At 43.1% G+C, this 57,671-nt stretch carries 45 protein-coding genes and 2 tRNA genes (1 of these 47 only partly in view); 29 read left to right on the top strand and 18 right to left on the bottom strand.

The window, feature by feature from the left end:
• The 7 genes from BacF7301_RS01865 to BacF7301_RS01835 all read left to right on the top strand — a co-directional run.
• On the top strand, positions 1 to 573 hold the 3' portion of the coding sequence (locus BacF7301_RS01865; protein ID WP_167959716.1) for an energy transducer TonB. Its footprint begins 243 nt before the window's first position; 573 of the gene's 816 nt are visible here — the last part of the coding sequence; the start codon falls outside the window, past its left edge; it ends in the stop codon at positions 571 to 573.
• Positions 574 to 577: 4 nt separating this feature from the next.
• On the top strand, positions 578 to 1,525 hold the full coding sequence (locus BacF7301_RS01860; protein WP_167959715.1) for a PstS family phosphate ABC transporter substrate-binding protein: 948 nt from the start codon (positions 578 to 580) through the stop codon (positions 1,523 to 1,525).
• Positions 1,526 to 1,546: 21 nt separating this feature from the next.
• Complete coding sequence (locus tag BacF7301_RS01855) at positions 1,547 to 3,013, top strand: tetratricopeptide repeat protein (protein WP_167959714.1); 1,467 nt, start codon at positions 1,547 to 1,549, stop codon at positions 3,011 to 3,013.
• A 172-nt stretch (positions 3,014 to 3,185) separates the two neighbouring features.
• On the top strand, positions 3,186 to 4,031 hold the full coding sequence (locus BacF7301_RS01850) for an ABC transporter ATP-binding protein (RefSeq protein ID WP_167959713.1): 846 nt from the start codon (positions 3,186 to 3,188) through the stop codon (positions 4,029 to 4,031).
• 6 nt (positions 4,032 to 4,037) lie between these two features.
• Positions 4,038 to 4,868: a hypothetical protein gene (locus BacF7301_RS01845; protein ID WP_167959712.1), complete on the top strand. Its 831-nt coding sequence runs from the start codon at positions 4,038 to 4,040 to the stop codon at positions 4,866 to 4,868.
• Between the two features lie 10 nt (positions 4,869 to 4,878).
• Positions 4,879 to 5,247 carry a GntR family transcriptional regulator gene (locus tag BacF7301_RS01840; RefSeq protein WP_167959711.1) on the top strand — a complete coding sequence of 123 codons (369 nt, stop codon included), beginning with the start codon at positions 4,879 to 4,881 and terminating at the stop codon, positions 5,245 to 5,247.
• Positions 5,248 to 5,260: 13 nt separating this feature from the next.
• Positions 5,261 to 6,067 carry a hypothetical protein gene (locus tag BacF7301_RS01835; protein WP_167959710.1) on the top strand — a complete coding sequence of 269 codons (807 nt, stop codon included), beginning with the start codon at positions 5,261 to 5,263 and terminating at the stop codon, positions 6,065 to 6,067.
• An 84-nt stretch (positions 6,068 to 6,151) separates the two neighbouring features.
• Here the strand turns inward: BacF7301_RS01835 and BacF7301_RS01830 are convergent, their stop codons facing one another.
• The 3 genes from BacF7301_RS01830 to BacF7301_RS01820 form a co-directional block, all read right to left on the bottom strand.
• Positions 6,152 to 7,792, bottom strand: a complete 1,641-nt coding sequence (locus tag BacF7301_RS01830; protein ID WP_167959709.1) for an alpha-galactosidase D — start codon at positions 7,790 to 7,792, stop codon at positions 6,152 to 6,154.
• A 105-nt stretch (positions 7,793 to 7,897) separates the two neighbouring features.
• Positions 7,898 to 7,973: transfer RNA gene (locus tag BacF7301_RS01825), tRNA-Pro, on the bottom strand.
• A 13-nt stretch (positions 7,974 to 7,986) separates the two neighbouring features.
• Positions 7,987 to 8,059, bottom strand: a tRNA-Phe gene (locus BacF7301_RS01820).
• Positions 8,060 to 8,258: 199 nt separating this feature from the next.
• On the opposite strand from BacF7301_RS01820, the gene BacF7301_RS01815 reads away from it, so the two are divergent.
• On the top strand, positions 8,259 to 9,515 hold the full coding sequence (locus BacF7301_RS01815; RefSeq protein WP_167959708.1) for a sensor histidine kinase: 1,257 nt from the start codon (positions 8,259 to 8,261) through the stop codon (positions 9,513 to 9,515).
• 92 nt (positions 9,516 to 9,607) lie between these two features.
• On the opposite strand, the gene gadC is transcribed toward BacF7301_RS01815, so the two are convergent.
• Complete coding sequence (gene gadC / locus BacF7301_RS01810) at positions 9,608 to 11,317, bottom strand: glutamine/gamma-aminobutyrate antiporter GadC (RefSeq protein ID WP_167959707.1); 1,710 nt, start codon at positions 11,315 to 11,317, stop codon at positions 9,608 to 9,610.
• Positions 11,318 to 11,533: 216 nt separating this feature from the next.
• Here gadC and BacF7301_RS01805 point away from each other — a divergent pair, with 216 nt between their 5' ends.
• Positions 11,534 to 12,316 carry a potassium channel family protein gene (locus BacF7301_RS01805; protein ID WP_167959706.1) on the top strand — a complete coding sequence of 261 codons (783 nt, stop codon included), beginning with the start codon at positions 11,534 to 11,536 and terminating at the stop codon, positions 12,314 to 12,316.
• 310 nt (positions 12,317 to 12,626) lie between these two features.
• Here the strand turns inward: BacF7301_RS01805 and glsA are convergent, their stop codons facing one another.
• The 3 genes from glsA to BacF7301_RS01790 form a co-directional block, all read right to left on the bottom strand.
• The gene (gene glsA / locus BacF7301_RS01800) at positions 12,627 to 13,592 is read right to left on the bottom strand and encodes a glutaminase A (RefSeq protein ID WP_167959705.1); all 966 of its coding nucleotides are present in this window, start codon (positions 13,590 to 13,592) and stop codon (positions 12,627 to 12,629) included.
• Positions 13,593 to 13,602: 10 nt separating this feature from the next.
• Positions 13,603 to 15,045, bottom strand: coding sequence for a glutamate decarboxylase (gad, locus tag BacF7301_RS01795; RefSeq protein WP_167959704.1), 1,443 nt, complete (start codon positions 15,043 to 15,045; stop codon positions 13,603 to 13,605).
• 313 nt (positions 15,046 to 15,358) lie between these two features.
• A complete protein-coding gene (locus BacF7301_RS01790) occupies positions 15,359 to 15,862 on the bottom strand; it encodes an RNA polymerase sigma factor (RefSeq protein ID WP_167959703.1) in 504 nt (167 codons plus the stop codon).
• A gap of 257 nt (positions 15,863 to 16,119) precedes the next feature.
• Here BacF7301_RS01790 and BacF7301_RS01785 point away from each other — a divergent pair, with 257 nt between their 5' ends.
• Together BacF7301_RS01785 and BacF7301_RS01780 are read left to right on the top strand one after the other, a co-directional pair.
• On the top strand, positions 16,120 to 17,349 hold the full coding sequence (locus BacF7301_RS01785; RefSeq protein WP_167959702.1) for an MFS transporter: 1,230 nt from the start codon (positions 16,120 to 16,122) through the stop codon (positions 17,347 to 17,349).
• A 3-nt stretch (positions 17,350 to 17,352) separates the two neighbouring features.
• Complete coding sequence (locus BacF7301_RS01780; RefSeq protein WP_167959701.1) at positions 17,353 to 18,252, top strand: DMT family transporter; 900 nt, start codon at positions 17,353 to 17,355, stop codon at positions 18,250 to 18,252.
• A 135-nt stretch (positions 18,253 to 18,387) separates the two neighbouring features.
• Here BacF7301_RS01780 and BacF7301_RS01775 read toward each other — a convergent pair whose 3' ends face one another.
• From BacF7301_RS01775 to BacF7301_RS01765, 3 genes are all read right to left on the bottom strand, one after another.
• A complete protein-coding gene (locus tag BacF7301_RS01775) occupies positions 18,388 to 18,780 on the bottom strand; it encodes an HIT family protein (RefSeq protein WP_073343729.1) in 393 nt (130 codons plus the stop codon).
• A 51-nt stretch (positions 18,781 to 18,831) separates the two neighbouring features.
• Entirely contained in the window at positions 18,832 to 19,296 is a 465-nt protein-coding gene (gene greA / locus BacF7301_RS01770; protein WP_167959700.1) for a transcription elongation factor GreA, read from the bottom strand.
• Positions 19,297 to 19,478: 182 nt separating this feature from the next.
• Positions 19,479 to 20,630, bottom strand: coding sequence for a DUF4369 domain-containing protein (locus tag BacF7301_RS01765; RefSeq protein ID WP_167959699.1), 1,152 nt, complete (start codon positions 20,628 to 20,630; stop codon positions 19,479 to 19,481).
• A 196-nt stretch (positions 20,631 to 20,826) separates the two neighbouring features.
• On the opposite strand from BacF7301_RS01765, the gene pnp reads away from it, so the two are divergent.
• The 9 genes from pnp (at position 20,827) to BacF7301_RS01720 (ending at position 37,579) form a co-directional block, all read left to right on the top strand.
• Entirely contained in the window at positions 20,827 to 22,953 is a 2,127-nt protein-coding gene (pnp, locus tag BacF7301_RS01760; RefSeq protein WP_167959698.1) for a polyribonucleotide nucleotidyltransferase, read from the top strand.
• A gap of 146 nt (positions 22,954 to 23,099) precedes the next feature.
• Positions 23,100 to 23,660, top strand: coding sequence for an RNA polymerase sigma-70 factor (locus tag BacF7301_RS01755; protein ID WP_167959697.1), 561 nt, complete (start codon positions 23,100 to 23,102; stop codon positions 23,658 to 23,660).
• Between the two features lie 105 nt (positions 23,661 to 23,765).
• Positions 23,766 to 24,707, top strand: coding sequence for a FecR family protein (locus BacF7301_RS01750; RefSeq protein ID WP_167959696.1), 942 nt, complete (start codon positions 23,766 to 23,768; stop codon positions 24,705 to 24,707).
• A 187-nt stretch (positions 24,708 to 24,894) separates the two neighbouring features.
• Entirely contained in the window at positions 24,895 to 28,302 is a 3,408-nt protein-coding gene (locus tag BacF7301_RS01745) for a TonB-dependent receptor (protein WP_167959695.1), read from the top strand.
• A gap of 20 nt (positions 28,303 to 28,322) precedes the next feature.
• Positions 28,323 to 29,930, top strand: a complete 1,608-nt coding sequence (locus BacF7301_RS01740) for a SusD/RagB family nutrient-binding outer membrane lipoprotein (RefSeq protein ID WP_167959694.1) — start codon at positions 28,323 to 28,325, stop codon at positions 29,928 to 29,930.
• Between the two features lie 316 nt (positions 29,931 to 30,246).
• A complete protein-coding gene (locus tag BacF7301_RS01735; protein WP_167959693.1) occupies positions 30,247 to 31,410 on the top strand; it encodes a thioredoxin family protein in 1,164 nt (387 codons plus the stop codon).
• Positions 31,411 to 31,439: 29 nt separating this feature from the next.
• A complete protein-coding gene (locus BacF7301_RS01730) occupies positions 31,440 to 34,712 on the top strand; it encodes a SusC/RagA family TonB-linked outer membrane protein (RefSeq protein ID WP_167959692.1) in 3,273 nt (1,090 codons plus the stop codon).
• Between the two features lie 27 nt (positions 34,713 to 34,739).
• Entirely contained in the window at positions 34,740 to 36,218 is a 1,479-nt protein-coding gene (locus tag BacF7301_RS01725; RefSeq protein ID WP_167959691.1) for a RagB/SusD family nutrient uptake outer membrane protein, read from the top strand.
• 14 nt (positions 36,219 to 36,232) lie between these two features.
• A complete protein-coding gene (locus tag BacF7301_RS01720) occupies positions 36,233 to 37,579 on the top strand; it encodes a TlpA family protein disulfide reductase (protein ID WP_167959690.1) in 1,347 nt (448 codons plus the stop codon).
• A 137-nt stretch (positions 37,580 to 37,716) separates the two neighbouring features.
• Here BacF7301_RS01720 and BacF7301_RS01715 read toward each other — a convergent pair whose 3' ends face one another.
• Positions 37,717 to 38,010 carry a hypothetical protein gene (locus BacF7301_RS01715; protein WP_167959689.1) on the bottom strand — a complete coding sequence of 98 codons (294 nt, stop codon included), beginning with the start codon at positions 38,008 to 38,010 and terminating at the stop codon, positions 37,717 to 37,719.
• Between the two features lie 206 nt (positions 38,011 to 38,216).
• Between BacF7301_RS01715 and BacF7301_RS01710 the strand changes: the two genes are divergently transcribed.
• The 5 genes from BacF7301_RS01710 to BacF7301_RS01690 all read left to right on the top strand — a co-directional run bounded on the left by BacF7301_RS01710 (position 38,217) and on the right by BacF7301_RS01690 (position 45,616).
• Positions 38,217 to 38,666, top strand: coding sequence for a helix-turn-helix domain-containing protein (locus BacF7301_RS01710; RefSeq protein WP_022139446.1), 450 nt, complete (start codon positions 38,217 to 38,219; stop codon positions 38,664 to 38,666).
• Positions 38,667 to 38,697: 31 nt separating this feature from the next.
• Entirely contained in the window at positions 38,698 to 40,458 is a 1,761-nt protein-coding gene (locus BacF7301_RS01705) for an ATP-binding protein (protein WP_167959688.1), read from the top strand.
• Positions 40,459 to 41,100: 642 nt separating this feature from the next.
• Positions 41,101 to 41,610, top strand: a complete 510-nt coding sequence (tnpB, locus tag BacF7301_RS01700; protein WP_073347688.1) for an IS66 family insertion sequence element accessory protein TnpB — start codon at positions 41,101 to 41,103, stop codon at positions 41,608 to 41,610.
• A gap of 69 nt (positions 41,611 to 41,679) precedes the next feature.
• Positions 41,680 to 43,293, top strand: a complete 1,614-nt coding sequence (tnpC, locus tag BacF7301_RS01695) for an IS66 family transposase (RefSeq protein WP_167959613.1) — start codon at positions 41,680 to 41,682, stop codon at positions 43,291 to 43,293.
• 598 nt (positions 43,294 to 43,891) lie between these two features.
• The gene (locus BacF7301_RS01690) at positions 43,892 to 45,616 is read left to right on the top strand and encodes an ATP-binding protein (RefSeq protein ID WP_167959687.1); all 1,725 of its coding nucleotides are present in this window, start codon (positions 43,892 to 43,894) and stop codon (positions 45,614 to 45,616) included.
• A gap of 61 nt (positions 45,617 to 45,677) precedes the next feature.
• Here the strand turns inward: BacF7301_RS01690 and buk are convergent, their stop codons facing one another.
• Both buk and BacF7301_RS01680 read right to left on the bottom strand, forming a co-directional pair.
• Entirely contained in the window at positions 45,678 to 46,739 is a 1,062-nt protein-coding gene (buk, locus tag BacF7301_RS01685) for a butyrate kinase (protein ID WP_167959686.1), read from the bottom strand.
• Positions 46,740 to 46,784: 45 nt separating this feature from the next.
• A complete protein-coding gene (locus BacF7301_RS01680; RefSeq protein ID WP_167959685.1) occupies positions 46,785 to 47,741 on the bottom strand; it encodes a phosphate acyltransferase in 957 nt (318 codons plus the stop codon).
• 179 nt (positions 47,742 to 47,920) lie between these two features.
• Here BacF7301_RS01680 and BacF7301_RS01675 point away from each other — a divergent pair, with 179 nt between their 5' ends.
• From BacF7301_RS01675 to BacF7301_RS01660, 4 genes are all read left to right on the top strand, one after another.
• Complete coding sequence (locus BacF7301_RS01675; RefSeq protein WP_167959684.1) at positions 47,921 to 48,724, top strand: glycoside hydrolase family 16 protein; 804 nt, start codon at positions 47,921 to 47,923, stop codon at positions 48,722 to 48,724.
• A gap of 10 nt (positions 48,725 to 48,734) precedes the next feature.
• On the top strand, positions 48,735 to 49,643 hold the full coding sequence (locus tag BacF7301_RS01670; RefSeq protein ID WP_167959683.1) for a S66 peptidase family protein: 909 nt from the start codon (positions 48,735 to 48,737) through the stop codon (positions 49,641 to 49,643).
• Between the two features lie 70 nt (positions 49,644 to 49,713).
• The gene (locus tag BacF7301_RS01665; protein ID WP_167959682.1) at positions 49,714 to 50,697 is read left to right on the top strand and encodes a M20 family metallopeptidase; all 984 of its coding nucleotides are present in this window, start codon (positions 49,714 to 49,716) and stop codon (positions 50,695 to 50,697) included.
• An 11-nt stretch (positions 50,698 to 50,708) separates the two neighbouring features.
• Complete coding sequence (locus BacF7301_RS01660; RefSeq protein WP_004316653.1) at positions 50,709 to 51,134, top strand: SufE family protein; 426 nt, start codon at positions 50,709 to 50,711, stop codon at positions 51,132 to 51,134.
• Between the two features lie 15 nt (positions 51,135 to 51,149).
• On the opposite strand, the gene BacF7301_RS01655 is transcribed toward BacF7301_RS01660, so the two are convergent.
• The 5 genes from BacF7301_RS01655 to BacF7301_RS01635 all read right to left on the bottom strand — a co-directional run bounded on the left by BacF7301_RS01655 (position 51,150) and on the right by BacF7301_RS01635 (position 57,644).
• Entirely contained in the window at positions 51,150 to 51,929 is a 780-nt protein-coding gene (locus tag BacF7301_RS01655) for a CPBP family intramembrane glutamic endopeptidase (protein ID WP_167959681.1), read from the bottom strand.
• Positions 51,930 to 52,064: 135 nt separating this feature from the next.
• Positions 52,065 to 53,048, bottom strand: coding sequence for a bifunctional riboflavin kinase/FAD synthetase (locus BacF7301_RS01650; protein WP_167959680.1), 984 nt, complete (start codon positions 53,046 to 53,048; stop codon positions 52,065 to 52,067).
• A gap of 11 nt (positions 53,049 to 53,059) precedes the next feature.
• Positions 53,060 to 53,683, bottom strand: coding sequence for an HAD family hydrolase (locus tag BacF7301_RS01645; RefSeq protein WP_167959679.1), 624 nt, complete (start codon positions 53,681 to 53,683; stop codon positions 53,060 to 53,062).
• Entirely contained in the window at positions 53,673 to 56,378 is a 2,706-nt protein-coding gene (locus BacF7301_RS01640; protein ID WP_167959678.1) for a calcium-translocating P-type ATPase, PMCA-type, read from the bottom strand. The genes BacF7301_RS01645 and BacF7301_RS01640 overlap by 11 nt, the downstream gene beginning before the upstream one ends.
• A gap of 90 nt (positions 56,379 to 56,468) precedes the next feature.
• A complete protein-coding gene (locus tag BacF7301_RS01635) occupies positions 56,469 to 57,644 on the bottom strand; it encodes a sensor histidine kinase (protein ID WP_245208310.1) in 1,176 nt (391 codons plus the stop codon).
• Positions 57,645 to 57,671 lie beyond the last annotated feature (27 nt).

The following is a 57,671-nucleotide window of genomic DNA, read 5'->3' as shown; positions in this document are numbered from 1 at the left end:
ATCAAACAGGAAGAGATGAAACGGGTGGAACCTGTTGCGCCTCCCCCGCCTGCATTGAAGAGTTCTATCAAGTTTACGGCTCCTGTCATCAAGAAGGATGAAGAGGTGCATGAGGATAATGAGATAAAGAGTCAGGAAGAGTTGACTTCTACAAAGGTGTCTATCTCCATTGCCGACGTGAAAGGTAATGACGAAGCGAATGGTAAGGACATCGCGGACTTGAAGCAGGTGGTGACACAGGCTGCGCCGGAGCCGGAAAAGGTATTCGATATGGTAGAGCAGATGCCTGCTTTCCCTGGTGGACAACAGGAATTGATGTCGTATCTGGGTAAGAATATCAAATATCCGACGATTGCCCAGGAGAATGGAACGCAAGGGCGTGTCATTATACAGTTTGTGGTGGAGCGTGATGGTTCTATCTCAGATGTGCATGTGGCTCGTGGTGTAGACCCTTATCTGGATAAGGAAGCTGTACGCGTGGTAAAGAGCATGCCGAAGTGGATTCCGGGTAAGCAGAATGGTAAAGCGGTACGTGTGAAGTTCACCGTCCCGGTAATGTTCAGATTACAATAAAAAGATGATGAAAAGACAATTTTGGCTGATAGGAGTCGTTTTGCTGCTGGCATTAAGTGCTTGCCGCTCTAAATCGAAAGAGGGACCGACGGATACGTATTCGTCCGGTGTGATAGCTATTGCGGCGGATGAAAGTTTCGAGCCCATTGTACAGGAAGAAATCGATGTGTTCGAGAGCCTGTATCCTCTGGCCGGGATTGTCCCTCGCTACACAACGGAAGTGGAAGCGATTAATTTACTTCTGAAAGACAGTGTCCGGTTGGCAATCGCAACCCGGACACTGACTGAAGAAGAGATGAATTCGTTTCACAGCCGTAAGTTCTACCCCCGCGAGATTAAGTTGGCTACCGATGCATTGGCATTGATTGTGAATCGTGCGAATCCGGATTCTTTGTTGAGTGTACGTGATTTCCGCCGTATCCTGACGGGAGAAGCGAAAAGTTGGAAACAGGTGAATCCACGTTCAGGCTTGAAGGAGATTCAGGTAGTGTTCGACAATAAGAATTCGAGTACCGTACGCTTTGCGATGGATTCCGTATGTGGCGGGAAACCGCTGGCTGCGGAGAATGTGAGTGCCTTGAAGACTAATCAGCAGGTGATAGATTTTGTAGCGAAGAATCCCGAAGCGATAGGTGTAATCGGGGTGAACTGGCTGGGCAACCGCAGTGATACCACCAACCTTTCTTTCAAGGAAGAAATCAGAGTGATGGCGGTGAGTGCCGAGGATGTGGCGACTCCCGAAAACAGTTATAAACCTTATCAGGCTTATCTGTATTACGGCAACTATCCGTTGGCACGTCCGATTTACGCAATCCTGAATGATCCCCGCAACGGGCTGCCCTGGGGATTCACTTCTTTTATGACATCCGACAAGGGGCAGCGGATCATATTGAAATCCGGACTTGTTCCGGCTACACAGCCGGTGCGTATTGTCCATGTGAAAGACGAATAATAACTAAAATTAGAGACTATCATGAAACGAGTACAAATGTTTTTAGCTGGAGCGTTTATAGCAGTTGGGTCGCTCTACGCGCAATCACCCGATGCCGAATGGCAGGCAGGCGTTGCAAAATTGAAGGAAACTATTCAGACGAATCCGGCACAGGCTGCCGAAGAAGCTGAACATCTGATAAAAGGAAAGAATAAGAAGAATGTGGAACTTCTGGTGGCTGTCGGAGATGCCTATCTGGATGCCGGCAAACTCACCGAAGCTCAGGAATATGCTGCTCTTGCGAGGAAAGCGGATGGCAAGTCGCCCATGGCTTCCGTATTGGAAGGGGATATTGCCGTGAAACAGAAAAATGCGGGTCTTGCTTCTCAAAAATATGAAGAGGCTATTTACTTCGACCCGAAATGTGCGGATGCTTATCTGAAGTATGCGGATATTTATAAGTCGGCGAGCGCAAGCCTTGCCATTGAAAAGCTGAATCAATTGAAAGCACTGGAACCGTCCAACACAGCAGTAGACAAAAAACTGGCAGAGATTTATTATTTGAAGAATGATTTTAGTAAAGCGGCGGACGCTTATTCGCGTTTTGCCATGGGGCCGACGGCAACCGAAGAGGATTTGGTGAAGTATGCGTTTGCCTTGTTCCTGAACCATGATTTTGCAAAGTCGCTCGAAGTGGCGAACATGGGCTTGCAGAAGAATCCCCGCCACGCTGCGTTCAACCGGTTGGCAATGTATAACTATACGGACTTGAAACGTTTTGACGAAGCGATAAAGGCTGCGGATATTTTCTTTAATGAGTGCGACAAGGCCGATTATTCTTATTTGGATTATATGTATTACGGGCATCTACTGGAAGATTTGAAGAAGTATGACGATGCGGTGGTGCAATACGAAAAGGCGGTTGAAATGGAACCGGCAAAGACGGATTTATACAAGAATATCTCTGCTGCTTACGAGCAGAAGAATGATTATAAGAAAGCGATCAGTGCTTACCAGAAATATTATTCATCTCTTGATAAAGAAAAACAGACTCCGGATTTACAATTCCAGTTTGGCAGACTTTATTATGGAGCGGGTACGCAACCTGATTCGTTAACAATCACTGTCGATGAGCGCAAACAGGCTTTGGCATCTGCCGATTCTGTTTTCCAGGTTATCGCAGTGGAGGCACCGGACAGCTATCTGGGTAATTTCTGGCGGGCACGTGCCAATTCGGCACTCGACCCCGAAACAACTCAGGGATTGGCGAAGCCTTTCTATGAGGAAGTGGCTACTTTATTGGAAAGTAAAAACGACCCTCATTACAATGCTGCCCTGGTGGAATGTTACAGTTATCTCGGATATTATTATCTGTTGGCTATCGAAAACCCGGCATTGAAAGCCGAAGCGAAGGCGAACAAGGATACATCGAGGGAATACTGGAGCAAAATTCTGGCTATAGACCCCGCTAATGCTACTGCTAAAAGAGCATTGGACGGCATCAAATAGTGAATAATTTTAGTTGTTTGTCGTGACAGGAGAAGTGGAGAGTGATCTTAGCTTCTCCTTTTTTTGCACTTTTTTCTGCTTTTCTATTGCTTTATTCAAAAGATTGTCTACTTTTGCAGTGTACTATTATACTAATACACTAGATTTGATTAATTTATTAAACAAAAGTACTATGATTGCAGTAGAAAATCTTTCATTTACTTATCGCAAATCGAAGCGTGAGGTGCTCCGAGACTTTTCTCTCTCATTCAAATCCGGCAGGGTATATGGACTGTTGGGAAAGAATGGCGCCGGAAAGTCCACTCTTCTTTATTTGATGTCCGGGTTATTGACGCCTAAAAGCGGCAGGGTGATGTTTCACGATACGGATGTTCGTCGCCGGTTGCCGGTAACTTTGCAGGATATGTTCCTGGTTCCCGAGGAATTTGAATTGCCTTCGGTGTCTTTGGTCAGTTATGTGGAGCTGAACAGTCCTTTCTATCCTCGTTTTAACAAGGAGGAGATGATTAAGTATCTTCATTGTTTTGAGATGGATATTGATATTGATCTCGGATCGCTGTCTATGGGACAGAAGAAGAAGGTGTTCATGAGTTTCGCGCTTGCTACGAATACATCGTTGCTATTGATGGACGAGCCGACCAATGGGTTGGATATTCCCGGAAAGAGTCAGTTCCGCAAGTTTATCGCGTCGGGTATGTCGGATGAAAAAACGATTGTGATTTCTACGCATCAGGTTCGTGATATAGATAAGGTGCTCGATCATGTGTTGATTATGGATGAAAGCCGTGTGCTGCTGGATGAATCGACAAGTGAAATCTGCGACAAACTTTACTTTGTGGAGAGTGACAACCGAGAGTTGGCAAAGAGTGCTCTCTTTGCGATTCCTACAATTCAAGGTAACCATCTGATACTTCCCAATGTAGAGAAAGAAGAATCGGAGATTAACCTGGAACTTTTGTTTAATGCTACATTGGCTGCTCCTGAAGAGATAGCCCGATTGTTTCACGCTCAAAAATAAAAGACGATGATAAAAGATACTTTTTTCAGTTTGCCTCGTTTTATGAATCTTTGCCGCAAAGAGATGGTGGAGAGTTGGAGATCGAATGTGCTTCGTATCGTATTGCTTTATGGAGTGATGGCGGTGGCGGTAATTTGGAACGGATATTTTGAATATAGGGGGAACTATTCGCATACAACAGATCCTGCGTGGTCTTTTCTTCTGATTGCTTTTATATGGGGTTTGTGGATCTTCGGCTGTCTAAGCGCTTCGTTTACAATGGAGAAGATGAAAACAAAAACGAGCCGCACTTCTACATTAATGACTCCGGTAACTCCTTTTGAGAGATTTTTTTCACGCTGGTTTGTGTTTACGGTGGTATTCCTGGTGGTTTTCTTGATTACTTATAAATTGGCGGATTATACGCGGGTGATAGTTTATTCGTTGACTTATCCTGAAAAGGACTTTATTGCTCCTGTTGATTTGTCTCATCTGGTCGGCAAGGGAAAAGATTATTATACATTGTGCAGGACAGGATGGGAGTTCGGAGCATTGATAGCCGCATATTTCTTCGTTCAGTCTTTATTTGTATTAGGCAGCACTATATGGCCCAAAAACTCATTCCTGAAAACATTTGCATCGGGAACGATTATCGGGATAGTTTATTTCTTGGTGGGAGTTTTTATGAGCAAAATATTGTTGCAGAGTAATAAGTATTATTCTTTCCCGGGTGATATTATAATGTCCGATGAAGCTATGTGGGGATTATTAATTGCTGTCAGCATATTCTTTACCCTGTTTAACTGGATACTTGCTTATTTCCGTTTCAAGGAATCAGAAATTATTAACCGAATGTAATCCTTAGCTTATGAATTTTAAAGAAAGTAAAGCCATTTATTTACAAATTGCAGATAGAATCTGTGATGAGATATTGCTGGGGCAGTATCCGGAAGAAGAACGTGTCCCTTCGGTCAGAGAATATGCTGCTATTGTAGAGGTGAATGCCAATACGGTGATGCGTTCTTTTGATTATCTCCAGGTACAGAATATTATTTATAATAAACGCGGTATAGGATATTTTGTAGCATTGGGGGCTAAGGAAATGATTCATTCTCTTCGCAAAGAAATCTTTTTGAAAGAAGAGTTGGAGTATTTCTTTCGCCAGCTTTATACGCTTGATATTCCGATGAAGGAGATAGAAGCAATGTATCGTGAGTTTATAAAAAAGCAGAAATAAAAAACGAAATGTTATGAAACGTACTACTTATATATTAATAGGTCTTATCGTCTCCGGATTGATTGTCATTGTCGCATTTATAGTTCTAATATCCGTATCAGGACAATCACATCAGAGCAATGGTCTTTTTGTCGGGGGAGATGAACGGGTAGAAATGAATTTGGACAATGTACATACAGTGAAGATGTTTATTAACAGGGATAAGGATGGTGAAAACAGGTGGGCTTATGTGAATGGTGATGTGACAGTGACAAGTCCTTCTACAGCAGGAGAAAGAAAGATTGTTTATCCGAAGAATCAGTATCTGAAAGTAAGTCAGGTAAATGACACGTTGCTGATGGAACTTGATTTTAGTAATGGGAATATTCCTGCGAAGTTTCTTGATAGAGACAATATCTATGCGACAGGGATGGATGTACAATTATCTGTGGATTCGCTAAACAGCCTTCTTTTTTATACGAATGGTTTAAAGATGAACTTGAAGAAGGTAAAAATGGATTCTTTGTTTATATATGCTCTTCATCAGGAAGTATTGCTTGACTCTTGTCAGTTCCGTTCTTTTAGTGTTGATGGAGAAGGTTTGAGATTTAAAGCAAAGGATAGTAAGATAGAAAATTTTTATCTGAATCTAAATAGTACATGGGACTGGAAATTTGAGAATTGCGAAATAGGCACAGAATATCTTAGAGGCAGTAATTCTCATCGTAACTCTTTGCAGGTAGGAGAGTGCAAGCGGGTTGTATGGACTCCATTGAATGAAAAGGCTCAATTACAAGTGGCACTTAGAGAGAGTGCGGAAATTATAGTGAGTCCGAAATAGTAACTAGACGTAGCTAAACAGAAAAGGAGCAAAATGAGATAGATTCATTGTTGCTCCTTTTTATTATATAGGCTCTTTATACTTTTATAGCGCTTTGGTCAGCGTGAAACAGTCAATGTCCGGTGCCCAGTTATAGCTGTTTCCCATGCGGATGGTATTATATCCTGCTTTCAGTTCTACAGGAATGGAGATTTGATTGTGCGTTTCGTCTTCTCCCAATGAATTGATTTTTGTGATAATGCCGTTGACGTCTACTTCCAATTGTCGTCCTTTACCGAATGAATAGTAAATGGTCATGTTGTAACGTCCGCCGTCTCCACTGTACACTTCGCGCCATTCAGCATAGTTTTCCGGTTGTCCGCCGAGGAATCCCACTTTCATTTTGCCGGATGCTTCCTTGTCGTTGGCGTAAATAATACCTTTAGGGTTCTTGCCTAAGTCGTTGAAAAGAGGTAAGTACGCCCATTCCGCTTCATACAAAGTCGGTTCCAGGCGTGTTTCGCCTTCCATACGAAGGAACATGGCACTGTGTGCAGGCAGAGTCTGTTCAAAGTTGCCGGAGAAACTGCCTAAATCACTACGCTTTACCAAATCACGAACTTTCACGTTTCCGTCAAATTCCAGAGAAGAGAATGGAACGGAGAAAGTGCATACTGTATCAGTAGGATTGTATAATGCCACAGCACGTACATTGCCACGTTTCTGTTCGATATCTTTCACCAGTACATAGCCGTCGTTTTCGTGCTGCGCTACATAAGCCTGCAATCCCAGCGGGTCTTGATTGAGTGCGATTAATTCTTTATTTGTCAGCAATTCGAGTGAAGATTCCGGCAGGTTCTCCAGATTGCAACCGATAAGCAAAGGAGAGCTCATGATACACCACAAACCGAAATGGGCTTCTTCCTCAGTCGGGGTAAGTCCTTTTCCGCCTACTTTGCTGTCGTCGCGGAATCCGATTACCATCATATCCATATCGTTGTAATGTCCGTTTCCGGCATAGGCGGACAGGTAGAGATTCTTTTTGACTACATATTTCAATGAGCCCCAATGCGCATTAATATCTCCGCTGATACGCCAGGAAGTAGCTACGTCTTTCGCCCAAGTACCGGGGAAGGCCCATCGGCAGATATTCACGGAAACATCTTTGTTCACTTTGTCTATGCTGTTGCGGATAGAGGTGTAGCGTTCTTTTTCATTCAGTCCCAGCACATCTCCACCGCAATAGTCTATTTTGATAAAGTCGAATCCCCAGTCGCCGAAGTATAACTGGGCATCCTGCGGTTCGTGACCATAGATGCCTGCACCTACTCCTGCCGCGTCATTGTCCCAAATGGAACCGCAGGTGTTGTTACCTGCATCCGTATAGATACCGGCTTTCATGCCCAAGCCATGAATGTGGTCAGCCACCGGTTTCATACCGTTCGGAAAACGTGTCTCATGCGTTTGCATGACACCGTTATCATCTCTTTTCCCGAAGAAGCCGTCGTCTACATTAATATACTGATACCCTGCATCTTTCAGGCCTTTCTTCACCATAAGGTCGGCTTGATGTTTAATAATATCTTCGCTGATGTCAACCCGGAATACATTCCATGAACTCCATCCCATGATGGGGGGATTGAACGTTTGCTCCTTGTCCGAAAGAGTAGTTTGAGTCTTTGTGCAACTGGTGCACAACAGGGTAGCGGCTGCTACTGCTGTAAGAAAATAGAATCTGTTCTTCATGATATAATAGGTTAGAGTTCTCTTGTATTGTTGTCCCGATTTCGTCCCGGATACTTGAAAAACATAAAGGGTAACTTACTGAATTACAGAAAGCTACCCTTTATTTGGTCGGAATGAGGTGACTCGAACACCCGACCCCTACGTCCCGAACGTAGTGCGCTACCAACTGCGCCACATTCCGATTGCTTGAGAAGTGGTGCCACCAGGAATCGAACCGGGGACACAAGGATTTTCAGTCCTTTGCTCTACCAACTGAGCTATGGCACCTTTCTCGTTTGCGGGTGCAAAGATAAGTATATTTTTTAATACCGCAATAACTTTGAAAGAAATTTTCGACAATTTCTGGTATCGGAAAAGATAGTTGCTTTTTTTAGTAAAGAAATATATAGATAAATAATAATTTTCAGCCGATATTTCATAAATTTACGCAGTAAAACATTCAAGCAATATCAAAACACTCTATACCATGGTGACATTAGCCGTTTTTATCATAGCTATTTTGGCAATCTCCCTCATTTATACACTGTTGAAATATCAGGCGCTTCGGAAAGTGGTATATTCCAAAGTGACAAAACCGGATAAGTCTAAAGATCCAAACTTGATTTTGCAGAATATCAATGCGTACTTTCTATTGATTGACAGGAATTTTATTGTCCGTGATACTAATTATTATTCATTGAACGGTCTTCCGGCTCCTGAAGACGGAACAATGCAAAGGGTAGGGGACTTGCTGCATTGCCGGAATGCGGTTGCGGCGGGAGAGTGCGGCAAGCATGAACAATGCAAACTTTGTAGTGTCCGTACATTTATCACTAAGGCTTTTCGTGACAAGGCGAATTTTAAGAAACTGACGGCTTCTATGAAGTTGTTAAGTGAAGATGAAAAAAGTGTGATTCCTTGTGATGTTTCAGTTTCGGGAGCATATTTGAATGTTGATGGGGAGGACTTTATGGTATTGACCGTTTATGATGTGACGGAATTGAGGAACGTGCAACGGTTGTTGGCGATTGAAAAGGAACATTCTATCTCTGCCGATAAGTTGAAATCTGCCTTTATCGCTAATATGAGCCATGAAGTGCGTACACCGCTGAATGCGATTGTCGGATTTTCAGGTTTGATGGTATCTGCTTCCAGTGAAGAAGAAAGGAAGATATATGCTGATATTATCACAGAGAATAATGAGCGTTTGTTACGCCTTGTCAACGATATTTTCGACCTTTCGCAAATCGAGGCGGGGGCGGTAGGATTTCAATATTCGGAATTTGACGCGAATGACTTGCTGCGGGAACTGGAAGGAATCTTCAGGATGAAGCTGAACGGGCAGTCTCCGGTAGAATTGGTTTGCGAAGCACAGTTGCAGCCGATTATGATGTATTCGGAACAGCAACGTATTATTCAAGTATTGACAAACCTGCTGCATAACGCGATGAAATTTACAGAATCGGGTGAAATTCGTTTTGGCTGCCATATGGAAGGGGCGGAGAAAGTGTATTTCTTTGTGTCCGATACGGGTATCGGCATACCGAAAGAGGAACAGGACAAGATATTCTCCCGTTTCATTAAATTAGACCGGGAAGTGCAGGGGACAGGGCTTGGACTGACGCTTTCGCAAACCATTATCAAGCATTTGGGCGGAGATCTCGGACTGGACTCGGAGGTGAACAAGGGTTCTACTTTCTCTTTTACACTGCCGTTGGTCATACAACAGGAAATGATAAGATAAAACTCTCCGTTGATTATAAATAATCCCGCTTCAGCTATTCGAAAAGCTGAAGCGGGATTACTTTTTTCAGATGCAGGATGTACGTTTAGTCTTTACGACTTAGGTGCATCCTTATCCGTGTTTCCGGTTCCCGGAGACGTATTGCCTGAAGCGGAACTTCCACTCGAAGCGGCAGAATTGCCTGAAGGAGCGGCGCTTGAAGTGGTTGCATTGGAAGTTGTTGCACCAGGAGTGGTTGCGCTTGAAGCGGTGGTACTTCCTGTACTTGTGCTTGCGGTAGTTGCGGAAGCAGGACGGGCTGCGCTTGCAGTTGCGCTGCCGGCGGCTACATTAGCAGTAGCGACTTGCGGTTGAACTTCCCAGTGGAACGGTTCGAAGTTAGAGTTAGGGTCTACCCACGACGGTTTCTTAGCTGCGTAGATAATGAACGGAGCAACGACAACAATGATTGCACCGATAATCAGTACGGAGAACCAAACGGTATTGCTACCTGTGGAAATCTGACTGGGCGGGATGAAGCTGAGGATAAAGGCAAGCAATGAACCACAGAATCCGAGTCCGCCGACGAACCACATCAAACCGTTACCGGCCTTACCGATACGGAACGGGCGATTCAGTTTTTTCATCTTATAACGCAGTGCGATAGCTCCTGAGAACATCAACAGATACATGATAAGGTAAAGGATAACTGTCAACTGTGACAGAATCTGATAGAAACTCTGTACGGAAGGCATAACTACGAACAGCAAACTTAATACGGTAACAGCGATACCCTGTACGAACAAGATGTTCTTCTGTACGCCCAGTTTGTTTGTTTTCTGGAAGAACGGAGGCATGTAACCGGCTTTACCTACGGCAAAGATACCTTTTGACGGACCGGCAACCCATGTCAATACACCTGCCAATACACCGAATGCAAGGGCGATGGCGATGATTGGTGACAACCAGGAAGCATGGATATACTTGAAGTAGTTGTCAAAACCGACGAGTAAGCTCTGAGTAAGGTTAATGTCTTTTGCAGGGATGATAACACCGAGTGCGAAAGTACCGAGAACGAAGATAAGAACGGTGATAAGAGCACCGATAAATACTGCCTTCGGGTAGTTCTTGGATGGGTTTTCTACGTCTTTTACGTGGATACCGCCCATTTCCATACCAGCATAAAACAAGAAGATACTAGCGGCGAGAACGACATTATCAAAGTTGGTAAAGTCAGGAATGAAACTGCTGTGGAAATCCATATTGGATTGTCCGCCGGTTGCCAGATAAATGATTCCGAGGATAATCAACAGGGCAGCGGGGATAATCGTACCGACCATACCGCCTATTTTGGCTACTTTGCCAACCCAGCCCATACCTTTCAGTGAAATGAAAGTAGCCAGCCAGTAGATGATAAGTACTACGGCAAGCGTATAATACTTATTGTTTGCCAGTGACATGTCATGTACGTCATTCATTCCGATAAAGGCGATGGATACGGCACCGAATGTCAATACTGTCGGATACCAGATTGTACTTTCAATCCATTGCACCCAGATGGCGAGGAATCCCAGTTTTTTGCCGTAGGCCTCGCCTACCCACCGGAACACACCACCCTGTTTATCCTGAAACATTGCCGCCAGTTCGGCTGCAACGAGCGATGTCGGGATCAGGAAGACAATCGCTGCGAAAAGATAGTAGAAGGCCGAACTCATTCCGTATACGGCCTCGGCTGGCAGTCCACGCAAAGATACTACCGCCGTAACGTTCATGATAGCCAGCGTAAACACGCCCAGCTTCACTGCATTTTTAATATTTGCCATAAGTTAAGGTTTTAAGTGAAAAATATTTTAAAGTCAGTGATATAACAACATTTTGCGTGAGATGTTCCCGCAATCTCTTTCAAAGTTCGTTAATTAACATCGCTAAATTGCTATATTGTAACTTCAAAATAGCTTGTGTAGAAACAATCTCTTTCTCTGATTGTTTCTACACAAGCTAAATTATATAAGAATCATTTTGTTATAAACTAAGTAGTTATGAAATCAGCGCTTTCAGATTTTGTTTTTGGGAAAAAGGGGATTTATGGTATTCTCCACCTTATTATATTAGTAATGTCCCTTTTCCTGGTTATCAGTATTTCTGTGGATACTTTTAAAGGAATTCCTTTTTATACACAGTCGTCGTACATGAAGACCCAGTTATGGATTTGTCTTTGGTTTCTTTTCGATTTTGTACTGGAATTCTTCTTGTCGAAACACAAAGGGCGCTATCTGCGCACGCATTTCATCTTTCTGCTCGTAGCTATCCCTTATCAGAACATTATTGCTTATTATGGTTGGACATTCTCGCCCGAAGTCACTTATCTGCTTCGTTTCATTCCTTTACTGAGAGGCGGGTATGCACTTGCCATTGTGGTGGGATGGCTCACTTACAACCGGGCTTCGAGCCTGTTTGTCTCTTATCTGACTATGTTGCTGGCGACGGTTTATTTTTCCAGTCTTGCGTTTTTCGTGCTTGAGCATAAAGTGAACCCGTTGGTTAATGGGTATGGAGACGCTTTGTGGTGGGCGTTTATGGATGTTACTACCGTCGGGTCGAATATCATAGCGGTGACGACTACCGGGAGAGTACTTTCCGTGTTGCTGGCCGCTTTGGGAATGATGATGTTCCCTATTTTTACAGTCTATATAACGAACCTGATTCAGCAATCCAACAAGCGGAAAAAACAATATTACGAAGCGGAAGAACAGCAGAAAAAGGCCGCTGTGCAGAAACAAGCCGCAGCGGAGAAACCTGCAGTGCAGAACACGCAAGGATAATATGACAAGAAATAAAAGTAGCTTCATCATCCTGGCTTATGGGGGTGATGAAGCTATTCTTGTATATAAGGGATTGTAAATCAGTAGTTAATTATTGTTTTTAATAGTCTTGTGACTATTCTTTATAAACACAGGAGAATATGTAACAAGAAAGATATATAACCTTTTATCTTTGCGCAAAGATGTATAGGCGCAGTCTCTGTTTATATCTAACAAAGATAATTGGTGTGAAGTCTTCACAGGATAAGGGGAATAAAAAAAGGTTACTATCGCAAGATAGTAACCTTTACGTTTTTTTCAAAAGAGTCTTTTAGTCGACAATAGTGATATGATTGTGACCGAATACATTCAATCCCAATTTATTCATGATGTACTGGATAGACAACTGTGCTTTGACAGAGTTACCCGATCCATCCAAAGGAGGAGCGAATGCAGCGATACCGAACTGTCCGGGTAATACACCCATCACACCACCGCCTACACCTGTTTTAGCAGGAATGCCGGAAGTGTACATCCAGTCGCCGGTATGTTCGTAGAAACCTACTGCGGCAATCATGGCTGTGATTTTAGGAGCCAGGCTGGCATCGAACACTTCTTTCTTGGTCACAGGGTTCACACCGCCGTTGGCGATTGTTCCGGCTGCAATGGAAAGTTGCAATGCAGTAACTCCCAGTGAGCACTGGCGGGTATAAAGGTCGAGTGACATATCCGGGTCGTCATAGATACGGTTGTAGTTCTTCAGCAGCCAGGCGATAGAACGGTTGTTGAAGTTCGTATCCGATTCGGATTTGTACAATTCGTCAATCAACTGGGGAGCGCTGCCGCACAAGTCGGTTACGTTTCCTACGATGGCATCCCATTTCTTGGCGGAGTCACCGATAGGTTGCACCATACTGCAGGCAGAGATTGCACCGGCGTTTACCAATGGGGTAGACGGATGGTCGTTCTCCAGCAAGATAGCGATGATTGAGTTGAAAGGCAAGCCGGTTGCGTCGGCTCCGATTTTGTCCAGAATCTCCTTGGCGCCATATTGACGCAATGCAAGAATAGCCGTATGTACTTTGGATACGGATTCTATGCCGAAGCGGTAGTCAGTATCTCCCACATGGATGGTCTGCCCGTTGAGCAGGCAGACACTTATTCCAAAGAGATCTTTGTTGACATTTGCCAGGTAAGGGATATAGTCGGCGTTCTTGCCGCCGGTATTGGTTTTTACCTGATCGTATGCCTCTTGTACCACTTCCTGCAATTGAGCGAGTGTTACTTTTTTATCCATAGATCTTTTATTATTTAACTGTTTTGTGACGGCGACCGCCATGGTTGAACATTTTGGCTTCTACCGGAAGATTCTTGTCCTGTGCCATACGGGTAGGAGTCGGGTATTCCAGTTTTTCAAGTTCTGCGATAGCGTTGTTGATGTCTCCCAGTAACATGTCTGCCATGTCGCGGCTGAATCCCTGGCGGACAACGACACGCATTACTACATAACTTTCCAGTTTGGAAGGCAATGTGTAAGCAGGAACCATCCAACCGTGTTGAGACAGCTTGTCTTGCAAATCGTACAAAGTCCATTTGGCTGCTTTTGCATATTCTGGTTTCAAGTACCAGATGAACAACGGGTTCACTACATCTTCGGAGTAGTTGACGAACGGAACCATCTTGGCGATTTCATCATGGATGTACTTGGCAATCTGTAATGAGTTGTATTGCACTTCCTTGTAACCCTGGAATCCTAAACGGATGAACTGGTAATATTGTCCGAGGATTTGAGCAGCAGGACGAGAGAAGTTCAAACCTACCTGAGTAATGTTAGCACCCAGATAATTTACGCTGAATGACATTTCTTCGGGCAGATATTCTTTGCCTTTCCAGCAAACCCAACCAAGTCCCGGATATACCAGACCGAATTTGTGACCGGATACACTGATAGAAAGTACCCATTTCAAACGGAAGTCCCATTTCTTTTCAGGATAAAGGAAAGGAAGGATGAAGCCACCGCTTGCGGCATCTACGTGGATAGGAATGTCATAACCGGTCTTGGCGTTGTAAGCATCGAGTGCTTTGTCCAATGCTTCGACGTCGTCATTCAGTCCTGTCCATGTAACACCTTGGATAGGTACGATACATATTGTGTTTTCATCACACATCTTCAATGCTTCTTCGGGGTCGAGCGTGGTCTTGTCGAGAGTCAAAGGCACTTCACGCATTTCAATCTGCCACAACTGTGCGAACTTTTCCCAAACAACCTGGAAACCTGTAGATATAACAAAGTTTGGTTTATCGAAAGGTTTGCCCTGAGCTTGTCTTTTCTTACGCCAGCGCAACCAGGCAGCTACACCACCCAACATACATGCTTCGGAAGAACCGATGGCCAATGCGCCGGTTTTCCAAGTATCTTTTTCCGGAGAGTTCCACAAGTTGGCAACGATATTGATACATTTACCGTTCATCACTGCGATACGCGGATACTCTGTTTCATCAATGTAGTTGATGTTGATGGCTTCGTTCATCAGTTTGGTGGCATATTCATCCATGTAGGTGGTAACGAAAGTAGCCAGGTTCAAACGAGGTTGAGTCTGTGCGAACGTTTCGTCTTTCACCATTTGATAAGCGACTTCAGGAGTCGTTGGTCCATCAGGTATTTTCTCTACCGGAGAGGGTTGTAACATTCTGTCTGAACCAAATACATCAGTTTTTGCATCACCTTTTCTGAAATTTAAATCTTCCATACTTAATTTATTTTTTTAAAGGTTTAGGGCGATGGGGAGTTTCCCCGTCGAATTTCCCACAACAACAGCAGATGGTTTTGAAAGTTTTCGGCTTTTACATTATTTGGCGTTTATTAAGGGGGAAGTTTTTCTCATATGGATGCTCCGTATGGAAGGAACTGATAGGAACAGACTACGGGGGAATAAGAATAGCGGGAAAGGAAAATAAAAAAGGCAAGAGGAAAAATAATTCCTTTTACCTTTTGCCGATTGGCTTAGTGAAAATAATAACTTTAATATTAAACCTGAACTTTATAAATAATGTCGTTATCGATTAGCGGAAGTCTTTCAACTCTTCCTGCAATTTCTGGCGAGTGAAGAAAATACGGCTTTTTACAGTGCCTAACGGGAGATTCAGCTTTTCTGCAATTTCACGATATTTGAAACCGGAAACATGCATAGCGAACGGTACCTTATATTCTTTAGGAAGTGTATTGACTACTCGATGCATCTCTTTCAGGTCATAAGCCTTTTCCGTACTTTCAAAACCTGTCTCTTGTGGCAAATTCAGATGATAGAGATTGTCGGTGCGGTCGATAAATGTCTGGTCGCGGACTACTTTGCGATAGTTGTTGATAAAGATATTGCGCATGATGGTGTACATCCATCCTTTAAAATTAGTATCGGGCGTGTATTTATCTTCATTATCTAATGCTTTTAATGATGTTTCCTGCAACAAATCGTTTGCTTCTTCGCGGTCGGTTGTCAGTTTATAAGCAAAACGGAGCAATTCATCCTGTACTCCTACTAAATCTTTTCTGAAGCTTAAACTTTTCATATACGTTGCTTTTTAAATTGTGACTAATTGTTGTAATAATTTTGATGATGCAAGTTTACGGCATTTTCTCAAATCCGACAGGGGAGAATCCGACGGATTTAGACCTAAAAGCTGTCGGCTGATAGTTTTTAGGTGGTTTTAGATAGATTTCAGGTGGTTTTCTGCACGATTCTGGATGCATTCATTCTCATATCGTTTTGAACTTTATACCGAAAGTATTGTTTTTCTTCCAACCTAAACTTTTAACGAACCCGCATATGAAAATAAAGACAGGAAGAGGAACTATCCCCCTCATCACTTTAATAGCCATATGGTCTGTTTCGGCATTGACGTCTCTGCCGGGATTGGCTGTTTCACCTATTTTGGGTGATCTTACGAAAATATTTCCGAAAGCTACGGATTTGGACATTCAAATGTTGACTTCCTTGCCGTCATTATTAATTATCCCTTTTATACTGCTCGGTGGTAAACTGACAGAGAAAGTCGATTATGTCCGTATCTTAAAGATTGGACTTTGGCTTTTTGCCGCAAGCGGTATTTTATATCTGATTTCCAATAAGATGTGGCAATTGATCGTGGTAAGTGCCCTGCTCGGCATCGGTTCGGGACTTATTATTCCTTTATCTACCGGATTGGTTTCCCGCTATTTCGTGGGAACTTACCGTGTGAAGCAATTCGGATTAAGTTCCGCTATTACCAATTTCACCCTGGTGATAGCCACTGCAGTGACAGGCTATCTTGCGGAAGTCAGTTGGCATCTGCCTTTCCTGGTTTATCTCCTTCCTTTGGTTTCTATCTTATTGGTCGGACATCTAAAGACAAACCAGCCGGGGACGGAACCTGTTGCTGCCGATAGTGGGAATTCAACATCGGAACAATCTGCCATTGATGTCGGGAAAAGCAAATATGGTATCCATACCAAGCACCTGATACAATTAATGCTTTTTTATGGAGTGACGACTTACATCGTCTTGGCTGTCATATTCAATCTGCCTTTTTTGATGGAAAAACATCATTTTTCCAGTGGTAACTCGGGACTGATGATTTCACTTTTCTTCCTGGCTATTATGGCTCCGGGATTTGCTCTGGATAAGATTGCGGGGGTACTGAAAGAACGGACAAAGGCATATAGCCTGCTATCCATGGCTTTAGGGTTATTATTGATTTGGATAGCTCCGATAGAATGGCTTATTATTCCGGGGTGTATTCTTGTCGGTTTGGGATACGGTGTCATTCAGCCTATGCTTTATGATAAGACCACCCATACAGCATTGCCGGAAAAGACCACTTTGGCGCTGGCGTTTGTAATGATGATGAATTATCTGGCCATTTTGCTTTATCCTTTCATTGTCGACTTTTTCCAGTGGATATTCCACACCCAGTCACAGGAATTTCCTTTCATATTTAATCTGCTGATTACTATTGTAACGTTTTTCTGGGCTTACCTGCGGCGTAATACCTTTCTGTTTAATGATCAATTGAAATAAAAAATGAAGAATAAGAAACTAGAGGCTAACCTGAGCATGGCCGTCTCGAAAATTTTTAGCGGTTTGAATATGAATGCCCTGAAGTACCTTCTGCCTTTGTGGATGAGTCCGCTGACGGGAGCGACACTCCGCTGTACATTTGCAGCAGTTGCTTTTTGGGTAATCGGATGGTTCATGCCACCGGAGAAATCATCGACCAAGGACAAATGGTTACTCTTCCTGCTAGGGGCTTTTGGACTTTATGGCTTTATGTTTCTTTATTTGGCGGGGTTGAGTAAGACGACTCCTGTATCCAGTTCTATCTTCACTAGTCTTCAGCCTATTTGGGTGTTCCTTATTATGATCTTCCTTCATAAGGAGAAGGCAACCGCCAAAAAGGTGATTGGTATCTCTATCGGGCTGATTGGAGCGTTGGTCTGTATTCTGACGCAGCAAAGCGATGATTTGGCATCCGATGCTTTTATGGGAAATATGCTCTGTCTGGTTAGTTCCGTTGTCTATGCTATCTACCTGATTTTGAGTCATCGTATTCTTACTTCTATCGGGGCAATGACCATGTTGAGATATACTTTTTCCGGTGCGGCCGTATCTGCTATTATAGTGACAATGATTACCGGCTTCGACGCTGCGGTATTCTCCATGCCGTTCCATTGGACGCCTTTCCTTATCTTGATGTTTGTGCTGATTTTCCCAACCACCATAAGTTATATGTTACTCCCTGTCGGATTGAAATATCTCAAGACAACAGTGGTAGCCATTTATGGTTATCTGATTCTGATCGTGGCGACTGTTGCTTCTCTTATTCTAGGGCAGGACCGTTTCAGTTGGACGCAAACGTTTGCCATTATTTTTATCTGTATCGGAGTCTATTTGGTGGAAGTTGCCGAAAGCAAAGAGGGATAAAAGTTTCTCGGTGTGAAACAAAGTGTTTCTCACCGAGGAACAACTAGTTTCACACCGGGAAACACTTTGTTTCAAAGCATGGAACAAAAAAGAGCGTCCTTCACAGAACGCTCTTGCTTATTTTATCATCATGTTTTATAGAGAGGAGTTGATTGCTTGTGCTATGGACTTGAATTCTTCATCCGACAATTTCAGTTTCGGATTCGAGAACAACATATCCGATTCCTTCTGGATGGGAATCAAATGAATGTGTGCGTGAGGAACTTCCAGTCCGATAACAGCTTCGCCTACTTTTTGGCAAGGAAAGGCCTTTTCGATGGCACGGGCTACTTTCTTCGCAAATACATGCATAGCAGCCAGGTCTTCATCGCTCAAATCGAAAATATAGTCTACTTCCTGTTTGGGCACCACCAAGGTATGTCCTTTTACCAACGGGTTGATATCGAGAAAAGCAAAAAACTTTTCGTTTTCCGCTATCTTGTAGCAGGGGATTTCGCCTGCGATGATTCTGCTGAATATTGTTGCCATAACTTTTATTGATAAAATAAGGCAAGCCTTACTTGAAGACCTGCCTTAACATTAAATTGATATGTTTACTACTTCCAATGCAATTTGACCCTGTGGAACAGTAATTTCTGCTACTTCACCCACCTTCTTGCCAAGCAGACCTTGTGCAATCGGAGTGTTGACGGAAATCTTTCCTTCTTTCAGGTTAGCTTCGCTTTCAGAAACGATGGTGTATGTCATCTTCATTCCATTCTTTACATTCTTCAGCTCTACTTTATTTAAGATCTGTACGGAATCAGTCTTGAGTTTGGATTCATCGATGATCTTTGCATCTGCGATCACCGTTTTCAGTTTGTTGATACGCATTTCCAACATACCTTGTGCCTCTTTGGCTGCATCGTACTCTGCATTTTCCGACAAGTCTCCTTTATCTCTGGCTTCGGCTATTGCCGCAGAGATCTTCGGGCGTTCCACTGTTTCCAGTTCTTTTAGTTCCGCCATCAGTTTCTTGTAACCTTCTTCTGACATATAAGCCATGATGTTTTTCCTCCTTTAATTGTTTTAAATGGTCATATAAACAAAAAAGAATTCCAACATGTGCTATGCTGGAACCCTCTTCTCATTATTTCTTTGCAAAGATAGCCTTTTAAGTGATACGTGTCAAGTGGAAAATGATGCTATGTAACATATTTAAAAGAAATATGCTAAATTATAACAACTTAGAGCAATGACTTGACAGCTGCTTCCAAATCCTTGATATCTTCGCCACGAAGCTTTAATTCGTTGTTACGATTAATCAAAAAGATAGATGGTACCTGACGGACATTATATACTGCTACGTTCGTCGAATATACCCCGTTTCCATCGCGTACACACACCCAGGGGAGGTTGTCGGCCGATGTTTTCCAGTAGTGTTCATCCGCGTCGAGAGATACCTGGTAGATTTCCAGTCCACTCTTTGCATATTCATTATATAGTTCACGAAGCATCAGGTTGTGAGGAGCTCCGGCAGGCGACTGGAATACGGAGAAGTCTAACAGCACGACTTTACCTTTCAGGTCGGTCAGTTTGCGTACATTTCCTTTCACGTCGCGAAGGGCGATGTCGATAATTCCCGTTTCTACGATTTTTTCCTGGGGAATTTCCAACGCTTTCGCTTGCGGCTGGCGTGTATTCTTCATTCCTTTGATTACGATATTATAAAGATTCTTGGAACGTACGGCATTCGGGAATGCGTTGTTGAGACTCGTGGCAACAGCGGCAAAACACTTTACGTCATCTTTATTGTTCAACGGGTCGAATATCAGATAATTGTTGAGCTTCTGGAATAAGGCAAAGTAAGCGGCTGCCGTGTTGGGAGCGGCAAAGATATAGTTGACTTTTACATCTTCCTTATAATTGTTGAGCAGTGTCGCCAGGCTGTCTTCAAAGACATCATGTCCGATTTTGTTGCTGCGCAGTGCAGCCAGCAAATCATCCACATCTTTCTGAAGCTTAATCTGTTTCTGCGTCAGTTCTTTTATCTTGTTGCTGTTCTCCGAACCTTCCACGGTATAAGCGGTAGAGAAATCTACATACGGTGCTTTGACCTGAATAGTTTCGATGGAGTCTACAGAAAAGTTGATAACTTTGTCGTCTACGCGCAAGCGATAGAATTCGGGTGATTCGGGACGGGGTTGCTTGAAGCTGAATGTGCCTTCCCCTTTCAGTTTTACTGAATCGAGCGGAACAATACCTTCCAGGCCGGAAGCCTCGAGATAAAGCATTTTACCGTCGGCTCCCGATACATCCCCGTTCACCTGGAATTTAGGACCGGAACTACAAGCTGTCATAGTAAGTGCGGCGAGCGCTGCAAAAGTAACCTTTTTCATATAGTGTGTGTTATTTACGAGATGCAAATATACTTCTTTTCGAGATTAGTCAAAGCATTTTGCTGTGTTCTTCATCCTATTTTTGAAAAAAAATCAGTTAGTAACTAACTTTTTACCTCATTTCCACCTGATTACAACGATAAATGTATATCTTTGCAGGAATTTTGAAAGAAAAAGTATAGATAAAACAATTTTTATGATTAACCCAATTGTTAAGACGATCGAGTTGGCAGATGGAAGAACCATCACGCTCGAGACGGGAAAGTTGGCAAAACAGGCAGACGGTTCTGTAATGCTACGCATGGGCAACACCATGTTATTAGCTACTGTTTGTGCCGCTAAAGATGCAGTTCCCGGAACAGATTTTATGCCTTTACAGGTAGAGTACAAAGAAAAATTTGCGGCATTCGGCCGTTTTCCTGGCGGTTTCACCAAGAGAGAAGGTAGAGCTTCTGATTATGAAATTCTGACTTGCCGTCTCGTTGACCGTGCTCTCCGTCCTTTGTTCCCTGATAATTATCACGCAGAGGTATATGTGAACATCATCCTCTTCTCAGCTGATGGTGTAGATATGCCGGACGCATTGGCAGGACTTGCAGCTTCTGCAGCACTTGCCGTTTCAGATATTCCATTCAACGGACCTATCTCTGAAGTACGTGTAGCACGTATTGATGGTCAGTTCGTTATCAATCCTACTTTTGACCAACTGGAAAAAGCAGATATGGATCTTATGGTTGCCGCTACTTATGACAATATCATGATGGTAGAGGGTGAAATGCATGAAGTATCCGAAGCTGAATTGCTGGAAGCAATGAAAGTGGCTCACGAAGCTATCAAGGTTCATTGCAAGGTGCAGATGGAGTTGACAGAAGCTGTCGGCAAAACTGTGAAACGTGAATATGACCATGAAGTAAACGACGACGATTTGCGTAAGGCAGTTCGTGAAGCATGTTACGATAAAGCATATGCTGTTGCCGCTTCAGGAAATAAGAACAAGCACGAACGTTTTGATGCTTTCGAAGCTATCCGCGAAGAGTTCAAGGCTCAGTTCTCTGAAGAAGAACTGGCAGAAAAGGCTGCGCTGATCGACCGTTACTATCATGATGTAGAAAAAGAGGCAATGCGCCGTTCTATCCTTGACGAAGGTAAGCGTCTTGATGGTCGTAAGACCACCGAAATCCGTCCTATCTGGTGTGAGGTCGGTCCTCTGCCTGGTCCTCACGGATCTGCTATCTTCACTCGTGGTGAAACTCAGTCACTGACTTCTGTTACGTTGGGTACCAAACTCGACGAAAAGATTATCGACAATGTTCTGGAACACGGAAAAGAACGTTTTCTGTTACATTATAACTTCCCTCCTTTCTCTACAGGTGAAGCAAAAGCACAACGTGGTGTAGGTCGTCGTGAAGTCGGTCACGGTCACTTGGCTTGGCGCGCTTTGAAAGGACAGATTCCTGCTGACTATCCATATGTAGTACGTGTCGTTTCAGAAATCCTCGAATCCAACGGTTCTTCTTCTATGGCTACTGTATGTGCCGGAACATTGGCATTGATGGATGCAGGTGTGAAGATTAAGAAACCGGTATCAGGTATCGCTATGGGATTGATTAAGAATCCGGGAGAAGAAAAATATGCTGTATTGTCTGATATTCTTGGTGACGAAGATCACCTGGGTGATATGGACTTCAAGGTAACCGGAACAAGAGACGGTATCACTGCTACTCAGATGGATATCAAGGTAGACGGTTTGTCTTACGAAATTCTGGAAAATGCTTTGAATCAGGCTAAAGAAGGACGTATGCATATCCTAGATAAGATTACCGAAACAATTGCAGAGCCGCGTGCTGACTTGAAAGAACATGCTCCTCGCATCGAAACGATGACAATTCCTAAGGAATTCATCGGTGCTGTGATCGGCCCTGGTGGAAAGATCATCCAAGGTATGCAGGAAGAAACAGGTGCTGTGATTACTATTGAAGAAATTGATGGTATGGGTCGCATCGAGGTTTCCGGAACAAACAAGAAATGTATTGATGATGCAATGCGCATGATTAAAGCAATCGTTGCTGTTCCTGAAGTTGGTGAAGTGTACAAAGGTAAAGTTCGTTCTATCATGCCTTACGGTGCGTTTATCGAATTCTTGCCGGGCAAAGACGGTTTGCTGCACATTTCTGAAATTGACTGGAAACGTCTTGAAACTGTAGAAGAAGCCGGAATCAAGGAAGGTGACGAAATTGAAGTGAAACTGATTGACGTCGATCCAAAGACAGGCAAATTCAAACTTTCCAGAAAAGTTTTGTTGCCAAGACCGGAGAAAAAGTAAAAAAAGTGATAGCTTTTATATGACAAAGGATAGTCCGAAAACTAAGTTTTCGGACTATTTTTTTGTCTTAAATTTTGCATTTATGGAAAAGTTTCTGTTCTTTTGTATGAAAGAAAGAAAACATCAATCTTTAAACCTAATGCGTGATGCACATATCGAACAATATATCTTCTGTTCAACTTTTTTCTGAATTCTTCCATGAGAATCAGGAGAAGTTCTTGTCATTCGCCTATTCATACATCCGTGATAGGCAGGAAGCGGAAGATATACTGATGGAATCTATGATAACTTTGTGGGAAAACAGAGATAAATGGGAGGAAGACTCTAATCTGCATGCGCTACTATTGACTATTATAAAAAATAAAGCGCTGAATTATCTGGCGCATGTGCAAGTCCGTCTTCGTGCTGAGGAAGAAATAAACACGCACAGGCAACGTGAACTCGATCTTCGTATTTCTACACTGGAAGATTGTGAGCCCGATACTATTTTCAATGCGGAAATACAGCATATTGTGCAAAAGGCTTTGAAACATATGCCGGAACAGAGTCGGAAGATTTTTATGCTAAGCCGCTATCAAAATACTCCCAACAAAATAATTGCCGAACAGCTTGGCATTTCGCTTAAAAGCGTGGAGTTCCATATGACTAAAGCACTGAAAATTCTGCGTACCGAGCTGAAAGATTATCTTATTTCTATTCTTTTATAAAAAAATCGCATTTTTCGTTAGGGTTGTTTAGGGCTGGCCTGTTTTATATATAGAAGGGGGAGAAAAAGACCTCTTATAAGTATTAACAGGAAAAAGACAATTCATATGACCCAAGAGTTACTACATAAATATTTTAAGGGCAACGCTACTGTTGAAGAAGAAAAGCGTATTCTTAATTGGGTGGACGAATCCGAGGAAAACCGGAAGACACTGCAAAAAGAACGTATGCTGTTTGATATTGCCCTTTTCACCAATACCAAAGCAGACAATAAGAGAGAGAAGGCGGCAATGGGCACTCGCATTTTACCTATGTTAAGGTGGAGTGCCCGTATAGCTGCTGTCATAGTAGTGGCAGTCAGTTGCGGATTCCTGTTCAAGGAATACCATTATGGTAAGGAAGCTCATCTGCAAACTGTGGCGGTTCCTGCCGGTCAACGGGCGCAGATTACTTTGGCGGACGGTACGAAGGTATGGTTGAATGCACAGTCCACATTAAGTTATTCCCATGATTTCGGACGTAATGAGAGAGATGTGGAATTGGATGGAGAAGCCTATTTTGAAGTGGCGAAAAATAAGGAGATCCCCTTCAATGTAAATACGGAGACGAATCAGGTGAGAGTGGTAGGAACGCATTTTAATGTATGCGCTTACCGGGGAAGCAACGAATTTACAACTACTTTGCTTGAAGGTATTGTCGATATCTACGCAAATGGCGGTGAACGTCCGCTCACTCGTCTGGGAGTGAACGAGGTATTTATTTCCCGTGACGGAAAGTTCAGAAAGGAACGGTTTACGGATTTTGATTATCTCCGTTGGAAAGACGGTTTATACTGCTTCGATGATACTCCCTTTAATCTGTTGCTCGGCAAACTGGAAAAATATTATAAGGTGAAGATTATCGTGAATAATCCGAAAGTGCTGAATTATCGTTGCACGGGTAAATTCAAGGATCAGGATGGTGTGGAACACGTACTTAAAGTGATTCAGAAAGATCATCCGTTCACTTATTCCATGAGTGCCGAAAAAGACAGCATCTTTATAAAATAAAAAATGAGCTCACATTAAATATACACCTTAGATTAAGTACTAACCCTTAAAAACATAAGAATTATGAATAACAGTCAATAACCCCCACTATCTGAAAAGAGAATCGGAAAGTACCCCCATACTTTCCGATTCGAAACAGTCAAAAATCGACCTTAATCAATTTATTAACTTAACACGTTGCAAAGATATGAGAAAAATTTCTTTGAAAGGGCTTTTTTGCCCAAAAAGTTTAGAATCTAAGCAAATAATACTGACTATGAAGATCACTTTATTCCTTCTTCTGTTCGTAACATTTCAAGCTTATTGTGAGAATGGATACTCTCAGAGTGCAAAAATCAGCATCCCACGCTCGACGCTGAAAGTAAGTGAGTTACTCTCCAAGATAGAGTCACAGACCGATTACCTCTTCGTTTACAACAAACAAACAGTGGATGTAAAGCGGGTAGTTAATGTAGTTGCCGACAATCAGCCGGTATCCGAAATACTCGACCGGGCTTTCAAAGGTACGGGTGTTCATTATGTGATGGAAGGCAATAACATTGTGCTGACCAAGACCGTAGAGAATAGTGCATCCACACAACAACAGAAGGTAATTACAGTAAAAGGTACTGTGACCGATGCGAGGGGAGAAGGCATTATTGGTGCTAGCATTGTAGAAAAAGGTACGACGAACGGAACCATTACCGACTTGGATGGTAACTTTACTTTGAAGCTTCCTGCCGATGCAGTTCTCAACGTTTCCTATGTAGGCTATCAACAGCAGAGCATTCCTGTAAACGGGCAGACGAATTTCAATATAAAGATGGAAGAAGAAGCGATGGCTTTGGAACAGGTAGTGGTTACCGCTATGGGTATCAAGAAGAAAGAAGCTTCTCTGACTTATTCTACCCAGCAAGTGGGAGGGGATGAACTTACCCGTGCCAAAGACCCGAATATGATTAACGCACTGGCTGGTAAAACCGCTGGTGTGCAGATTACTAAAAGTGCAGCAGGACTGGGTGGATCTGCCAAAGTATCTATTCGTGGCGCCCGCTCTGCTTTTGCCAGTGGAAATAACCAGCCTCTGTATGTGATTGACGGTGTGCCAATGCTCAATAATAGTACAGAATCAACAGCTACTGTAATGGGTGGTGAAAATGACGGCGTGAATCGCGATGCAGGTGATGGTGTATCCAATCTGAATCCGGAAGATATTGAGAGCATGAGCATTCTGAAAGGTGCTTCTGCTGCAGCGCTTTATGGTTCACAGGCAGCCAATGGTGTTATCTTGATTACTACCAAGAAAGGTAAGGCCGGTATGCAGAAAGTAACTTTCTCTTCCAATCTGACGGTAGACCATGCAATTAGTCTGCCGGAGTTTCAGAACTCATATGGGCGGATGGAAGGAGGAACCAGTAGTTGGGGAGAAAAAGGAAACCTCACGGATTATAACAATGTAGATAATTTCTTCAGTAATGGTGTGACTGCTATCAATACAGTTTCTTTCATGGGTGGCAATGATAAATCGCAAACTTATTTCTCTTATGCGAATACTACTGCCAAGGGTATCATTGACTCAAACAAACTTCAGAAACATAACCTTACTTTTCGCGAAACTGCCAGTTTCTTCAATGATCGCCTGAAACTGGACGGTAATGCGAATCTGATGACGCAGACTATCAAGAATAGTCCTTCTTCCGGTGGATATTACCTCAATCCGTTGGTGAATATCTATGGTTTCCCTCGCGGAATGGATATGACTCCTTATCGGGATAATTTTGAACTCTATGACGCAGATCGTAACATGAACTTGCAAAACTGGTATGTGACCAACGAAGATGGCTCAATCAGTGAATGGGATCAGAACCCTTATTGGATAAAGAACCGTGTGACTAACAGGAACAAACGTTACCGTGCAATGGCCTCTCTGACAGCTAATGTGAAAGTGAATAACTGGTTTACTTTGCAAGCTCGTGGCAATGTGGATTTTGTCAGTGATAAATTTGAAAATAAGATGTATGCTTCCACCTCTCCGAATATTGCCGGAACGTATGACGGACTTATGAATGGCCGCTATGTATGGTCGGATAGTCAGAATTTCCAGGTGTACGGTGACTTGATGGCTATGTTCAACAAGACATTCAACAAGTTTTCTATCAACGGAGCTGTCGGCACAAGTATCAATGCTACAACGGCCAACTCACTGATGATTGATTCCAAACTTGCTTCATTATATCATCCCAATGTATTTACAGTTCCGAATGTAGTATCGACTTCCAAAGCGGCTATTTCCCACACTATCGACTCTAAACGTACAATTCAGTCGGTATTTGCGACTGCGCAACTCGGTTGGGACGAAATGCTTTATCTTGACCTGACAGCCCGTAACGACTGGTCGTCTACACTGGCTAATACAAACAGTAAAAATTCTGGTTTCTTCTATCCATCTGCAGGTGTGACATGGATTTTATCCAGGACGCTGAAAATGCCCGAATGGATATCATTCAGTAAGATACGTGGCTCATGGGCGCAGGTTGGTAATGACTTGCCGATCGGTATCACCAGTCTTGCCGATATTGTACAGGCAGGGGGTGCTATTCAGGTGAACGATAAAGAACATCGTGGTGACTTGAAACCGGAAATCAGTACTTCTTTTGAAGTTGGTACGGAATGGAGATTCTTTAACAGCCGTTTGGGGATTGATTTTACTTGGTATCAGACAGATACAAAGAATCAGTTGCTGATGATGCCTAATCCTGCAGGTTCTCTTTATGCTTATCGCTATATCAACGCTGGTAAGATACGTAATAAGGGTTTTGAACTTACTGTTGACGGAACTCCGCTGATGAACGACAATTTCCGTTGGAAGACTGCGGTAAACGTGTCTGCCAACCGTAATAAAGTAATTTCTTTACATCCTGACTATACTCAGTTCTCTTATGGACAGGAAGGTTTCTCTATGGCATATCAGATGCGTATTAAAGAAGGCGGTAAGTTAGGAGATATTTATGGTAATGCCTTTGTCCGCAATGACGACGGTTCCATTCAAGTAAATGCTGACGGTTCACCGGTGAATAAAACCGGTAATAAAGACCTTCTTGGTAATGCTAATCCGGATTGTCTGTTGGGATGGAGCAATACCTTTACTTACAAAGGTTTCACTTTGTATTTCCTTGTTGATGCACGTATTGGCGGTGATGTAATGTCATTGACAGAAGCCGACCTGGATTCTCGTGGTGTAACCAAGGCAACTGCTGAAGCTCGTGACCGCGGTTATGTAGAATATAATGGTCAGAGATTTGATAATGTGAAAGGGTTCTATGGAGCAGTAGGAGGACGTAATGGTATTTCGGAATATTATATGTATGATGCAACTAATATCCGTTTGCGTGAATTGTCACTTAGTTATGCTCTTCCGAGGACGTGGCTGGCAAAGAGCAAAGTTGTTCAGGGAATTGATGTATCATTTGTTGCCCGTAATTTATTCTTCTTCTATAAAGATGCCCCATTCGATCCGGATGCAACTTTGTCAGTAGGAAACAACAATCAGGGTGTGGATGTATTTGGAATGCCGACTACCCGCAATATTGGATTCAACGTTAAATTTACATTCTAACTTTAAAATTATTGAGTATTATGAAAAGATATAAATATATACTAGCATTACTAATAGGGGGATTGTTCAGTTTCTCAGGATGTACCGGTAATTTCGAATCCGATAATGAACTGAAAGGTGCATTTAATGAAGAAGCGCAATCCTATGACCGCCAGAAATACACAATGCCGCTTGAGGTTGTGCAATCGGGAATTTATTTCCAATATAATTGGGGAGACGGTTTGAACTGGCCGTGGCAGTTGACGCAGTCGTTGCAGCATGATATGTTTTCCGGATATTTCCATGATCCTACAGCGAAGTTTAATGATAAGAATTCTGTCTATAATATCAATACCGGCTGGTCTAATGCTGCTTGGAATTATACTTATCAATATATATTCCCGGCTATATATAAGGCAGAACTTAGTACAAAAGATGTGGAAGAAGCCATCCAATATTATGGTATAGGTAAAATATTGAAGGTGGAGTTGATGCATCGTATCGCAGATACATATGGGCCTATTGTGTACAGTAAATTTGGTAACGGTGAAGCTAATGCGGTGGATACGCAGCAAGAAGCTTATATGGCCTTTTTCAAAGATTTGGATGCTGGAATTGAGGCACTTGATAATTATTTGAAAGATGGCGGAAACGATGCGATTTTCAATGCTCATGATATGATGAACGCCAAAGGTATCAAGGGATGGATTAAATTTGCTAATTCATTGCGTCTCCGTCTTGCTATCCGTATATCCAATGTCGACAAGACTACGGCGACGGCTCAAGCTAAGAAAGCACTCGAGAACCCTTATGGTGTATTGGAAAACTCTCAGGATATTATCCAAGTGTCAGGTCGCGGATATACTAATCCTTTGTATGGCGTAGCTGGATGGGGAGAAGTTTATATGGGGGCAAGCATGGCATCCTTGTTGAATGGCTATGAGGACCCTCGCCGTGAGAAATGGTTTAATAAGGCGACTTTGGCAGGTCATACCGACAAATGGATTGGTATTCCGCAAGGAGTATTGATGAGGGAAGGTGATCCAAGTTATTACAGTGGTTATTCGGCTTTCAATGCAATCAGTGGAGAGACAACTCCTGCTATTCTGATGACGGCGGCAGAAATCTGGTTTTTGAGGGCGGAAGCGGCTTTGCGTGGATTTACAACTGAAAATGTGAAGGATTGTTATGAGACAGGTGTAAAAACTTCGTTTACTCAATGGAAGGTTGATGGAGTCAATGACTATCTGGCAAGTGACAAAGAGCCGGTAGGGTATAAAGATTATGTTCCTGCCAGCGGTGGCAAAGATATGGATGCACTTATTACCATTACTCCGAAGTGGGATGATGGAGTAACTCCTGAAATACAGTTGGAACGCATCATTACTCAAAAGTGGCTGGCCTGTTTCCCTGAAAGTTATGAAGCTTGGTCGGAACAGCGTCGTACCGGTTATCCGAAACTGTTTAAAGTGCAGACAAATAATAGTGGCGGAACAATTGATACGGACATTATGATTCGTCGTTTGCCATTTTCTACAGATGATGCCGACAAGGATCCTGCACAATACGGATTCTTGAAAGCTGCCCTTGGCGGAACGGATAATGGCGGAACCCGTCTTTGGTGGGATGCCGGTCAGAATAGATTTTAGAAGCAGATGAGTAGTTTATAATTATAGGTATAACTTTTTTGATCCAAACGTGTTTTCTCCGTGTATTAGGAAATGAGAGGAGAAAGATTGCGGGGGGGAGTGAAGTCGAGGGGGCTTCGCTCCCTTTTTTGTTTGTAATATTCAGGGTAAGCAGTGGATATGGCTACTTTTTTATCCTTTTATATTTTTAATGTGTATTATATTTCAATAGTAATAGTAAAATGATTAGATTTGCGCCGATTTATTAATAGTTTTAAGGTAAAAGAGCAATTTATAAACTAAGCACACAATCAAATTCTTAACCAAATAATAAAGCATGAAGAGAAATTTGTCTATTTTAATTGCATGTATTTGTGCAATTTCCTTAAGTGCGCAGAGCGCAGGTATTAACTTTCTACACGGTGTCACATGGACGGAAGCCGTAACTAAAGCAAAAGCAGAGAATAAACTTATATTCATAGATTTCTACACTCAATGGTGTGGACCTTGTATGAATATGGCGCAGACTGTCTTTTCTTTGCCGACAGTAGGGTATTATTACAATAATACGTTCGTCAATCTGAAAATAGATGCGGAAGAAGGCGAAGGAGTTACGCTGGCAAAGAAATACGGAGTACGCAGCTATCCTACTTATGCGTTCATTGACCCTGCCACTGAAGAGATTGTTCATAGAAGCAGCAGCCGTCAGTCGGCCGAGCAGTTCATTCAGACAGGAAAAGATGCCACGATACCTGCACAACGTTCTTTCTATTTACAGGAACAATATGCGAACGGTAACAGAGAACGTGCGTTTTTAATCAATTACATCAATTACAATCACTCCGTTTATGCGCGTGATAATGTTCAGAAAGCATTTGAAGAATTGTTGAAAGGCGGCGCCAAGTTGACAGACCCCGATATTTGGGCAGTCTATGTGAACAATATCTCAGGCATGACCCCTTATCTGAAACAAGTGTCGGACAATTATGCGGACTTCTGCCAACGTTTCGGAAAAAAAGCGGTGGATGCAAAGTTGGCAAAAGAAACAACCTACGGTGATCTGGCTGCTATTGAAGCTTTATGTGATTACGAAGGAAAAGACTTCAATTGTAAAATGATTCGTATCAACAACAGCGTTAACGCAAAGAACTATGATGCTGCCGCAACTCAGATTGACGCAATGATTGCAGATCCAAATGTCGACCAGCAGGAACTTATCTCCCGGCTGAAATTTATTGCACGTTTAAGCTATAAGGTAGACGAACTGCCTGATGCATGGTTTTACAAATGTGTAGACTATTTGAGATATATCGCTTATAATCAGAAAGACAGGGATGATGCTTATATTCACCAGGAATATGCGTCTGCTTTGGAGATGGTGGTTCGTAGGATGAATGACAAGCAAGCGGTTCCGGCTTATATCATTGCTTCACCGACACACGGCAAGACAGTTTATAACATGCGTCCGGATGCATTGAAAGCAAAGCCCAAACGAAAATAACATAAACATATTTAATTAATTGCTAGAATATGAAAGTAGCAAACATTACGAAGCGAAGTAGTATATATGGCTTACTCGCTTTAAGTGCTATGTCGTTTTATCCGGTTTCTTCTGCTTATGCCGAGCAGATGAAACATAACGATACGACAATGGAAGTGAGCCAGAAGAAAGTAAGGATTACTGGTGTGGTGAAAGATGAGAACGGAGATGTAGTTCCCGGAGCCAGTATTATAGTGAGAGGCACTAATAATGGTACGGTCACTAATATAGACGGACAATTCTCACTGAATGTTGAGGCGGGGAACACGTTGGTGGTGTCTTTTGTGGGATATACCAACGCCGAGTTGAAAATCACTCAGGACAAGTCTAATTATATAGTTGATTTAAAACCAGCAAGCCAATTGTTGGACGAAGTGGTAGTGACCGGTTATCAGACAATCTCGAAAGAACGCGCGACAGGTTCTTATGCTATCATGACACCGAAAGATATGGAAGGAAAACTCCAGACCAATATCCTCGACAGGATGGAAGGAAAGGTTGCGGGGTTGGACCTGAGAGTGACATCGGATAAGAATCTTGCGCCTTCTATACGTGGAGTATCAACCTTGGTTACAGGCAAACGGGCACCGCTGTATGTAGTAGATGGCATTCCTTATGAAGGAGAGTTGGACGCTATTAACCCTGCCGATATTGTTAATGTGACAGTGTTGAAAGATGCTACGGCAGCTTCTATCTACGGAGCCCGTTCGGCTAACGGTGTTATTGTAATCACTACCCGTTCCGGTGAAAAAGGTAAAACCCGTGTCAGTTATAATGGTAGCGTCAAGTTTACACCGCTGCCTTCACATAGCTATATGAACCTGACCTCAAGCGGTGAACTGGTTGACTTGATGCAAGAACTTTTTGGATATTATCATAATCCATATCAGCCTACTGATGCACGTTCTACGAATGAAATTTATTTGTTGATGTATAAGCGCGAAGCGGGTGAAATAGCTACTGATGCGGAGTTGCAGTCACAGCTCGATGTATATCGCAATCGTGATAGTTATTCACAGATTAAGGACGAACTTCTGCGCAAAGCTGAGATTACACACCAGCATAACATATCATTCAGTGGCGGTTCTGATATTTATAAATATGCTTTATCGGCAAACTATCAGGAAAATCTTCCTTACGAAAAAGAGCAATCCAACCAACGTATCGGCTTTAACTTAAAGAACCAGTTTGATTTCTTTAAATGGTTGCAGGTTAATGTAGGTATTATCAATAGCAACTATAAAGCAGATTACGATAATGGCTTTCAAGGATTTAGTAATTTGTATTCAAAACCCTACCGTATGCTTCGCAATGAAGATGGTACTCCTGCCGTATGGACTATGAGCCGTACACAGGCATCTATTGACGAATTAGTCGCTAAAGGGTTGTTTGATGAAACTTACCGTCCGTTGGATGAGATAGACAAGGCACACTATAACAATGAAAAAAAATATCAGAATTTGAATGTTAGTGCCAAATTCAAGATTATGCCTGAATTGAATTTATCGATATACTACCAAAATGAAAATACTTCTATTTATAATAGTCAGTATTATGATGTAAATTCATACACAATGAAGTCTGCAATAAATAGTGCGACTGTCATTAAAGGCGGAAATGTAACCAATCATATTCCGGTAGGTGGGCGTCTAAGTGAGACTTGGAATAAGAATAAGTCATATACATTCCGTGTACAAGCGGATTTTAATAAGGAATTTGGCAGACACGATGTGCAAGTGCTGGTTGGTGCTGAGAGAAGGCAGGTAAAGACACAAAGTTCATATTATACCAAATGGGGCTATGACCCGCAAAGCTTAACATGGAAATCATTTAATGAATTACAGCTTGGGACGGGTATCAGCGGAACACAGGATTTATCCGGCAGTTATTATTTCAGAGGACCTTATGACGCGTTTTCTGATACCGATGACCGCTATGTCTCATTCTATGGTAATGCGTCTTATTCGTTAGACCATCGTTTGTCTGCCACCGGTAGTGTTCGTATTGACCAGTCAAACTTGTTCGGTACAGACCCCAAATACCAATATCGTCCGTTGTGGTCAGCCGGATTGCATTATGTAGCTTTAGAAAACTGGCAGTGGATTGATCGTCTGGCTGTACGTGGAACGTATGGTATCAATGGTAATATTGCCAAAGACAGCGGCCCGTATATGATAGCTACAACTAATTCGCGTCCCAACTCCTACACGAATGAATATTACTCGTACATCTCTACTCCCCCCAATCCGACTTTGCGTTGGGAAAAGACAGGAGTATTTAACCTCGGCGTTGATTTCAATCTTCTGAATAACCGTTTGAGCGGAACAATCGAGTTCTATAATAAAAAGACAGTAGATTTGTTGGGGCAACGGAAAACCGACCCGACTTCCGGTTGGAGCTCTTTGCAGTTGAATTACGGTCAGATGTATAATCGCGGTGTGGAAGTTACTTTGCATAGCGAAAATATTCGTACACATAGCTTCAGTTGGTCTTCTGATTTCATCTTCAGTTATAATAAGAACAAACTGACTCAAATAGAAAATTCGGGAACTTCAGCTCAGAGTTATTTCGGTTCTTTGCAGAATCGTGAAGGTTATCCTATGAATTCTATATTTGTAGTACGTTATGCAGGTTTGGATAAGGAAGGTTTGCCGCAGGCTTATAAAGCCGACGGAACCATTGTCAATAGTTACGCTTTGTTAAAGCCGGAGGACTTGGAATATGCAGGAACTACCACTCCACCTTATTCCGCTTCTTTATCAAACCGGATTACTTACAAGGGATTTGATTTGGATTTCATGTTCATATTCTATGGCGGTCATAAATATAGAGATGTTGCAGCAAGCAGTATGTTCACAATGTATCCTGTGATGAACTCTACCAGTGCGATAGACCGTGACCGTCTTAACTTCTGGAGACAGCCGGGTGATGAGAATGATCCGAACATGGCTCCTGCCTTCCTGTATAAACACAGCCGTTCAGGCCTGGTACAATACCTGTGGAGTGCGGCGGATAAGCATATCCAAAAGGGAGATTATATTAAGCTGCGCGACCTTTCTATAGGATATACATTCCCCAAAGTATGGATCAAGAAATTCTTTATACAGAACCTTCGCGTAAACCTGCAAATTCAGAATTTGTGGTATTGGGCTGCCAATGACAAGAATTTAGATCCGGAAGTATGGTCAGGAACAAGCCTTTCGCCGTCCAGAGGACAGCACATTCCTGCAACTTACACAATCGGGCTATCAGCTAATTTTTAAAAACAAAATTTGAATAGTAAGAATAATATGAAAATAACAAAATATATTGCTATTGCTTGTGCTATCATATCTTTAGCTTCCTGCGATGACTGGTTGGGCAATAAACCGAAAGGTTATACTATCCCCGAGACTTATGCTGATTACGAAAAGTTAATGGCTAATCAATCTTTGTTCAATGTCCTGGATCCTTATCTTGTTTATTTCACTGACGACCCTATGATGGTGGAAAAAGGTGAAACGACAGTTGAGTGGTTCGAATATATTGGTAAAAAAGACCATGAAAGGAATATCTTCTCGTTCCAGCCGGGACAGGTGTATACACCCGGAAACAGTGATGCTATCTGGGAAGATGCGTATTCCAACATTTTCAACTACAATGCTATTATAAATAATGTATTAAGCTCCACAGGCGGTAGTGATGCCAACAAGCGCCGTTTGCAAGCTGAGGCATTGGTAGGTCGTGCATTCGAATACTTATGTCTGATTAATGTCTATGGAAAACATTATGATGCTTCTACCGCAGCTACGGATTATGGCGTACCTTTGGTGTTGAGTGAAGAAGTAGGGGGTGGTAAGTATAAGCGTCATACAGTTGCCGAAGTTTATGAACAGATAAAAGAAGATTTGGAAACAGCTTCCGCAAGTTTGGCTGACAAAAGATCGTTCCCTTTCTATCCTACAAAAAATGCTTGTTATTCAGTGTTGTCCCGTATGTATCTGTACATGGGCAATTATAGTGAGGCTTTGAAATATGCCAATATGATACTTTCTGATCCGCAGAATATTCAGTTAATCGAATATAAGAACTATAAGAAGATTGACGGAACTCAATGGAGAAATATCGTAACGGATGACGAAAACGAGACACAGTTCCCTGATGGACAATATGGTTTCCCAAGCCCGGAACAGCTTTATACCCGTTATGTTAGGAACCACACCTTTAATAGCGTAGCTGAAAGCGAAGACCTCCGTCAGGCTTTTGCCAAAAACACAGATACAGAGGCAGGCGAAGTGGATTTGCGTGAGGATTTATTTTTCCGTTCCGACTGCATGAATCGGGGAGCGGGTATGGAATACTTCAAAGGATATACCGTTTATACAGCATGGATACAAATCAATGCAGGGACTTCCATTCCTGAAATGCTCCTGACTGCGGCAGAATGTGAAGCGCGCGTGGGATCTACTTCCAAAGCTATCGGCTACTTGAATACTTTGCGTGCATCCCGTATCAAAAATCATATTGCATATAATGCTGCGGACTATACAGATAAACAAAAAGCATTGCAATTAGTACTTGACGAACGTCGTTGTGAGTTCGCAATGATAGGATATATGCGATATGTGGATTTGCGGCGTCTGAACAAAGAGCCTCAATTTGCAAAAACGATTGTCCATAAAGTGGGAAATGAGACATGGGAACTTCCGGCGAATGACCCGCGTTATATTATGCCTGTTCCCCAAAATGTATTGGAATATAATCCGGACATTCCTCAGTATGAACGTTAATAGACAGAAATAATATGTACAAAATAACATCAATGATGGTACTCGGCTTAGCGCTGAGTGCCTTCACGACGGCAGAAGCCGCCAAACTAACTTTCAAGATAACCAATCCCAATGAAACAGCTAAGGTGGTATTAACCTTTGCCCAAAGTAATGAACAAAAGGAAATTGCGATAGATGCAGCCGGAAACGGAAGCATCGAAATCACAGACTTCGCGCCGCAATATGTAACCATGCAATATACTCGCGGACGCCGCACCCTTTATCTGGACCCTAAACAGGATCTTACTCTCTCGTTCAACAGCGATGATATGTGGAAGAATGTCACCTTCGCAGGAGAAGGGGCAGCTATCAACACTTACTTGGGAAGCGGACAACTCAATTCGTTAGGCATGCCCGATATGAAAATGCAGGAAGATGCCATCTTGCACAGGGGGGATAGCCTGTATGCGGCTAATTGCCAGGTGTTGGAGTCCGCACAGCTACCTGCCGGCTTTACCGCACTTGAGAAGGTACGTTTGCAGTATTACACTTACTATTATCTTCCATTGTATGCTTCTTATCATTCTTATTACGGAAAGGATGAAGACTACACTCCTTCGGAAACATTCTATAAAAAGCTGAAAGCACTAACCCCGATTGACGCCAAACTGTTGGCTCTGAGAGAATACAAAGCATACCTGCCCGGTGCTGTTACAGCTTTGAGCCTCGAAGGAAAAACAAACGATTCAAAAGTGATTGAACAACGTGTCCATTATGTGGATTCTGAAATAAAAGATGCGGAAGTTGCAGAATTTCTGATGAATGAATTCGTTTATGGCTATGTAGAGAATAGCGGCTTGGACGATGCTGACAGCCTGATTGCCATGTTCCGCAAGCATGTGAAAGATGCGCAGTCTATAGAAAAGTTTAATACACTTTGTGGCAAATGGGAAAAGCTGAGATCGGGTAATCCGTCCGTTAGTTTCTCTTATACGGATATAGATGGTAAAACCGTTTCCATGGCTGATTTGAAAGGCAAGTATATCTACATTGACGTATGGGCTACATGGTGTGGCCCTTGCCGCGGAGAACTTCCTTCATTGAAAGAACTGGAAGAAAAATATGCGGGCAAGTATATTTACTTTGTCAGTATGTCATGCGATAAAAACAAGAAAGCATGGGAAAACATGGTAAAGAAAGATGAACTGAAAGGAATCCAACTTCACATGGGTACTGACAGGTCGTTTATGGATGCCTATCTTATTAATGGTATCCCCCGGTTTATCCTGTTAGACCGTGAAGGAAAAATTATCTCTGCTAACATGACACGTCCTTCGGACTCCAGAACAGCAAAGAAGTTTGATGAATTATTAGGTCTTTAATAATTCCTTTTACTTTCTAAGTATAAGGTTTAATTGAAGATAATTCAGAAATGAAGAGGGTTCGCTTTACAATTTAAAGCGAACCCTCTTTGAGATAAAGAAATTGGTTAGGGCATTTATATATTAGGGATGAGGATTTATTTTTTAGTTAGATGTTGAGTGAATATTTCTTCTGATTTATAATCTTCTGCAATCTGTTTTATCCGTTCATTGGTTTGGTTTAGTATCTCATACAATTCTGTTTCATCGAAACAATCTCCCAGTTCTATGGCAGGTGTCAGAAATTCAGGTCTGTTATCTCCTTCTTTCTCATGGATTATAATTACGATTTTTCCTTCTTGATTCGTGGAAAACAAAATGCCGTGTTTTCGGATTAACTCAATAAATTCTTTTACGAACTTATATTCTTTTCTTGTTAATATTCTTTCCATGGTTTTCTGTTTGTATGTTGTTTGCTGCAAAGTTCGTGTTTTTTTCTATAATCAGGCTGTTTGGAAGTATTCATTTTATTACTTTTGACCGGTAGTAATATTCCTTTTATCCATATTATCACATCTATTCGTTTTTTTCGTATATTTGCTTCGAGCGAAACTTTTCATTTGTATATTTGTTGGATTTTAAAAAGAAGAAATCAAGAATGGAAACAGAAGAATTGACTATTGGGAGAGTCCATCACGGACGCAATATACGTCGTACCCGTATTGAAAAGAATATGAACCAGGAAGGTTTAAGTGAATTGGTACACCTTTCACAACCTGCTGTCTCTAAATATGAGAAGATGAGAGTGATTGATGATGAAATGTTGCAGCGTTTTGCACGGGCATTGAATGTGCCTTTCGATTATCTTAAGACTTTAGAGGAGGATGCGCAGACGGTGGTGTTTGAGAATATTACAAATAATGGTAATGCAGGGACGAATGCTAATATTGGATTCGTTGATGAAGTTGGTGAGGACAATAGAGTAAACAACTTTAACCCTATCGACAAAATCACCGAACTCTATGAACGTCTTTTAAAAGAAAAGGATGAAAAGTATGCAGCTTTAGAACGTCGTTTGCAGCATATTGAGCAAAGTTTGCAGAAATAAGAAGATAGATGATATTGAAAGGAATCGCAATATGATGAAACAAATACCATACGGAATAACGGACTTTGGACGAATTCAGAAAGAGAATTATTATTATGTGGATAAGACAATGTTCATTGAAAAAATAGAGATGCAACCGCCTTATCTGTTTCTGATCCGTCCCCGTCGATTTGGGAAGAGTCTGACTTTGGCTATGTTGGAAACCTATTACGATATTAGTTATGTCGAACAGTTTAATGAATTGTTCGGGCATTTATACATAGGTCAGCATCCTACCAGGCTACATAATAAGTTTCTCATCATGCGGTTTAATTTTTCTGAAGTAAGTTCTAATGTCAATGAGGTAGAGCACTCGTTTAAACTTCATTGTTGTAACAAGATAAAAGACTTCGTATACAAATACGAACATTTGTTGGGAAAAGAAATTTGGGATGTTTTGGATGAGGATACCCAAAAAGTCCCCGGTGCTTTTTTATCGGCAGTCAACACCTACGCCAGTCGTAAAGGAAATATCCGAATTTATTTGCTTATTGATGAATATGATAATTTCACTAATACCATTCTTTCAACTTACGGTACAGACTATTATCGGAAAGCAACGCATGGCGAAGGTTTTATCCGCGGCTTCTTCAACGTGATAAAATCCGCTACTACAGGAACCGGCTCTGCTCTTGAGCGATTGTTTATCACTGGCGTGAGTCCTGTAACGATGGATGATGTCACTAGCGGTTTTAACATCGGAACGAACATTACAAATGACTCCTGGTTCAATGATTTGGTTGGCTTTAGTGAGAAAGAGTTGCGTGAAATGTTGGCGTATTATAAAGAGCAAGGAGTTCTTGAAGAATCTGTAGATGAAATTATTGCCATGATGAAACCCAATTATGACAATTATTGCTTTAGTGAAGATACATTGGAACAGTGTATGTTCAATTCTGATATGGCACTTTATTTTCTGAAATCTTTTGTTCTTCATCATAAAAAACCAAAAGAGATTGTAGACCCTAATATCCGTACCGACTTCAACAAACTGACATACTTGATAAAGCTTGACCACGGATTGGGAGAGAACTTTTCCGTTATAAAGGAAATAGCCGAGCAAGGAGAGATTACTACCGATATCGTCACTCATTTTTCTGCATTGGAGATGACGGATCCCAGTAATTTCAAATCTTTGTTATTCTACTTCGGGCTTCTTTCCATTAAAGGTGTTGATATGGTGGGAAGACCCATCTTGCATGTCCCGAATTTAGTTGTAAGGGAACAGCTTTTCAACTTCCTGATTCAAGGATATATCAAACATAATATCTTTAAGATGGATATGAACAAGATGGCTGCTCTATTTGAGGATATGGCTTTTCGGGGAGATTGGAAACCTCTTTTCGATTTTATAGCTGATGCTATACGTGAGCAGAGCCGCATCCGTGAATATATTGAGGGTGAAGCACACATTAAAGGTTTTTTGCTTGCTTATTTAGGGATGTACCGTTATTATCAACTCTATCCGGAATACGAATTGAATAAAGGTTTTGCAGATTTCTTCTTCAAGCCTAGTCCGTCGGTTCCCGTGATGCCGCCGTTTACCTATCTGCTTGAAGTGAAATATGCGAAAGCCGGTGCTTCGGAAAAAGAGATACGTACCCTTGCCGATGAGGCGCGCGAACAGTTACTTCGTTATAGTGAAGACGAATTGGTAGCGGGAGCCAAGGCAAAAGGTGGACTGAAACTGATTACAATTGTATGGCGTAGTTGGGAGCTTGTATTATTGGAAGAGACTACTCTTTCTTTATAATATGGATCAGCGGTTGAATTTGAGTAAAACTGTACGGAAATAAGTTGAATCATATTTCCCATAAAAAGTTTTTTTTGATTTTACCCTCATACTCTCATAAATCGTTTGAACCCCTTTATTCATCGTAGTTTCAGCTATGGGAGCAGGACTTTATATCTCCCTGATAGTAACTTTTACTCTCATACTGAATTTTTACTTTTAATATATAATACATTTATAATCAGTATAATATGTATTTTCTTGTGATAAGTCAACATACTCCATGTTGACTGCTTTTTGTGCTTTATTTGCTTCGTGTAGCCTATTATTTTATGTTTGTTTCGGTTTCAAGTAGCTGTTTTTATCCTTTTTCTCCTATATATCATACGTCAACCCCTTATATATTATATGTCGTTTCCTTATATCTTATATGTCAATCCTTTGGTATTCTTATGTTTTCCCCTAATCATGTATAAGGGCTCACAACTGTGAGCTTATTTGTTCACATATGTAGATATATTTATCTACGGCTGTTAGCCTGTTTGTTCACAATAGTGAGCCCTTGACAATGCCTAAGGGAAGAGTAAGTATTCGGCCTTGTGCGTGTTTGTTTCCCTTGTTTTCCTTCCTACCTTTGTGACTTCATAATTATCTTACTCCATTATGTGTTCAGTCTTAGTATTTTCTAATGAAAGTGAAAAGCTGCGTAGTCTCTTGTCTGAGTCTAATCATTTTGATTCTGTTCTTTTCATATTTGATGGTGGTCGTCGTTATAAAGTATCGGCTTCCAGTCTTGGTATCCATTCCCCTCAGGACCTACTTCTCCCTTTAGGTCTTGGTCTTTTCCGTAGCAGTCCTTTCTGGTCTTATTACCTTTATCCCCAAGGTTGTAATTTCCATAAAGGAATTGACGGTCTTTGTGGTGAGGTCATCCGGCACACGGGTTCTTACGTGTCAGAGCAGAGCTGCCATATTTTTCTTGACCGTTCCCGTAGCAGGTTGCATATCCTTTATCGGTGCGACGATGAATACCGTCTGGAATGCCGTCGTCTGAACCACGGTTCTTTCCTCTTGAAAAAGGACGAACGGAAGAGGGATTTTCTTCAAATTTCCTGGAATCGCCTGAATGAGCTGCTTACTGTTAAAAAGTATCGGAAAACAGTTGAAAAGTAATCTCCCGTCCTATAAGCCGTACAGCTTTATTTTGATAACTTTGCCACATAATAAAAAAGTGGATATACAGTGAAAGAACCAGTCATTACCCTTACTTTGGAAGAGTACGAAGAGTTGCGCAAGGAACGTGAACGTCTTGAAAAGGAGCATGCGGAACTTCAGAGAAAATACGAAGCCTCTTTGCAGGAGTATTCCCGCCAGGCCGGGGAAATCTCAGCCTGTACAGCCGTCATAGCTGACTTGAGATGGAAATTGGCTGACTTGACACGCCGTTTATGGGGTAAATCCAGTGAAAAACGTCATCTTCCCGAAGATGCCAGCCAATTGAGCATCTGTTTCGAATCCCCGTCCGATGTCAATGACCCGGTAGCGGAAGAACAGAAAATAGCTGAGAAATCTGTCAAATCGGAGAATGGTTACAACCGTTTCCGTAAGAGCTTCACCCAAAAGATTACTCCCCACGCCCGTAAGCCCATCGACCCGTCCCTTCCCCGTGAGGAAATCATCATTCCCATGCCGGAAGGTCTTTCCCTGGAGGGAGCGACAAAGCTGGGGGAGGAAGTGAGCGAACAATATGCCGTCAGCCCTGCGCGATTCTATGTGAGACGCATCATCCGCCCTAAATACCGACTTGCCGACGGTCGTATCATGACTGCTCCCATGCCCGTAATGGCACACCCTCACAGCAATGCGTCGGAAAGTATACTGTCCCACATTGCTACCGCCAAATATTACGATCATCTGCCTCTGCACAGACAGCTGGACATTTTTGAGCGTGAAGGCATCCATCTGAGTCCTTCCACCGTAAGTAACTGGATGATGGCCGCCGCACAGCGTCTGGAGCCGGTCTATAATGAGCTTCGTGAACTGGTCAAGGACAGTTATTACGTCATGGCCGATGAGACGCCCCATCCCGTACTTGAAAGCGACCGTCCCGGTGCCCTTCACCGCGGGTATATGTGGAACTTCTATCTGCCCCGGTTCCATACCCCCTTCTTTGAATATCACAAGGGACGTGGCAGCAGTGGAATAGACACACTGCTGGCAGGACAGGTCCGGGTGGTACAGAGTGACGGTTTTGCAGTATATGACGAGTTCGACACGCTACCCGGAAAGTTGCACCTGTGCTGCTGGGCACACGTCAGGCGCAAGTTTGTGGAAGCGGAAGGAAATGACCCTCCCAGAGCAAGGCATGCACTTGAACAAATAGGCAGACTGTATGCTGTGGAGGAGAAAATCAGCATAGAACATCTGGAAGGCGGGGCTGTAGTAAAGCTTCGCCGGGAAGAATCGTACCCTATTATCAAAGGACTGGAAAAATGGTGCAAGGAGGAATATGAACATACGGTTGAGAAATCGCCTATTGCCAAGGCCATATTCTATATGTACACACGATTTGAACAACTGTCCGGATATGTCAACGATGCACAATTCTGCATTGACAATAATCCGGTGGAGCGTTCTATAAGACCATTGACTTTGAACAGAAAAAACACTCTTTTCTCCGGTTCACATGAGGCGGCACATGCAGCGGCAATATTCTTTTCACTGATGGGATGTTGCAGGGAAAATAAGGTGAACCCAAAACTATGGATGCAGGACGTGTTGATCAGGGTACAGGAGAAAGAAAGAGAAGAGAAAAACGACTACTCCGATTTACTGCCATTTAATTGGAAAGGATAAACAAGATAATTTAGTAAAGTCAAAAGCCAGACGAAGTATGTCTGGCTTTTGACTTTATTATAGCTTGGAGAGAAATACGCAAAAGGCCGAATGCTTACAGGGAAGATGTATAGATGCCTAAGGAAAGATGTCCGGATATTAGTGGGATGACCTCTTGATGCCTGCTTTGTGTGTTGTAAAGTACCGCTTGATACTATGTAATTAAGCGGTGCATGACTTCATGTTTACCTTGAAATATATTGCCGCCTAATGTTTTTTTCGTTTCAGAAGTGTTACTTTCCTTATGAGAAATGATTGATAAACGTATGAGAAATGCACTGTTTTTAAGGTGAAATGGTGAAAAAAGTATGAGAAATGCCGTATTTGATTTTATTTCTCATAGTGTTATCTGTTTGATTAATACGTAATTATCTTGTAATTATGAGAATATGAGAAATGATTTTGCGAAATCGTTTTTAGTGCGCTGAGGAGATTATATTTCGTATTGTTTTTGCACAGTGACATTTCAACTTTCTTTCTCTTTCTTTGTTCTTTCTGCGGGAATGTATTACTTTTGTGTTGCCCATAATGGGTATGAGGACTAAAGAAAGGAACAATTATGGAAGAAGTAAAAAGAATCCCTTATGGCGTTGCCAACTTTGTGGAAGTGGTGGAGCAGAACCAATATTATGTGGATAAAACGATGTATCTGCCTTTGTTGGAAGAGCAGCCCAACAATTTGTTCTTTATCCGTCCCCGCCGTTTCGGCAAGAGCATCTTTCTGAGTATGCTCCGGGCTTATTATGACATCTCTCAAAAAGAAAAGTTCGAAAAACGCTTCGGCAATCTATGGATAGGTAGTCGTCCTACACAGTTGCAAGGAGCTTTCCAAATACTTTATCTTGACTTCTCCAGAGTAGGCGGGCTTGATAGGACACTTGCCCAGAATTTTGATGATTATTGCTGTGGTGGACTGGATGATTTTGCTTCTATCTATGAACCTTATTATTATCCCGGCTTTGAAGAGGAAATGAAAGCCCAATACGGCACTACCAACAAAATAAACTTTCTGGATCGCAAGGCACGTAATAACGGGTCCAAGCTTTATCTGATTGTGGATGAATACGATAATTTCACTAACGTGGTGCTGAACGAGCAAGGCGACAAGGTCTATCATGCCCTGACCCATGCCAGTGGTTTTTATCGCGAAATATTCAAGAAGTTCAAAGGTATGTTTGATCGTATCTTCATGACAGGCGTCAGCCCTGTGACACTGGATGACTTGACTAGCGGATTCAATATCGGTTGGAATATCAGTACCGATTATCAGTTTAACATGATGCTGGGATTCAGCGAGACTGATGTACGCGAGATGATCCGGTATTATAAGGATGCCGGACAGTTACCGGGCAATACGGATATAAATGCGATGATAGAGGAAATGCGCCCGTGGTATGACAATTATTGTTTTGCCAAAGAAAGTTTGGAGCGTGACCCGAAAATGTTCAATTGTGACATGGTGTTCTATTATTTGCGGCATTATATGACTTTGGGTAAATCCCCTGAAGAGATGATAGATCCCAATACCCGCACAGACTACAATAAGATGAAGAAACTCATCCGGCTGGATAAGTTGGACGGTAACCGTAAGGGCGTATTGCGCAAAATCACGGAAGAGGGGCAGATTGTCACCACGTTAGTGACTACCTTTCCCGCTACCGATATTACCAAACCGGAGATTTTCCCCAGCCTGCTTTTCTATTATGGTATGCTCACCATTACCGCCACTCGTGGCAACTATCTGGTGTTGAGTATTCCCAATAATAACGTGCGTAAGCAGTATTACGAATTTCTGTTGGAAGAATATCAGGACAACCGACATATCAATCTGATTGACCTTGGACTGATGTATTATGAGATGGCCTACGACGGTCATTGGCGTGAAACACTGGAATTTATCGCCCATGCCTACAAGGAAAACTCTTCCGTGCGAAGTGCCATCGAAGGCGAGCGCAACCTGCAAGGCTTCTTTACTGCCTACTTGAGTACGAATGCCTATTACCTGATAGCTCCGGAAGTGGAATTGAACCACGGTTATTGCGACCTGTTCCTAATGCCCGACTTGATGCGCTATGACGTGAAGCACAGCTATATTATTGAACTGAAATACCTCTCCGCCAAGGACTCGGAAGCAAAAGCCGAAGCCCAGTGGCAAGAAGCCGTAGAGCAGATAAAAGGGTATGCTGTCGGTGCTAAGGTACGCCAGATGGTGCACGACACCGAGCTACATTGCATCGTGATGCAATTTCGCGGATGGGAGTTGGAGCGGATGGAGGAAGTTTGACATAATCAATAACATTTGGGGCAAGATAGGCGGTTAACCCATTCTTGTGCAAAAGGTCATGTTACTTGTAGACCTGTATAGGCAACTCTCCTTTCAATGCCCCTATCGCATTAAAAGCCAGTGACTCCATTTCATTCTCTCCGGGATAGATATGGATAGGAGCCAGAAATGAGATGCGCTTTTTGAGTCGTGAAATGACATAATCAGAATAAGCGATTCCCCCGGTCAGAAGGATGGCATCTATTTTCCCGCATAGGACGGTAGCGGCTCCACCGATGGCTTTTGCTACATTATAAATCATGGCATCCAATATCAGTTCCGCTTTTTTATCCCCTTCTTCTATGGACTTGATAATGGCAGGTACATCGGTAGTCCCCAAATGTGCCGTCAGACCGGCGCGACCGGAAATGCGTTTTTTTAATTCATCTTTCGTGTGCTGCCCGCTGAAACAAAGGTCAATGAGTTGACCTGCCGGAAGCGTTCCGGCACGTTCCGGTGAGAAAGGGCCTTCACCGTCCAATGCATTGTTCGCGTCGATAGCACGTCCGTGATGGTGGACAGCTATCGAAATGCCGCCGCCCAGATGACAGATAATCAAATCAAGTTCCTCATACCTTGTTCCCTGTTCTTTGGCAAAACGCCGGGCTATTGCCTTTTGATTCAATGCATGCCAGATGGTAATTTTCGGCATAAGCGGAGAGCCTGTAATACGGGCTATATCTTCCAGTTCGTCTACCACTCCCGGGTCGGCAATGAAAGCAGGGCAATCGGGAAGAGAGGATGCCAGTTCTTTTGCTATCAAACCACCGAGGTTGCAGGCATGTGTACGCATGGCATGCAATGTGTCCCGTACCATAGCCTCGTTCACTTCATATACGCCGCCGGGAATGGGTTTTACCAATCCGCCACGCCCGATGACAGCATCAAAAGCAAAAGGAATCCCATTAGACTCTAATTCTTGAAGTACCAGGTTCTTTCGGAACTCAAACTGGTCTATCACTTGCGGATAAACGGATAATTCTTCTACCGTATGCTTGATATTGCTGACCAACAGAGGTGTTTCGTTTTCATATACAGCAATTTTGGTAGAGGTGGAACCGGGATTGATGACCAGAATCTTCATAGAGTCTAATGTTTTAAGTATGGATTATGAACTGTGAATTGCGAATTATGAATTATTACCTTGATTAAGCACCTGCTTTCTGCACTCGCAATCCCCTGACACTTGCAGGCATGCCATGGCTATACTGTAATATTTGGACAATCCCGAATCACTACGTGACGGAAGGACTACGGGACAAACAGGACCTTGCAGCAATCCTGCCATTTCTGCATTGGCAAACAAAGAAACAGACTTGTAAAAAGCATTTCCAGATTCTATATTAGGGAATATAAGCACATCTGCCTGTCCGTTGATAGGAGATACAATACCTTTTATATCCCCGCTTGCCTGCTCGCAAGCCGTACGTACATCCAGCGGCCCGTCGATAATGACGTTTCCGAACTCTCCGGCTTCAGCTAATTCCACAATATTCACATAATCCAATGAATGAGGGAACTTCGCGCTTACTTTCTCCGTGCAGTGAATCAATGCCACGCGTGGTTGTTCAATGCCGAAGTGCCGGCAGGTACAAATGGCATACCAGATCATTTCTATACGTTGCTGTAAGGTAGGACGTGGGATTACCGCCGCATCCGAGAAGAAAAGTAATTTATGATAAGTCGGAATTTCCATCACTGCCAGATGCGTGAGGATTTTCCCTTTCGGAAGCAGTCCTTTTTCTTTGTCGAGTATGGCATGCAATAAGTTGTCCGTATTGATGATTCCTTTCATTAAAATATCCGCTCCGCCCTCACGAACGATACGTACGGCTTCGCGCGCCGCTTCGTCCGAATCTTCTATATGGATGGTTTTCACGTATTCCGGATATTGCTTGAGCGTAGGGTATTTCTCAAGGATAGCCGAGTCTCCAATCATCAGAAACTCCGCAATCCCCTCTTCCAAAGCACGCGTAATCGCATACTCGGTATTAGGATCATTGGCACAAACCACGGCAATCCGTTTTCTGTGGTTTAGTTTCCTGAGGTGTTCTGTGAGTTGGGCAAAATTTAGAATAGGTTCCATAACGTTAGATTTTTAGCAAATATCAGAAAAATGATTGAAAAAATAAGGATTATAACCCGAAAAAATACATCTGTTGTGTAACATTTTGCTATATTTCATTTGTTTTGCCCGCTAGATGCGCATGGAATCGTTTTTTCGTGTATTTTTGCATACATAAATCCCCCAAATAATAAAACGACATGAAACAGTTTAAAAATCTATTATTTATTAGCTTGATTCTCCTTTGTTGGTTGCTTGCGTCCTGCAAAACATCCAAAACTCCGTCCGGATGGACCTTGGCCTGGGAAGAGAATTTCAATCAGAAAAAGGATTTCGATTTGAAGGTATGGAGCAAGATTCCGCGGGGAAAATCCGACTGGAATAACTATATGACCGACTTTGATTCTTGTTATTCCATGCGTAAAGGCAAATTGGTACTGCGAGGTATCGCCAATCATACACAGCGCAATGATACTGCTCCCTATTTGACAGGCGGTGTCTATACGAAAGGTAAGAAAGCTTTTGATAGCGGGCGTATCGAGATTTGTGCCAAGTTGAATGCTGCCAAAGGAGCATGGCCTGCCATCTGGATGCTACCGGAAAAAGCTGCTTGGCCGTCGGGTGGCGAAATTGACATCATGGAACGTTTGAATTACGATTCCATAGCCTATCAGACGGTACATTCTCATTATACCTATACGTTGGGCATCAAGGATAATCCGCCGTCACATTCTACCGGAGTGATTCATCCGGAGAGGTACAATGTTTTTGCCGTCGAGATGTCTCCGGACAGTCTTTCATTTTATGTCAATGACGTACATACATTCACATATCCTCGCATACAAACAAAAGAAGAAGGACAATTCCCCTTCAACCAACCTTTTTATCTGCTGATTGACATGCAGTTGGGTGGTTCGTGGGTAGGAGCTGTCGAACCTGAAGACCTGCCGGTGGAGATGGAAGTGGACTGGGTACGTTTTTATCAGCGAAAGTCAACAAAATAGAGTATAGAATATGGATATTCAATTTCCCCCCTTTTTGCAGAAGGGTGATAAAGTAGTCATCGTGTCGCCTTCCAGCAAGATAGACAAGCAATTTCTGAAAGGAGCCAGGAAACGGATCGAGTCATGGGGCTTGAAGGTTGCCATCGGAAAGCATGCCGGCGGTTCTTCCGGAAGATATGCCGGAACAATCAAGCAGCGTCTTAAAGACTTGCAGGATGCGATGGATGATCCGGACGTGAAAGCTATTCTTTGCAGCCGCGGGGGATATGGAGCGGTGCATTTGATAGATAAGATTGATTTCACGGCTTTTTATGAGCACCCGAAATGGTTGCTTGGGTTCAGTGACATCACGGCGTTGCACAATCTGTTTCAGAAAAACGGATACGCATCCTTGCATTCATTGATGGCACGCCATCTTACAGTGGAGCCGGAAGATGACCCGTGTACTTCGTATCTAAAGAATATCCTGTTCGGCAACCTGCCTGTTTATACTTGCGAAAAGCATAAACTGAATAAGCAGGGGAGCGCACAAGGCATTTTGCATGGTGGAAACATGGCAGTGGCTTACGGTCTGCGGGGGACTCCTTATGATATTCCGGCGGAAGGTACGGTGCTGTTTATAGAAGACGTCAGCGAACGGCCTCATGCCATTGAACGTATGATGTACAATCTGAAACTGGGGGGTGTGCTCGAAAAATTGTCCGGGCTTATTATCGGGCAGTTTACTGAATATGAGGAAGATCGCTCTTTGGGGAAAGAGTTATACGCAGCCTTGGCGGATTTGGTGAAAGAGTATGATTATCCCGTTTGTTTTAATTTTCCGGTGGGGCATGTCACTCATAATTTACCGCTTGTCAATGGTGCAAAAGTGGAACTCACGGTCGGAAAGAAAAATGTCGAATTAAAGTTTATTTGTTAATAATCTATTCCATCTGAACAATGCTGTGATGAAAATGACTAATTTTGAGGCTTTAATAGAACAGAGGACGATGAAAAAGAAACCTATGATAGTATTGACAAGCGCCTTTTTGTTGTTATCGGCTTTCTCTTGCGGAGGCGGCAACAAGGCAAATAGTACAAATGAACAAAGCGAGAAGGTAGTCGTGAACGTACCACAGTTTGATGCGGACAGTGCTTATCTGTATGTAAAGAATCAGGTGGATTTCGGACCTCGTGTGCCTAATACGAAGGAGCACGTTGCTTGTGGAAATTATTTGGCCAAGCAGTTGAAAGATTTCGGTGCGCAGGTGACCGACCAGTATGCTGACCTGATAGCTTATGACGGAACTTTGCTGAAAGCGCGGAATATCATCGGTTCTTATAAGCCGGAAAGCAAGAAAAGAATAGCTTTGTTTGCGCATTGGGATACTCGTCCCTGGGCTGACAACGATCCTGATGAAAAGAACCATAAGACGCCTATTCTGGGTGCGAATGATGGAGCAAGCGGGGTGGGAGCTTTGTTGGAAATCGCCCGTTTGGTTAATCAACAGCAACCGGAACTGGGTATTGATATTATTTTCCTTGACGCGGAAGATTATGGAGCGCACGACCAGAATAATGAAGAATCATGGTGTCTGGGAGCACAGTATTGGGCGCGTAACCCTCATGTGCAGGGATATAATGCCCGTTTCGGCATACTGCTCGATATGGTGGGCGGTAAAAATACCGTTTTCCTGAAAGAATCATATTCAGAACAGTTTGCGCCGGACATCAACAAGAAAGTCTGGAAAGCAGCCAAGAAACTGGGATATGGCAAAATGTTCATTGATGAAGACGGCGGAGGAGTGACGGACGATCATTTGTTTATCAACCGCCTGGCACGTATCAAAACGATTGATATCATAGCTTCTGATCCCGAAGGTGGATTTACTCCTACCTGGCATACGCTTACGGATAACATGGAGCATATTGATAAAAATACATTGAAAGCAGTCGGACAGACTGTAATGGAAGTAATCTATAACGAGAAATAAAATTAAATAATATGTCAATTAATGAATTGCAGGACGAAGTTATTGCTGAATTCAGTGACTTCGACGATTGGATGGACCGCTACCAACTACTTATTGACTTGGGAAATGAGCAGGAACCGCTGGAAGAAAAATATAAAACGGAGCAGAATCTGATTGAAGGATGCCAAAGCCGGGTATGGCTTCAAGCGGATGATGTAGACGGTAAGATTGTTTTTAAAGCAGAAAGTGACGCGCTGATTGTAAAAGGAATCATTGCTTTATTGATAAAAGTACTGTCAGGGCACACGCCTGATGAAATATTGAATACCGACCTTTATTTTATTGATAAAATCGGATTGAAAGAGCATCTGTCACCTACTCGCAGCAACGGTTTGCTGTCGATGGTAAAACAAATACGGATGTATGCATTGGCATTCAAGGCAAAAGAGGGGAAGTAAAAACTTCCCTTTTTTTTATTCTTGCTTTTTAGTAGTCAGGTAACGCATGGTCAGAATACTTCCGATAAGTAACAGGAGTGCTCCGGATAAGATAACCAGATAGGGAGTGCCGCTTATCAAGTCGTCCATATTTTCCGCTTCGGGATATTTGATGCTGAGATAGACGGACAGGGAATTGTTCAGTATATGCATGAGGATACAGGGAATCAGGCTGCCGGTCTTATAATACGTCCATGCCAGCAGAATACCAATCAGAAATGCCGGAAGTATCTGGGCGGGATTGATGTGGAAGACACCGAACAGAAGTGCGGAGATGAGAATGGCTTTCGTCGGATTGTACTGTTGCAAGAGTGCTTTGGTAATGGCGCCCCGGAATAATAGCTCTTCGAGCACAGGCCCTACGATAGCTATCGCAAGAATACCGCCCCAACCGGATTGAAGAATATCGAAAGATTGCTCCATGATATTAGGAATCCAGTCCATCAGACTCATAAGTGCGGATACCAGAAATCCGCCGGTAAGGATAGCCAATGCGCTGCCAATCAGATAGGGGGGGGATACAAGCGACCATGTAGACTTTTGTGTGCTGATATAGCCTGCTTTCCAGAGATAGATACCCATCATAATCTGGCCTGCCAGTTGTGCCGGAATCATGATTGTCTGCGTTAAGACAGCTTTATCCAGATTCCCGGTAGTGACCAATAAATAGAGGGTACAGGGAATCATAATCAGAATCGGAGCGACGATCTGCGCGATGAGAAGGTCGATCAGTATTAACTTGATGGCTGTCTTCATAAGGCTTATGCGCTTTATTTAACGGTAAAGAAACTGCATATGAACATAGCCAACATGGATATGGCTATTACCACCAGAGAGATACTCATAAATGTCTTTTGCATAAGAATCTACTTTTAAGTTGTCATTATTAGATTATTCATTTTTTTTCTGTTGGGAACAGCCTGTTTCTTTGGCAAGCAGGATGGATTCTGTTTCTTCAGCGTCTTTATGAAGCTGTACGATTAGCTCGTCGATACTGTCATATTTCAGTTCGGGACGAGTCCGCTTTACAAAAGTAAGCCGGATAAACTTGTCGTATATGTTGGAGTGGAAGTGAAGGATATTCACTTCAATCGTCCGGTTGGGGCCATTGCCAATCGTCGGGCGGACGCCTATATTCAACATACCCATATAGGTTTTTCCGTCAAAGGTCACCCATACGGCATAAACGCCATCCGCAGGAATGAGTTTGTCCGGATCGTCCACACTTAAGTTGGCGGTCGGGAAACCGATTTTCCTGCCTACCTGATAACCGCCTACAACGGTTCCGTCCAGAAAATATTCGTATCCCAGGCAACGGGCTGCTAAGTCTACATCTCCTTTATGAAGCAGTTTGCGGATTAGCGAAGAACTGACTGTTATATGTTCCCCGTCTTCCATTTCTATATTGTTGGCATATGCTTTTGCTTGGATAACTTCTATGCCGATTTCTTTTCCGTAACGTACATAGTCCTCGAATCCTTCGCTGCGGTTGTGTCCGAAACGATGGTCGTAGCCGATTACCAGACACTCTACCTGGAAGCGTTCTTTGAGTACCTGAGTCATGAATTCACGTGCCGTCAGTCGGGAAATATCCGGGGTGAAGTCGAGCATCAGGCAGTAGTCTACTCCGATGTCGGACAGTAAGTTGATTTTTTCTTCCGGTGTGGTCAGAAGTTCCGGGCGATAGTCGGCGTTCATCACTTTGCGGGGATGAACAGGGAAAGTAACCAGTGCAGAACGTAGACTTTTGGCTGCGGCTATCTCTTTCACTTGTTGGATGAGATAGCGATGTCCTGCATGAACTCCATCAAAGAAACCGATGGTAGCTACGCAGGGTTCCGGAGTGAGGGGCGATATGTCACGTATAATCTGCATTTCCACGGGTTTTATTTGCTTTTGAAAAGATGGCTCCAGTCTTCGCCGGCTTTTGCCGTATAGGTGGAGATGCCCAGTTCCTGAGCCGCCTTGCAGTTTAATTCAGAGTCATCAATGAAGAGTGTCTCTTGAGGTTCGATACCCGCATCCTCAATGACCGCCTTAAAAATATCCGCTTCCGGTTTTACCATGTGCATCTCATAAGAGAGATAGGCTTTTTCGAAGTAGTCTTCCACTCTGAAGGTACGATATGGAAACAGGTTGTGGCAGGCATATCTCCAATGGATCTCATTTGTGTTGCTAAGCAGGTAGACTACATATTTGGAGCGCAATTCCAGCAGTAAGTCAAGCTTATATTTGGGGATGTCTACCAGAAAACTGTTCCAGGCAGCATCTATTTGTTTGTCACTGACTACTTTCCCCATCATGTCCCGGAGCCCGTTCCGGAATTCGGCGGAAGTGATCAGACCTTTTTCCTGCTGCATGAATATTCCATGCAGTTGTTGGATATTCAATCGCTCTTCTACGTCTGTGAACCCTAATTTCTTAAAGTTCTCCATACAACGTTGGCGGTCGAGATTGATAAGCACACCGCCCAAATCAATAAGAAGGTTTTTAATTCCTTTACTTTTCATTTCTACTCTTTTTGTGAATAATACGTTGAACAAGGCGAACAAGTTCTCCAACCCATAACACCGTGGACGAAACGCCTATAATTAAAAGCCAGGTTTGCCAGTCGAGTGGTGTCGTACGGAATACAGCTCCACCGAACTGCACAATCAGGAATTGTCCGACCAGGATGGCAAGCACAATCAGTTCCATACCATACGATTTGGAAAGCCCTTTGAATGCCGAGTCGGTAGTACCGAATACGCGGGCATTGAAGAGGTTCCAGAATTGTAACATGACAAAGAAGGTAAAGAAAATAGTGAGGTTGTGTATATCCATACCCTGCGGGCTGTGGTCGAAATAATAAATCATTCCGAGCAGTACGATAAGGAAAATAGAACCTACACCTATTATATTAGACCGCATTGCTTTACTGATGATGAAATCAGTGCCGCGACGGGGTTTTTCAAGCATCACAGTTTCGCTGGGCGGAATGGAAGCCAAAGCCAAAGCGGCAAAGGTATCCATAATCAGGTTTACCCATAACATTTGCGTTACGGTCAGCGGAAGTTCCGTACCGATAACCGACCCCAGCAGAACGATAAGCAGCGCGACGAAATTAATCGTCAACTGGAAAACAATGAAACGCTGGATATTCTTATAAAGTGAACGTCCCCACATGACAGCGGTTCCGATACTGTTGAACGAGTCGTCGAGCAAGGTTATGTCACTGGCTTCTTTGGCTACGGAAGTTCCCGTTCCCATCGAGAGGCCGACTTGTGCATGATTCAAAGCGGGTGCGTCGTTCGTACCGTCTCCGGTTACGGCTACTACCGCTCCTTTCTGCTGGAGTAATTGTACCAGGCGTTGTTTATCCGTCGGGCGGGCACGCGACATGATTTTAAGCTCCATCACCCGGTCTAATGCTTCTTCGTCACTCAATTCGGCGAATGCCACTCCGGTGATACGATTCCGCTCCGTATCCGTCTCCGGATTCCAAAGACCTATCTGGCGGGCAATCTCCGTAGCAGTTCCCGGTGTGTCACCGGTCACAATCTTGATACCGATACCTGCCGACTGGCATTTGGCTACGGCAGCAGGCACATCCGGACGAATCGGATCGGAAATGGCCACGACGCCTAAGAAGTTCAAATCATTGGCTGATACCAGCTCCGTACAGTCATTCGGCTCGTTCTCCCCTACAATCTTGAAAGCAAATCCAAGTGTGCGCATCGCCATATTCTGATAATTCAGCAATTGCGCTTCTACTGTCGAACGGTATTCCACGGCATCTACCCGATTCCCGTCCAGTACAACTTCCTTGCACTTGCCGAGAACAATTTCCGGTGCTCCTTTGATATAGAGTATTTTCTTTCCGATTAATGGCGATTCTACAAGTGTCGCCATGAATTTCCGTTCGGTGGAGAACGTTAGCTGGTCGAGGATATGTGCATTCTCACGAAGTGCCAGATAATCTCTTCCCTGGCTGTTCAGCCATAATAACAAAGCCACTTCGGTAGGATTTCCTACTCCTTTCGGCTTTTCACCGGCAGCCGATTCTTCAAGAAAAGCGGTAGAATTGGCACTGATGCCTTCTGCGATAAGTGCGCTGATATCATCGTCGGACAAGTCGCTGCCGTTCTTGATACCATAGAAGTTGGGTTCGTGCACCTGCATCAGGTTTTGTGTCAGCGTACCGGTCTTGTCCGTGCAAATCACAGTGATAGCTCCCATCGTTTCGCAGGCGTGCATCTTCCGTACCAGGTTGTTAGTAGAGAGCATACGGCGCATATTCAACGCCAGGCTGAGGGTGACGCTCATTGGCAAGCCTTCGGGCACGGCTACTACAATCAAAGTAACCGCCATCATAAAGTATTTGAGTGTCCGCTCGAAAACGGGAAGCCATTCATGCCATCCGTTCAATGCGCCGAAATCAAAGGCGAACAATACATCTTTCACAAAGAAGATAAGGAAAGCGAGTCCCGCAACGGTAAAACCTATTTTTCCAATCAGATTGGCAAGTTTTGTCAACTGAATGTTCAGCGGAGTCGGTTCCAGATTATCTTCCGTGCTTTGGCGGGCTACTTTCCCGATTTCGGTAGCGTCTCCCACATGCAGTACGCGCATGGTTCCGTGTCCGTCGACTACCGTAGTGCCGCGCATCACCAAATTGGAAGCATACGTTGCCTCTTCGTCAAAATCCGCTTCTATGGTCGTTTTATTTATAACGGGTTCTCCTGTCAGATTGGATTCGTTTACCTGCAAAGAAATTGCTTCCAGCAACTCACCGTCCGCGGGAATTTCCTCACCGGTTTCCAGAATGACTATATCGCCTACCACTATGTCTTTACGGGGAACTTCCTGCACACGTCCGTTGCGGATGACTTTTACCAACGTCTCTTCGTTGACAGCATTCAGCAAATCGAATTTCTTGCTGGCATCATATTCGAAAAAGAAACCTATACCGGTAGCCAGCAGGATGGCGGCAATGATTCCGATAGTTTCGGCGTATTCATTTTCGATGATGGAGATGATAAGGGAAAATGCGGCTGCTACTAACAGTACACGCACCACCGGGTCTTCAAATTTTTCGAGATAAAGCTTCCAGAGGGAAGGACGCTTGGGGGGCGTTAACAGGTTGATACCATTTTTTTCCCTGCTTTGAAGGACTTCATTGTCTGTAAGTCCTATATGATAAAAGTCATCTTTATTTGTACTCATGCAGATACATGCGTTTAGTTTGGACTGCAAAAGTACAACATAATATTGTGATAAAATGTTTAATTAAAACTTTTTATGAAGATAGATTTATTACTGAGGTTTGCCACACGTCCGGTAGGGGATAGTGAACCAGAATGTAGAGCCTTCGCCTTCTACGGAGTCTGCTCCAATCTGCCCGTCCAGCTTGGCAACGATAGTTTGGGAGATGGAAAGTCCCAGTCCGGTTCCCTTTTTGTCTTTGTTCAGCTTCACGAAACGCCCGAATACGTCCGGCAATTTGTCTGCCGGGATACCTGCTCCGGTATCCTTTACATAAAAATAAAGTTCAGTGTCTCTCGCCTCATATCCGATGCGTACCGTACCTTCTGTGGTGAATTTAATCGCATTGGTGGTAAAGTTGGAAAGTACCTGAGCCACCCGGTTGCGGTCGGTTGAAATGAGGCAGGAAGAACGCGACGGTTCTGCTATAATTTTAATCATCCCGCCAGCGTCGTTCACCCGCATTTGGAAAAGCTGCTGCAAATCTGAAAGTAACAGGTTGATATCAACCGTAGTATATACAAACTCCAAAGTTCCGGCTTCAATCTTTGACATGTCGAGAATGTCATTGACCAACTGCATCAGGAGGTCGGCGTTCATCTTTATGATTTCCTGATATTGGGCTTTTTCCTCTTCTGTATTGGCACTGCCCATTATTTCCGCAAATCCGGTGATGGCATTGAGAGGGGTGCGTATCTCATGGCTCATATTAGCCAGGAATGCTGATTTGGAAATATCGGCTTTCTCCGCTTTTTCTTTGGCGTGTATCAATTCTTTTTCCGCTTTCTTCAGGCGGGTGACATCATGGACGGTAAGTACCATGTTTTCTTTTTCGTCCAACAGGAAGTATGAACCGGAGATGACAGCATTGCACTCTACCGTCTCATTGTCGGAAGTAGCTACGGTCAGTGTCGCTTCGAGGTCGGTGAAATTCCTTCTTTGTTCGAAAGACTGGCGTATGGCAGTACGTATCGGGCAGGAGCCGCAAAAACTATGCGTTCCGCAGCCACCTTCCGCAGCCAATGCGTTGCGGCATTGCAGCAGGTCGCCCACTCTTTTTTCTTCCACTGCTTTTTTTGTTCCGGTTTTCTGATAGTAGTTGGTTTTCAGAACCTTGAAATCGTTATCTATTAACAGGATAAAAGCATGCACATTTTTTAGAACAGACCCGGCGATATGATTGGTACGTTCCAATTTTCTGGACTCCCGGAATAATCGCTGTTGCATTCGGAGACATTTTCTGCGCTCCCATAA

The organism is Bacteroides faecium, assembly GCF_012113595.1.
Taxonomy (GTDB): Bacteria; Bacteroidota; Bacteroidia; order Bacteroidales; family Bacteroidaceae; genus Bacteroides; species Bacteroides faecium.
This window is presented reverse-complemented; position numbering and strand designations above follow the sequence as displayed.

What these genes read in the sequence shown, in the direction of transcription:
- BacF7301_RS01745 (WP_167959695.1), top strand. Translation starts at nt 24,895, where the DNA reads ATGAGAAAAATTTCTTTGAAAGGGCTTTTTTGCCCAAAAAGTTTAGAA.
- BacF7301_RS01845 (WP_167959712.1), top strand. Translation starts at nt 4,038, where the DNA reads ATGATAAAAGATACTTTTTTCAGTTTGCCTCGTTTTATGAATCTTTGC.
- BacF7301_RS01640 (WP_167959678.1), bottom strand. Translation starts at nt 56,378, where the DNA reads ATGAGTACAAATAAAGATGACTTTTATCATATAGGACTTACAGACAAT.
- BacF7301_RS01785 (WP_167959702.1), top strand. Translation starts at nt 16,120, where the DNA reads ATGAAAATAAAGACAGGAAGAGGAACTATCCCCCTCATCACTTTAATA.
- BacF7301_RS01850 (WP_167959713.1), top strand. Translation starts at nt 3,186, where the DNA reads ATGATTGCAGTAGAAAATCTTTCATTTACTTATCGCAAATCGAAGCGT.
- BacF7301_RS01815 (WP_167959708.1), top strand. Translation starts at nt 8,259, where the DNA reads ATGGTGACATTAGCCGTTTTTATCATAGCTATTTTGGCAATCTCCCTC.
- BacF7301_RS01690 (WP_167959687.1), top strand. Translation starts at nt 43,892, where the DNA reads ATGGAAGAAGTAAAAAGAATCCCTTATGGCGTTGCCAACTTTGTGGAA.
- BacF7301_RS01860 (WP_167959715.1), top strand. Translation starts at nt 578, where the DNA reads ATGATGAAAAGACAATTTTGGCTGATAGGAGTCGTTTTGCTGCTGGCA.
- BacF7301_RS01790 (WP_167959703.1), bottom strand. Translation starts at nt 15,862, where the DNA reads ATGAAAAGTTTAAGCTTCAGAAAAGATTTAGTAGGAGTACAGGATGAA.
- BacF7301_RS01735 (WP_167959693.1), top strand. Translation starts at nt 30,247, where the DNA reads ATGAAGAGAAATTTGTCTATTTTAATTGCATGTATTTGTGCAATTTCC.
- BacF7301_RS01665 (WP_167959682.1), top strand. Translation starts at nt 49,714, where the DNA reads ATGAAAAAGAAACCTATGATAGTATTGACAAGCGCCTTTTTGTTGTTA.
- BacF7301_RS01670 (WP_167959683.1), top strand. Translation starts at nt 48,735, where the DNA reads ATGGATATTCAATTTCCCCCCTTTTTGCAGAAGGGTGATAAAGTAGTC.
- BacF7301_RS01720 (WP_167959690.1), top strand. Translation starts at nt 36,233, where the DNA reads ATGTACAAAATAACATCAATGATGGTACTCGGCTTAGCGCTGAGTGCC.
- BacF7301_RS01715 (WP_167959689.1), bottom strand. Translation starts at nt 38,010, where the DNA reads ATGGAAAGAATATTAACAAGAAAAGAATATAAGTTCGTAAAAGAATTT.
- BacF7301_RS01710 (WP_022139446.1), top strand. Translation starts at nt 38,217, where the DNA reads ATGGAAACAGAAGAATTGACTATTGGGAGAGTCCATCACGGACGCAAT.
- greA (WP_167959700.1), bottom strand. Translation starts at nt 19,296, where the DNA reads ATGGCTTATATGTCAGAAGAAGGTTACAAGAAACTGATGGCGGAACTA.
- BacF7301_RS01855 (WP_167959714.1), top strand. Translation starts at nt 1,547, where the DNA reads ATGAAACGAGTACAAATGTTTTTAGCTGGAGCGTTTATAGCAGTTGGG.
- tnpB (WP_073347688.1), top strand. Translation starts at nt 41,101, where the DNA reads ATGTGTTCAGTCTTAGTATTTTCTAATGAAAGTGAAAAGCTGCGTAGT.
- BacF7301_RS01740 (WP_167959694.1), top strand. Translation starts at nt 28,323, where the DNA reads ATGAAAAGATATAAATATATACTAGCATTACTAATAGGGGGATTGTTC.
- BacF7301_RS01650 (WP_167959680.1), bottom strand. Translation starts at nt 53,048, where the DNA reads ATGCAGATTATACGTGACATATCGCCCCTCACTCCGGAACCCTGCGTA.
- buk (WP_167959686.1), bottom strand. Translation starts at nt 46,739, where the DNA reads ATGAAGATTCTGGTCATCAATCCCGGTTCCACCTCTACCAAAATTGCT.
- BacF7301_RS01705 (WP_167959688.1), top strand. Translation starts at nt 38,698, where the DNA reads ATGATGAAACAAATACCATACGGAATAACGGACTTTGGACGAATTCAG.
- BacF7301_RS01755 (WP_167959697.1), top strand. Translation starts at nt 23,100, where the DNA reads ATGCACATATCGAACAATATATCTTCTGTTCAACTTTTTTCTGAATTC.
- BacF7301_RS01835 (WP_167959710.1), top strand. Translation starts at nt 5,261, where the DNA reads ATGAAACGTACTACTTATATATTAATAGGTCTTATCGTCTCCGGATTG.
- BacF7301_RS01655 (WP_167959681.1), bottom strand. Translation starts at nt 51,929, where the DNA reads ATGAAGACAGCCATCAAGTTAATACTGATCGACCTTCTCATCGCGCAG.
- pnp (WP_167959698.1), top strand. Translation starts at nt 20,827, where the DNA reads ATGATTAACCCAATTGTTAAGACGATCGAGTTGGCAGATGGAAGAACC.
- BacF7301_RS01675 (WP_167959684.1), top strand. Translation starts at nt 47,921, where the DNA reads ATGAAACAGTTTAAAAATCTATTATTTATTAGCTTGATTCTCCTTTGT.
- BacF7301_RS01840 (WP_167959711.1), top strand. Translation starts at nt 4,879, where the DNA reads ATGAATTTTAAAGAAAGTAAAGCCATTTATTTACAAATTGCAGATAGA.
- BacF7301_RS01750 (WP_167959696.1), top strand. Translation starts at nt 23,766, where the DNA reads ATGACCCAAGAGTTACTACATAAATATTTTAAGGGCAACGCTACTGTT.
- BacF7301_RS01725 (WP_167959691.1), top strand. Translation starts at nt 34,740, where the DNA reads ATGAAAATAACAAAATATATTGCTATTGCTTGTGCTATCATATCTTTA.
- BacF7301_RS01660 (WP_004316653.1), top strand. Translation starts at nt 50,709, where the DNA reads ATGTCAATTAATGAATTGCAGGACGAAGTTATTGCTGAATTCAGTGAC.
- BacF7301_RS01680 (WP_167959685.1), bottom strand. Translation starts at nt 47,741, where the DNA reads ATGGAACCTATTCTAAATTTTGCCCAACTCACAGAACACCTCAGGAAA.
- BacF7301_RS01635 (WP_245208310.1), bottom strand. Translation starts at nt 57,644, where the DNA reads ATGCAACAGCGATTATTCCGGGAGTCCAGAAAATTGGAACGTACCAAT.
- gad (WP_167959704.1), bottom strand. Translation starts at nt 15,045, where the DNA reads ATGGAAGATTTAAATTTCAGAAAAGGTGATGCAAAAACTGATGTATTT.
- BacF7301_RS01775 (WP_073343729.1), bottom strand. Translation starts at nt 18,780, where the DNA reads ATGGCAACAATATTCAGCAGAATCATCGCAGGCGAAATCCCCTGCTAC.
- gadC (WP_167959707.1), bottom strand. Translation starts at nt 11,317, where the DNA reads ATGGCAAATATTAAAAATGCAGTGAAGCTGGGCGTGTTTACGCTGGCT.
- BacF7301_RS01730 (WP_167959692.1), top strand. Translation starts at nt 31,440, where the DNA reads ATGAAAGTAGCAAACATTACGAAGCGAAGTAGTATATATGGCTTACTC.
- BacF7301_RS01645 (WP_167959679.1), bottom strand. Translation starts at nt 53,683, where the DNA reads ATGAAAAGTAAAGGAATTAAAAACCTTCTTATTGATTTGGGCGGTGTG.
- BacF7301_RS01765 (WP_167959699.1), bottom strand. Translation starts at nt 20,630, where the DNA reads ATGAAAAAGGTTACTTTTGCAGCGCTCGCCGCACTTACTATGACAGCT.
- glsA (WP_167959705.1), bottom strand. Translation starts at nt 13,592, where the DNA reads ATGGATAAAAAAGTAACACTCGCTCAATTGCAGGAAGTGGTACAAGAG.
- BacF7301_RS01780 (WP_167959701.1), top strand. Translation starts at nt 17,353, where the DNA reads ATGAAGAATAAGAAACTAGAGGCTAACCTGAGCATGGCCGTCTCGAAA.
- BacF7301_RS01830 (WP_167959709.1), bottom strand. Translation starts at nt 7,792, where the DNA reads ATGAAGAACAGATTCTATTTTCTTACAGCAGTAGCAGCCGCTACCCTG.
- BacF7301_RS01805 (WP_167959706.1), top strand. Translation starts at nt 11,534, where the DNA reads ATGAAATCAGCGCTTTCAGATTTTGTTTTTGGGAAAAAGGGGATTTAT.